This is a genomic window from Lishizhenia tianjinensis (genome assembly GCF_900116425.1).
Lineage (GTDB): Bacteria > Bacteroidota > Bacteroidia > Flavobacteriales_D > Crocinitomicaceae > Lishizhenia > Lishizhenia tianjinensis.
Genome location: NZ_FPAS01000003.1, coordinates 173,015 through 230,685 on the forward strand (window position 1 = coordinate 173,015; position 57,671 = coordinate 230,685).

Here is a 57,671-nt window from a genome sequence, read left to right on the forward strand (position 1 = left end):
ATTTCGGTAGAATTAGACACCATAATCAAGGTCCAACCATTTTCTCTTTCTGTTAAAAACCTCACGATATCCAGTTTTTCATCTTCACCCATAGAAGAGAAAACATCTTTCAACAACAAGAGTTTTGGTCTATCAACTATAGTTCGTGCCAACAATAACTTGTCTACCACCCCTTTAGAGAATTGTTTTCCTTGTGGAGAAATTTGCGTAGATAAACCATCAGGCAAAGATTTGATGTATTTGGTTAACCCAACACTTTTCAAAGCCCATTTTACATTTTCCATGGTTGCCCTATCTCTTCCCATGGTAATATTTTCTAATACGGTACCTTCAAACAAAGATTCATTTAAGAACAAGGCTCCTACCGATTCTCTTAATTTCTGAGGATTATAATTTCTGGCTGGTAATTCATTCAATATTACACTCCCTTGAACGGGTTCATACAAGTTAGAAATTAAATAAAGTAACGTTGATTTTCCTTCATTAGAAGCTCCGGTCAATAACACATTACTTCCTCCTTCTATTCTCAGGTTGAGATTTTTAATAACGAGTTCCTTTTCGTACGGGTAAGAAAAAGAAAGATCCTTCACTTCCACAGAAATACCTCCATCACATTCTTCATCTTCCACACTCATTCCTTCATTCGCCTCCAACTCAAGGTCTGTTACTTGAGCTATCTTCTCGATAGAAGCTAATAAATCGTAGATTGTTTCTAAACTTTGGATGATTTTCTCTACAGACCCCATTACCAAAAGGATGATAATCTCTGCTGCGACGAATTCACCAATATTCATTTGCTGTTCCATCACCAAAACAGAACCTACAATCAGTAATCCTGCAGCCACCAATACCTTAAAAGCAACCATTAAAACATACTGGTACTTCAAGATTTTAAAGTGTTGATCTCTGGAATCTATATATTCTTCTGTGTAGTTATTTACACGACGCATCGGTAACTCTGCATTTCCTGCCAATTTAAAACCAACACTAGAACGCGCCATTTCTTCTAACCAGTGCACCACCGTATACTTGTGTTTAGATTCTGTTAAACTGGTTGACAAACCTTTGGCACTTGTCAATTTAAAAATAGCATAAACCAAGACCACCAACACCATACTGTAGACGATGAAGAAAGGGTGGTATAAACACAGTAATATAAGTCCGAAAACGGTTTGAATAGTAGCCGTTGAAAAATCTATCAATACTTTAGAAAGTCCTTTTTGCACAGCTACCACATCGAAAAACCTGTTCATCAATTCTGGCGCATAATGCCTGTACATGGCCTCCAATTTGATGCGCGGTACGCGGTAGGCAAATTCAAATGCTGCACGCGTAAATACTTTCTGTTGTAAGTTCTCTGTGATCTTTAATTGATTGATTTGTAGAATACCAGAAAAGATAATTCCGAGTAATACAAAAGAAACCAATACCATCCAAGAAGTTGTCATCTTCCCCCCTTGTATCAGGTTGATGATGGCTTGAATACCAACGGGTAACGACAAACTCACCAAACCATTAAAAAAGGCGTAGACGTAAATATTTCTTATTTCTTTCCCATCTGGTTTTAACAGTAACCAAAATCTGTTGATGGGAGTCAAAGTTTTATCCATAGTATGTTTAATGTGTTAAATTTAGGGCAGGCGAAATCAGGCTTTAATGTTCTTAAAGCTCTGGAGGTGGTGTAGAAGGCAAGTAATTCATACTATTAGGAAGCAGTAAAGCAATTTCTTCCTTTACTTTTTTACTCCCTTCAAAAACAGTGGGAATGGAAATAATGGTTTCTGAATAAATTTCTTCTTCAAGATCGAACGACGGTACTTCCTCTCCGTCTATGTCCTCCCCTGTTTGTTCAATAAGAAAACTTAATTTCCCATCTTCCGAAACTGTGGTGAAACCAATATTCAAGAAAATAAAGAAGCCCATGAATAGTAGAATAAACCCACTACGCAGCAAGAACTTGTATGTTAATTCATCTTTTCTCACGCTTCAATTTCTTTAAAAACGAGGTCCATGTAAAAATCACTTACCGCGTCTTCTCCTTTAATCACATCGGTTAGTTTGGGTAGGTGTTCTGCAAAATACCTTTGATGTTGTGCTCCACCAATCACAGTAGAAACTAACATGTGCGGGTATTTAAAATCGGGATTAACCTCTAAAACTAAATCGGCTACACCCTGAACAACATCCTTATATTGTTTAAAGTAACCCATTTCATTTTCATGATCTACCGCTTTGCTAAAATACGCTTTCCCTGATTCCGAAATAACTATGCGACTTAATTTTTCTTCATCAACTTGAGAGAAGGTAGCATCTTTTTGGGTCTTCTCTACCAAAACCTTTAAGGCTCTTCTCAACCTTTCTTTGGGATCTTCTACATTGGTAGTGGCTAAAATCAACCTGTACTCCTGCCAACCCCAGTACCACAAAAGAAGATAAACCAAAAGATTATGCTTACAGGTAAAATACCTGTAAATAGATGCCTCTGTACTCGATATCGCCTTGGCTAACTTCTTGAAAGTAAAGTCTTCAAAACCGATTTCGTCTATCATATCTATAGCCCCAGCAACAATTTTTTGTCCCAGCACAGTTGAATCAGGCTGTTTTAAATACACCTTTTCACTGACTTGAATCGTTATTTTCCCTGCAAAGCCTTCCATAATAATTTGACTACTCACAAATATAATAGTAATACTATCACGTTGTATTAAATAACTATTAAAATATTATTTAAGTCGTTAATTGACATTTTATTAAGGATGAAAGTTTTTAGCATTAGGACTCCAAGATAGATTAATATCAAAATTTCACCATCAAACTATTCTTTATATCTTAGAGGGCAAACTATAAAACAAAACTTATGAAAATATTCTACGCAACCGCTATGGCCCTTGCTTTATCAATCACAGCACTGGCTCAAGACTTCACATACCCAATAGAACAGCACTGGGTGGCTACAGTTACCAATCCAAATTTTCAGGGGTATGATATAGATATCAACACTCCTTCTCCGGAAGCTATTCAATACAATTGGGAATTGATTTCGAACACTTTCCCTTCAGCTTGGAGTTATTCTTTGTGTGATTACGGAGGTTGTGCTGTAGGTATTCCATCGAGTGGATCTATGAACCCAATTAGCTTGTCTGAAGCTGAAAACGGCGTAAAAGGATGGTTTAAACTAAACTTAACAACAGGCTCAACTGCAGGAACTGGAAAAGTAGAAATTTACGTTTACGACTCCAATGATTACTCAAGAGGAGATACTGTATCTTGGGAAATTTCTTGGGACCCACAAACTGCAGCCATAGAGAATAATGAAAGTACTGAAATCTCAATGTTCCCTAATCCTGCAAACGATCAGGTAACCATCAATGGAATTGGAGATTATACGGCTACGATATACAACAGTCTTGGTGCTGAAGCCCTTTCAATTGAAGGTAAAGAGAACACACCTTTCGATGTATCATCTTTAGAAAGTGGTGTTTACATTGTAGCCATAAAAACTTCTACAGACGAGGTTTTAACGAAAAGACTTGTTATTAAATAATCATACTATTATGACAAAATTTATACTTGCGAAGAGTCCTGTACTCTTCGCATTTTTATTTTTCTGTGCACTGCATTCTCATGCTGCAACCATAGAAGATACTCTTTACATCAACAGGGGAAACATGTTAGCTGTTGACAGCACCTCTATTCCTTATTTTGCATTTAACACATCGAGCACCTTCAACAAGGAAAATAAACGTTTGATTATGAATGCCGGCGACATCATGATGCTTACCGTAATCAATACAGATACCGTAGAACACGGATTTGACATTAAAGGTTACCCAAACATGGACACCCTTATTTCTATGCAAGATACCGTATCCCTTACTTTTACTTATCAAAATCCTGGAGCACACATATTCTATGACCCATCCTTTTCTGAAGGATACAGATACATGGGACTCGCAGGCATGATAGTAGTTAAAGACCCTACTTCTACTGCCAGTAATTTTTACTGGAACATGAAGGAACACCAAGTGGCCTTTAATGAAGCCCTCAACCAAGGCTCGAGCGTCAACTGGAACAACTATTACCCTGATTATTTCACCATTAACGGTAAAAGTAATCCACATATCAACAACGATACAAATGCAAGAGTAATAGGAAGTGTTGGAGATACGATACACATCTACATGGTAAACACGGGGCAATCCTTACATTCTATACATTTTCATGGTTACCACTTGAGAATTATGTCATCTACTAAATTCCCCAACCATGTAGGAAGATCTAAAGACACCTTCCCTGTTTATAGCATGGAGGCTGTGGTCTTAGAATTGGTACCCGATCAACCAGGAGAATACCCCGTTCACGATCACAACTTAGTTGCGGTTAGTGGAGGAAATATTTATCCGAACGGTATGTTTTTAACCCTATTAATCGACTAAGTATGAACTTTAAAATCTTAATACTCTTAGTACTGTGTTTTGCAAGTACATCTTATAGTCAGCAAAACGTAGATGTCTTTTTGATAGCGCGAAATACAGGAGAAAAAATATTAGCAAACAACGACACCATAAGAACCTTTGGATTTGCCAATTCTCTGGGCGTGCATCCTACGGTACCTGGTCCAACAATTATTGCCAACGAAGGAGACTCCGTTCATATCGATCTATGGAATGTATCTCAAGGAGCGCCGCACACCATACACTTGCATGGTTTAGACGTTGATCAGCAAAACGACGGTGTACCTCACCTCTCTTTTTCTATTGAACACATGGACCATGGTTACTACCATTTCAAGGCGCCTCATGCTGGAACTTATTTATACCACTGTCATGTTGCGTCTACCATACACGTACAAGCTGGTATGTACGGTTTAATCATTATCAAACCTTCAGACGGAAGTAATACAACATGGAATGGCGGTCACCCCTACACCAATGAACACTCTTATTTCCTTTCAGAAATAGACACTCTGTGGCATACGGATAGTGTGTTGATGCATGATCACGACCCCAATTTAACGATACACACCGTTGAGATACCGAAATACGACCCTCAATTCTTTTTGGTTAATGGATTATCAGATCATCAACTCATAGATTCTACGGTGGAATTTGTAAGTGCTGTAAATCAAATGGACTACATCCGTTTAGCTAATATTGGTTATTATGGAACACGCGTTATTTTACCTACTGGGTTAAATGCAAGAATTGTAGCTTCGGATGGAAGGCCTTTGCCTACGGAAGAAATTTCGGATACAGTTGTTTTATACCCTGGCGAACGTTTTGGTGTTCTTACAGAACCCGATATGGAATTTCAGAGTCAAATTATATACGAGTACTTTGACCTTAACACCATGACTGTAAGAGGAACACAAGTAGTTCCTGTAATTGTAAGTGGATTTGCCAACACAACCACTTTAAGCACGGCTCCAGATGCTGTAAAGGTATACCCTAATCCCTTCAATGCTTTCACAACGGTTGAATTTGAACTGGAAGAAGCTTCAAAAACAAGGGTGCGTATGTTTGACATACACGGAAAATTGATTGATGAAATTCCTTTTAAACTTTATGAAAAAGGAACAAATACCCTAACAATAGGTGATAAATTAACCCACAAAGGCACCTACATAATACAGGTGACTATACAAGGCAAAGGAGACACCTTCCAACGAATTATAAAAATGTAAATACGCGGAATAGCCAAAAGTCCTTCCTAACGGAGGGACTTTTTTTTTAGCGTAAATTTTGGGCATAAAAAAACCCCGATGATATCTCATCGGGGTTTCTTTTGGGTCAAGCATGGGGCTTGGGTCGAACATTTTAGAAGATTTTGAACTGGATATTTCAAGCTCTCATGTAATACAGGATTACGAACATATTTTGAGATTGATTAAGGGAGGGAATTTGAACGGCTAGAAATATTTATTAGGATATTTTTTACTCAAATAAATAATTTATCATATCTTTGTTAGTAAACACTAACTAACAGAATTATGAAAAACATATTTAGGATAGCAGTAATAGGTTTAACATTAATGACTATTAGCTGTACAAATCAAACAGAATCTAAGGAAAACCCTGAATCAGTTAAGAATACTTATAATATAGAATTGGCAAACAATGAGAAATGGGAAGTCAACAAAGAAATGATGGTTCATATTAAAAATATGGAATCGGATATAGAAGCTGTATCAAACCAATCCAGTCCAAACTATGAGGAACTTGGATCTAAGTTGGATGAGAATATTGGTCTTCTAACATCAAATTGCGCAATGACAGGAAAAGCGCATGATGAACTTCATAAATGGCTACTTCCTTTTATTGATTTGGTAAAAGAACTCAATGCAGCAGATTCAAAAGAAGATCAAAAGCAATCTTTTGAAGCAATACAAGAATCAATGAATGAATTTAATACGTATTTCAAATGAATATAAAAGATAAGCACTCAGAAAAAGTCGTTTCTGCATACCCTTTATTCAAAGGAGTTGAAGGAAGCGCAACTGCAATACAAATCAAAAAAGGAGAACAGCTTAAAGAACATATTACTAAAACGGAGGCTTTTTTAATTTGTGTAAGTGGTTCAGCTCGATTTGAAAATGAGAAAGGAGAAACACATGATCTTACAAGTGGTGATAGTGTTTTAATTGAAGCAATGGTAAAGCATTGGGTGGATGGAATGGAAACCAGTCAATTGGTATTATTGAAATAAAATTTTTTGCGTTATGAAGTTAGTAATTACTAACGTGTTGATTTTATTATTAAGTAGTATAAATCTATACGGACAAACATGGACACTAGAGCAATGTATTGATAGCGCTTTTGCGAACAATCAGAAAATTGCCATTGCTGAGAATACTCAAGAATTATCAGCTCTGAAACATAAGGAAGTTAAATCCAATCTTTTACCAAAGCTTAGTATTAATGGTGAGTATAAATACTTCATTGAACTCCCTTATCAGCTAATGCCATTATCGGTTTTCGGTGGACCTGAGGGACAATTTAAAGAAGCTCAATTTGGAGTACCTCATAACATCAATGCAAATGTGTTGTTACAAGTTCCTATTTATTCATCAGGACTGATGGGCAACATTAATAAGTTGGAAACTTCTCAAAAAATAGTAGAGTTAGAAGTCCAAAAGACGTATGACCAAATTTATTTTGAAGTCTCAAACATTTATCGAAATGCTCAGCTATTAAAGAGCCAAATGGTTTTTATTGATTCGACCATTTCAAATACAGAACGAGTTAAGAAAAACATTGAATTACTAGCCGAACAAAAGTTAGCGAATCAAAATGATGTGAAGAAGTTGGAGTTAAAAGTATCCACACTCCAGTCGTATCAAGCCAATCTGGATGTCAAATTACAGCAAATCTATAATGCACTTCAATTGCTTACAGGAAGTGCTTCAACTATTGAGGTAGAGGACAATATATTAATGATTGACCTTATGCAGTATGAAGACAATGGAAATAAAGACATAGAAATCATTCAATTGCAACAAGATATTATCAATATAGATCTAAAGTCACTGAAACAGTCTAAATACATACCAGAGGTTGGATTTGTAGCAACATACGGAACCCAAGGTTTTGGATATGATCAAAGTCCCAATCAGTTTCTAAACTTTTATCCCATTGGATATGCTGGAATAAGATTCACTTATCCAATATTCAATGGAACTGTTACGAATAAGAAGATAGATCAAAAGAACTTAGAGTTGGAAAACTTAAAGTTAAAGGAGGAATTAACTAAAGATGCACAACAAGTTGAAATTGAAAATGCTGTTTTGCAATTAGAAAATGCCTTTAATAATGTTAAGCTAAGCGAACAACAAGTCGATCTGGCTCAGTCTATTTATGAGCAGGAGGAAAAGAAGCACAAACAAGGACTTATTTCTGTGAATGATTTAATGATCGCTCAAAACGAGCTGATTCAGAATCAGCAAAACTATCTCCAAAGTATAGCCGAGTTCCTAGCGGCTGATTTAGAACTGAAAAAATTAACTAACAACATTTCAAACAGATAATCATGAAAAGAATCATAAGCATATTAATAATTGTGGGCTTGCTTGCCATAGTTGTTATCCAATTAGCACAAAACAAAAAAGAAGCAGAAAATCGAGTTTACCAATATGATAAAGAAGCTCCAGTAAAAGTATTTGGTGAAGTAATAAAAGATAAAAGCGAAACACAAAACAAGACTTTTCGTGGTTTGTTTGAATCTATGAATGAAGTAAAAGTGAGTGCTGATATACAAGGTAAAATCACACATATCTTTGTGGAAGAAGGTCAAAAAGTATCCAAGGGACAAGCCTTACTGAAAATGGACGACCAAATGCTTCAATTGCAATTGAATGTTCTTGAAACCAAATTAGATGGTCTAAAAAAAGATGAATCACGTTATCTGACTTTATCCAATGAAGATGCCGTTCCTGCTATCACTTTAGAAAAAACGCAAAATGCAATTGCTACCATTGAAGCTGAGAAGAAAACAATCCTTGAACAAATCAATAAATCAACTGTTCGTGCGCCATTTAATGGAGTGGTCTCTATGAAGTTTTGTGAAGTGGGTGGATTTGCTGCACCTACCGTTCCTTTGTTTGAACTAATCAATCAAACTGAATTAAAGTTTGTAATTAATGTTCCCGAAGAAGACCTCTATTTGTTTACAGAGAATCAACATTACTCTGTAACAACAGGTATATCTCCTAAATCTATTTCGGCAAGTTTAAACCAAGTAAGCAGTAAAGGTGGCATTGGAAACAGTTTCAAAGTTGAGTTTGCATTGGACAATTCTACTGGAATTAAACCAAAAATGAATGGTGAGTTAAAATTCGTTACCAATCAAAGCTCGAATGATGCATTAACTATATCCTCAAAGGCTATTATTGGATCTGAATCAAATCCAGAAATATATGTTGTATCCAATGGCAAAGCGGTTAGAACGCCAATTTCAATTCTATCAAGAAACGGAGATTATCTATCTGTTAATGGTGAGATCAAAAAAGGAGATACGATTGTAACAGGAGGATTTATCAATCTTTTTGATAACGCCAATGTAATTGTGAACCAATAATCTAAATGTCATGAATATTACCGAAATTTCGATAAAGAGACCCTCCCTGATTATTGTGCTTTTCAGTGTGTTTATCCTTTTAGGATACATTGGGTTTAAAAATTTGAGTTATGAGCTAATGCCCGATTTTAACCAACCAGTAGTGGTAATTAAAACGGTCTATCCGGGTGCAGAACCTCAAGAAGTGGAAACGTCTGTGTCTCGCAAAATTGAAGATGCACTTTCTAACCTTGAAGGAGTTGATTATTTGGTAACAAAATCATTGCCCAATGCTTCCGTCATTATTGCCAATTTGGAGTATGGAACTGATTTGGACAAGACCATGCAAGATGCTCAGAGATACATTGATAACATCAGTAAAGATTTGCCTGATGATGTTCTAAGTCCAGAAATGAGTAAGGTTTCTCCAAACGACTTGCCTATTATGTCAATTAGTGCAACCAGTGATTTGCCTGCAACCGAATTCTATCAAAAAATGCAGGATGAATACTTACCTCAAATTCAACAAATAAAAGGAGTTGCGGAATTAACGATACTAGGTGGTGAAGAAAGAGAGATACAGGTACTAGTAGATGAAAACAAATTGGAATACTACAATATTCCAATGCTTCAAATAGTCGAAGCGATCAATAGATCTGGTTTGGATATTCCAGTAGGTAAAATTGAAAACGGAAGTCAATCCAACTCTGTTAAAGTATCATCCAAGTACAATACATTAGAAGACATAGAGAATATTCAGGTAGCCATTTTTCCTCCAAGCACTTCTATTTACATTAAGGATTTGGCAGTTGTAAAAGATGGAATTAAAGAAATTACTTCTGTCAGTCGATACAATGGTAAAAATGGTATAGGAATTCTACTCAAAAAACAAGGTGATGCCAATGCAGTTGACGTATCAACAAAGGTGAAAGAGAAATTAAAATGGATTGAAGATCAAAACAAGGAAAGTAATGTCAAATTCATTGTGGCAGATGATAGTACAGACAATACCATTGCTGCGGTAAATTCGGTTGTTGTGGATTTAATTATGGCTGTGTTATTGGTGTCTCTAGTTATGCTTTTATTCTTGCGTAGTTTTAGAAACTCCTTGATCGTATTGGTTGCTATTCCTACCTCTTTGGTAACCGCTTTTGCAGTAATGTGGATGCTTGGTTACACACTGAATCTAATGACACTTTTAGCCATGTCCTTAATCATTGGGATTTTGGTAGATGATGCAACCGTAGTATTAGAAAATATCCAACGTCACCTTGATATGGGGAAAGATAAACGAACAGCATCAATGGATGGACGTATGGAAATTGGTTTTTCAGCCTTATCTATTACTCTAGTTGACATCGTGGTTTTCCTGCCGATTCTCTTTTTGCAAGTATTCGTAGCTGATATGCTCAAACAATTCTCGGTAGTTGTGATAACTTCAACCCTCACCAGTTTATTGGTTGGGTTTACCTTAACCCCTTGGATGGCTTCCAGAATTGGAAAATCAGAAGACTTAAAGCCTACCAATTTCTTTAATAAGTTCTTGATTTGGTTTGAAGTTCAACTAGATAATTTTACCAATTGGTACGGAAACCAGTTAAAATGGGTACTGAATCATAAACTCATTTTTACAGGAATACTTTTGGCATTGTTTGCTCTTACAGGAGTGATGTTGAAACAGAATATCATTGGAAAAGAATTGATCGCAACAGGTGATCAAGGAAAATTCCGTCTATCTCTTGAATACGATAAAACGACTTCATTAAAACAGAATAACATTGTTTCTTATCAAGTTGAGCAGTTTTTGTTAAGTCAACCCGATATTTCAACAGTATTTAGTAATGTTGGAGGTCCAAGTACAGGAATTGGAAGCTTGGGAGTTGGTTCACCAAATATTACAGAATTCACCATTCAACTGAAGCCAAAAGAAGATCGAGATTTTCAACCAACAGAGACTTACATGAAGGATCTTAGAGTTGAGCTTCAAAATCAGTTTACAGGAATTAATTTCTCCATGGCAGGATTAGGTTTAATTCCACGCTCTGCGCCTATTGAATTAACCATTAGTGGAGCTAGTTTTGAAGAAGTTCTGAAAGTATCGACCAATTTACAAAATGCCATACAAGAGATTCCTGGAGCAGATAATGTGCAATTGTCCGTAGAAAATGGCGCACCAGAATACCGAGTTATTCCAGATGATATATTAATGCAGAAATACGGCTTAACAGCAGCTTATGTTGGAATGAGTATTAGAAATGCACTAACTGGAAATGATGATGCAGTTTTGACCCAAGAAGGGACAGAATATCCAATAAGAATCTATTTTGATGAGTTCAATCGAAACGATTATGACGATCTGAAAAACATGACCATCATTAATCCTAAGGGAATTCCAATTAAGGTTTCTCAGTTTGCAGATGTGGTACAAGAAGAATCGCCATCATTATTAGAGAGAAAAGACAGACAGCCTGCTGTAACGATAACGGCAGATGCGTTAGGACGTCCTTCAGGAAGTGTAGCGGATGATGTTTTAGCATATATCAATGAAAATCCTTTACCAGAGGGAATGCAAATGACTTGGGGAAGTGACATTAAAAGACAGAACGATAGTTTTGGTGCTTTAGGTTCTGTTCTTTTGATTTCATTTATTCTTATTTACCTCATTATGGTTGCACTGTATGATAGCTTCATTTATCCATTTGTGGTATTGTTTTCTATTCCAGTTGCAGTTATTGGAGCTTTCTTAGCATTGAATCTTTCGCAAAGTCACTTAAGTTTATTTGCGCTATTAGGAATGATTATGTTGATGGGATTGGTGGTGAAAAATGCCATTTTAATAGTCGATTTTACCAATCAACTAAAGGCACAAGGAATGCATTACAAGGATGCACTAATTGAAGCAGGAAAAGGTCGTATGCGTCCCATTTTAATGACAAGTATTTCTATGATTGTAGGGATGTTACCAATTGCCATGGCGCAAGGTACAGCAAGTGAATGGAAAAATGGATTAGCTTGGGTAATAATTGGAGGAGTAACATCATCACTTATATTAACAGTTTACTTAGTTCCAGTTGTGTACTATGTAGTTGATTCAATTAAAGAACGCTTTACAAGTAAAAAAACACTTGCAAAACAGTAATAAGTTAATCGCACTAACTTACCTTTGTATTATGGAGTACACGTCACGACAAATAGAGATAATCAATGCAGCAACCGAACTAATTAATCAGGGAGGAATTCAACAACTAACCACCAAAGCACTAGCTGAAAAAATGGGGTTTAGTGAACCTGCAATTTATCGTCACTTCAAAAATAAGACGGATATTTTATCGTCCGTCTTGAATTACTTTGGAATGGGGTTGAAAACAAAGATGACCGAATTGATTCAAAGTGAAGATAAAGGGATAGAAAAGTTAAAACAGATCATTGATTTTCAGTTTGAACATTTCTCTAATCATCCTGCAATTGTCATGGTTATTTTCGCAGAAACTAGTTTTCAGTATGAAGAGAAATTGTCAAGTGCAGTTCACAACATACTAACTAATAAAAAAGAGAGAGTTGTAAGCATTATTCAACAAGGACAGAAGGATGGTTCTATCCGCTCAGATGTTAATCCGAATCAACTTGCTTCAATATTCATGGGTAGTATGCGTTTCACAATACTACAATGGAGATTAAACAACTACTCTAATGACTTGAAAAAAGAAGGTGTATTGCTTTGGGACACATTGGAAAAATTAATTTCATAGTATTTGAACAAGTGGGGTGTCGAACTTTCAAAAACATCTAGAACCCCTTTAAAAATCAATGGTTCACTAGGAATTACTGCAATTTTATTTAAAAGATAAAAACAACAAAAAAGCCTTGAATCACTAATGAATTCAAGGCTTTTCGCATTTATCGGGTCAAACATAGGGTTTGGGTCGAACTTTTCCAAAGAATTTGAAGAGTTAATTTCAAGCTCCCATGTAATGCAGGATTACGAACATATTTTGAGATTGATTAAGGGAGGAAATATTAGTATATAGGGATTTTAGATTTATAATTTATTTTTGTAGAACAAAATTGAATATCAATACTTTGAGACCTAACCCGAAACAAGATATTAGACTGATTAATTTCGTTTCAGATTTTTCCAATTCTGGAAAATCAATAATTCATTTCGCAGCAAAGTATAGCTTAATGATCAATGATTGTGAAATGTTTCTTCAACAAACCTATGATCAGTACCTACATAAATCCATGTATAATTCGTTTACAGAGAGTCAGAGGAAGGAATTTGAATTCTTGGTGAAGAAATATAATATACGGAGGTCAGAGCTATACGCTCAAATGTAAACCTCCTTCAGTCATAAAATCTATTCTGGTGTGCTGATTAATAATTTTTTTCCTGCAATTTCCTTTCTTGCTTTTTCGATCAACGAGATATTACCAAACAGGAACGTCACGCCATACCAATAAACGATTGTAATAGCAAAAATCACTAGTAACAGTGGAATAATATAAAAAGCACTCAAATTATAGACTAAAATTAAGGTAAATGAAGCGTGGGTAAAAACACACAACCACTTCACAATCCCTTTCATCATGACTTCAAGTTCATCTTCATCCATTTCTATTCTGTCATCAAAATCCGAATGTTCCAACAGTCCAAGCTCAATCGGTAAACCAAAAATTAGAACAAATAATTTTTTTATCTCACTGATATCTTTTAAATCTTCTCTAGTCTTAGGTTCGTTTATGGCGGTCAAAACCTTTCGCTTAATTCTACTAAATAACAGCTTCTTAAATAGTAAAAAGACAGCCCAATAGAAGAAAATCTTTACAACGAATTGAAAACCTAGGAATGTATATATGTATAGCTTCTCATTGAGTTCCCAAAATTCCTTGAAAAATTGAAATTGATTTGTGAACTCAAACAGATAAAATGTCATTGAAGTTATCAAAGACAATGAAATCAACTGATACAACCAATCAGTTGGTAAAGTATTGAATAGTTTTCTTATTGCTGTCATATATTAGTGTGTTTTATTTCAGGAGCTAACCAGATTCCGTATTTTTTCCATTCTCCATAAAAATGACACCATTCTGTTATCCAAGGTATCATCCTATGCAAGGGTACTATTCCCAAAAAAGGTTTGTCAATTTTTGGGTGATACAAACAAAGAGTAGAATCACCATATACATGGATGTCATCATGATACTTTATTTGATGATTAGTAATTTCAATTCTATCCATTCTGTTTGGGAAGAAAGGTGAATATAACAGCTTGATACAATACTTTATCCCATTGACAACAATGCTACCAGAACCTTTCAAAAGTTTACCTTTGATTTCTACATTTAGCCAATCATAATTTTTTCTAATGATTGATGCTTCTACCTCTAAATGGATAAAATAGAACTTTTTCATATCAGTTAAAGTACGCTCCTCCATAATTGTGATGAGCTGTGTTTTTGACTCCATAATCTTTATTTACATTACCAACTCTATCAGTTTTTGCTTCATTATTTAAAATTAAACCTGAAGCCAAAGCAGCCTTGTTTTTGGAAAACTTACTCAACTCCTTTAATTGTGCCTGAATAGAACTCTTGTATAGCTTTTCTCCAAAAAGACTTACATACTTTTCTCCGCTCTTTTCAAAATTTTTCTTGAGATATTCCCATTTAGCATAGAGGTCTTCAATAAATGAGTAAAAGCTTCTATAATTATCATCAGTCCATGAATCAGTGAAATCCTCTTTATCGTCCACAGGATTGTAAATTTTAAATCTCTTGCCATCTTCTAAGGCTTTGTTGTAGCTGGATTTAATTTTGGCTAAGCAACTATCAATTGTTTCATATATTGTTTCTTCTTTACCATAAAATCTGCCCATCAAAGTAGTGATCACAATACTTGAAACTCGATTTTCTCTATCTTGAAAATAAATATCCCTGTATCTTTTAACCAATTGCACAGATCTTTGAAGTGGTGTCTTCTCATAGAACTGGGTGTCAGGAAGTGGTTCAGCATCAACGTCAGCCTTTATAAAGGAATTGGAAAATGATTTTGAAAAAGATTCAAGTAAAAATCCATTTTCCAATTTTGATTTATCTAAAAACCAATTTCCATATCCTTTAGGATTACCTGATGACCAGTCTTTTAGTTTTTTTTCAGGAATAGCAATTCGTTCTCTATTATCAACTTCAGCCATACATCCTGGTAAAATATCGATATGAAAATCATTCTTAAAATCAAGTCTTACGCATCTGTCTTTTTTCTTTAAAATAGTTTTGTAATATGGATCTTGCTCAAGTACTCTGACTAGCGCATTATAGATTTTAACGGGATCATACTTGTTATACAAATCGTAGATATGAAGAACAGCGTCTAAATCAAAGTCTTCACGATTAATTGGTTTAACAGTAGTATGAATTCTTATTGATCCTTGAGCGTATAATTCCAGTTCAAGGTCTTTAAAAAAGATTTCATCTTTCTTCAATACTTCAAGAACTTTACCATAGGCTTGCTCCATCCTTTCTTTTCTTGACTGATCCAACTCAAGTTCATGGGCTATTCTAGCTAGGAGCTCTTCTCTTTGTAATTCGTAATTATCAAATATATCTAACATGATTAATGGGGTTTTAAATAACGAGCATGGTAGCCCAATTGATATTCTATTTTATTGATATTGAACAGTTCTTTGTCCAAGTCACTTTCTTCTACAAAAGCATATTTATCTGTGATTTCCGCTTGTTCTAACAAGTCGATAACAGCTTGTTCTTGCTCTGAAGAGAAGTTTATCGTGAACACATCATAAATCAGAAATTGTTTGATTTCTTGCCCTTTTCTAAATATCAAAGATTCCTCTATGCTGTAGAGGAACTCAGGTTTTATATGTTCAAAAATATTTTTGGGTAAAATTCCAGTTGAAAGCAATTCTTCACAGAACTCCCTCCATACATCAACCTCACGATTTTCCTTTTTATAGAACCATTTTCTAATTTCAGGTATGAATTTTCTCTTGACTTTAAATCTTAAATCATCAGAATTACATCTATCATTCGAAGTTTCTTTTGCTCCCCATTTCCTCCATTTGTCTGTAATTGATGGAAATCTTTTATAAACACCCCCTACAGGTTGATACTGGTTAGTAATCTTATTACTTTTTACCATCAAATACTTATTGTCCCCTTTAATCTTAATCTTGAACAGGTAACTAAGTGAAACATATATCTCATCATTCTTTTTAAAATGACACTTCAGAGCTAATAATAAAGCCCCTCTATTTTCACTAATAAAGTTCAGAATAAAGCCGCCCGTAGCAAACGGGAACCCAATCAAAAGATCATGAATTATTTCATGGTGCTCAGTAGTTCGCCAATTGGTTTCATAAAAATATAACCCAATTATGGAGAGAATAAAAGCTATTAAAGAGAAGTAGAGTTTTATCATTCGTTTATTTGTAGCATTAATATTATTTCATGTTACAAATAAACAAGGAGATGACGCCCCCTATGTTCGTGATCAAAAAAAGTTTAAATCATTTAATATTTCTCTAGTGTGTTTTGTAGTAATTCCTTGATTCTTAAACGAAGAGATTCGGGAGATAAGACACGAACATTGTCTCCGTAGCTCAATATTTTGGAATGAAGTTCATGAAAAGGAATAACTTTTATTTTTAAAATAATCTTTCCGTCTTTTTCCTCTACAAATTCTTGTGATTTATGAATAGGAGCAGTTAGCAAATATCTACCTCTCCAATCAACAAATTCAAGCAGAACGTCTTCAACATCACCTTCAGGAACAGCGATACCAAATGCATGATCATAATATTCATCGGCATTAAAGCTCGACACATCTTCACAATTGTTATTAGTCACTTTAAATTCCTTAATTCTATCCAAGGCAAAGGTGGTTACATAGTCTTTACCTTCTCGTTTTGCCAGTAAATACCATAGGTGATCATATTCCTTGAGAAGTATTGGTGTTACCGTATGTTTTTTTGAATCTGTTGAATTATGCTTCTGATAAATGAATTCAAATTTTTTATTGGCATCAAAACCCGAAATTATTTCAGGAATGAGATCACTTCCCTGAAATTTTGGGAAATTCTCGGGTTGTATTTTGATCCTATCTGTAACTTCATTTTGACTCGATTTAATCTTTACCGCATCAACTATTTTGTCAATTGCATTCGTAAAGTCTTTAAAGATGTCAAAATCTCTATACTGTTGAAGAGTTTTTGCGTAGAATGTTAAAGCATTAATTTCTTCTTCTATTAAATCTAAAGACGGAAAGATTTCTGCCACATTTTCGGGGTAGAAATAGGCTTTTTTTGAATTATCATATTCAATGGGAGCAGAAAAATCTGTTTCAAGTACCAGAATATCTTTATTAATAGTTCTAGCACTAACTTCCAAATCATGTTGATCCCATAATTTCTCAACTATATCTGCCGTTTTGACAAAATCTTTATTTCTAAGTAAGGTGTCAATTACTCTGTAGCGTATGAAAGCATTCTTATTAATCGGCATAGGCTATGATGTTATTTCTTTAAAATGTTCGTATATCATGACCATTGCTAGAGTGTCCAGCTCACAATACTTTAATAGGGCTTTTTTCAACTCCAAACGTTCTTCATCATTCATATCTGTATATTGAAGTTTGCCGTAAGCTGTTAGAGCAGCACCTCCATTGTCAACTCCTTCCAGTTCAGATATAGTTGAATCTAATTGATCTTCTGTCCAACCTTCGTATAGAGATGGTAACTTCTTGTAGGGACTTACTACTTCACCACCTCGGATGTCCAACCAAATATGGTTGCTATCAAAATTCTTGCTGTCTAGGTTAATTTGACCGATTGGCTTTGAATATTTTTCTTTTAAAAAGGAGCTTGAGTTAAGGGCAGCGGGCAAAACTTGTTTAATTGAATTCGAACCTTTGGTTAATGGATTATAGTAATACTTCTTTACAATATCGCACAGATCAACCATGTCTCTTTCTCCAATCCATTTAATTGTTGAATCGGATTTTGAATGAGAAATCTCCTGAATGAATTTTTGTAGTTCTTCTTTATCTGATTCGTTGCTTTCCGATAGTTGCTGATAAATAGCGTTTACAATACTATTTTCGTGTGTGGCAAATTTGAATATGGTTCCCTTGTCATTACTTAAATTATCTCGCAAAGCTCGAATGAATTCAAAGTTTGGGAATTTACCTGCTTCAAAACAAATGTATTCGGATGCGTGTCGAATTTCCCCGCTTTCATCAATTGTATGGTGTGAAAATTGAAATGCAATTTGTTCATACGGTTTTCTGCCTTTATGGAATGGTAAAGCAACTGTACTTGTTTCAAAGTCTATAAAATGTAACGGATATTTCCAAGTATCCATTTGTTCTCTAAGCTCTTCTTTCAAAAGATAAATTGAATTATCCTTTTGAACTGCTTTTTCAATCTGAATCCATTGTCTTTCTGATGATGAAATTTCGCCTGCTTTTGGTTTAATTTCTACATCATCTTCAGATAGATCTTCTAAAAAAATCTTGTCTGAATTTTCAAACAATTTCTTTCCCTTTCTGAAGTTCCATACTTCAAAGGTCATAGGCTTACTAAAGTCCTTTTTAGTTAACCCTTTTTGCTCGCTCCAACATTCTTCAAAGCCAGATTTCAAACCTCTTTCTTTCTCTTCATCTGTACATTGAAACTCACATGATTTACAAGAAAAGCTAACTGGATAGTTTAACTTCTTATCCTTGGCGTAAAAATCAGCTAGTATTTCAACACTTTCCAAAAAATCCATTTCTGGTAGATACCTGTGCTTTCCATTTTGAATTGCAGAAACTATGTCCGTAATATCTTTTCTGCCTAAAACGCTTTCTCCAATCTCTACGATTGAGCTGATTTTCTTAATTATCCCTGTTCTGTTTCCTGAATCTTTGGAAATTCTAAATAATTGATTTAACCCATCAATTTTGGCTTCTTTTCTTTTGTTAGCCATCATCAAGTAACTCTTGATAATCCAATCTGGATTCGATTGTTGCATGACATAGTGCTGAAATGCAACATCAAATAAATATGCTTTCCATGAGCCAACTAACGCACCTCTTTTACCAACAAATAAATGCTCGTCCAAAGGATCGTATGACTTGGCTTTAACCTCGATTAGTTCTATTTCATTACCCTTTTTAATTAAAATATCAACCCTGATAAATAGGTTGTTGAATTTAAAAGCAGGTTCATATATCACTACATTCTCCAGTTTTAGAAGTTCGTTGGTTTGTTCAACTAGTAAGTCATAGTTCCAATCATTTCCTTCTATTAAATGACCATCTGGATATTCCATTCTCGCCAATTCCTCAACCTGAAAACCTCCTTGAGCTAATGCTTCTAAGAAAGGATCTTCTAATTTTTGATTAGCATATTCAGGCTTTTTCGTGTAGAAAAGTTTATTTGGACATTCTAGTCCAAGTTTAAATCGTGATTTGGTTAGTAATCTATACATGACACCTATAATGTCCCTTTTAAGCGGGGTATTTCAGGTTTGAATGCTTTTTCAAAATTGGGTAAGTTATCAACGACAAATTGACTCATTACCTTCCAGTCTGATTCTTCATATAAGTTTACATTGTCCAACTCATATTTAATCCTACTCATCTTATTTTCTGGTAATTCTTCCCAAACCATTTCATGTCCAAATCGTGATTCAATTTGCTCTTTATTCTGAAATAGCTGTTGGAAATACCGTTTGTTTAATTCTTTGCTAGATGCCGAAATTGTAAACTCTAAGCGAACATAAGTCCTTGTAATAACAAGTGTATATGCTATTCCACTTACACCAGCTCCAGTGCTTAACCAATGGTCTTTTGTCGGATTTACATTTCTAAATAATTCTGTGTTTTCAATTTTAGGCAATAATTGTTTCCAGAAGTTCCTTCTTATTACAAATCGACTTGTCTTTTGATCAATTTCAGCTTCTGATGAATATTTAATTATCAATTCATCTTCTAACTCAAATGAAACTAACAGTTTTTTTAAAGTATTAAATTTGGTATTGCTATCAATATTAGCTTCAATAAAATAGCCGTTAATTAGAGATTGAGGTGAACGGAAATCATTTTCATTTCTTGTTAATTTAAGCACCTCGTTTTGAGCTAAAAGTAATTCTGGATTACGTTGATATAGCTTTCTTACGACATAAAAATACATCTGCGCAATAGCGCTTTCCTCTATTTTGGTGTTTTCAAAAATGAAATACTCTAACTTTTTATGGGTCGGTTTTTCTGCATCAAAAAAGTTAACTTCAGTACCATTCTCTATAATTGGTAGCTCAATATTAGGGTATTCCCATATTGATAAGAAACGTTCAGCAATTATCTTAAAACGCTTTTCATAGTTTTCCACATTCCAGACGCTTATGGTATTCAAATAAGAGTTTAGCCATAATCTACTGAATTTATAGCCCTGCTCTCCACCATTTTGGTTCATGGATTGTTTTTCTGAAAAACATTTATTACTTAATGACCCATTATTACCAGACAGAGTTAGATTTGCAATAGTGTTTACATATTTTTCTTTAAACACAAAAAACTCGTCTGAACTTAATTCTGTTATCCAATCCTCATTCGGATTTTGTGGGAAAATATGTTCGATAGTAATGTTCTCGTTAGAAGTATCAACAAATTCTCTATTATTGTGATTCTCCAACATTTCGAACATATAATTTCTATTCTTCGACTTAATGTTGTACAAGTCTTTATCTTTCAGAGCGGTCAATAATTCTTCGTTTGTAGGGAATTTTGCACTTCCCTTTTTCTTCATCAATGCGATAGCAATTGATTCGTAATACTCTTCGGTATCAACCTCAGAATATAACGTCATAAATATTTTGTTTAAGGCATTAGTAGGTAATCCTACAACAAATCTACGCCACGCATATGATTGGATTAATTTTAATATATTAATAAGAGTATTATTATCAATAATGCCATTATCAGCATCTTCAAAAATTTGCAATAGAAATGGAAAAGCAACATTAATTTCCAAGCGAGTAATGTACTCTAGTTGAGATCTTAAATTATGATCTATAACTGTGGTTGGGTTAATGAATTTTCTGTAATGAGCAGAAAGGGATTTTATTTTCTCTAATTCTTGATGATATGCTTCATCTTTTTTATTGAAATACAGTTTTTTAAATTCTGTATAAACTTTCCCTTTATTTGGTATTTTCTTATTTCTCAATGTCAGGTAATCTCTGATGTAATCAGAAACCATAGACTTTTGTTTGTTTAAGTCACGAGCATTGTTTTCTATCGGATTCCATATTTTTTCAAAGATATTATTCTGATCCTTTGGGTCTAAATCCATTAAAATGAAATTACGAATCAGGTCAGATTGAGAAAGATCTAACCCAGTAGAATTTAAGCTTTCAAAAATTCGTTGAGGATCATCTTTACCTCTTTCTAAGGAAATTTCAACAAAAATAAGTCGTTTGATACCGTTTAATATAATTTGGAAGTTTTCTTCGTTTATTCGATCTCTAAAATAATTGTAGTTCTCTATCACATTAGAATAGCTGCCAAATTCATTTTCTGTTTTATTCATTATGGCACTAAATGCCAATGAATTAGAGTCAGTTTGTTTTAATTTTAATTTACTAGATTCTTTCTGTACATATTGATTTGTTAAATACATATTGTAAAGCATATCTACTTCTTGTTGCATACCATAATCTTTGGCAAAACGATACAATGCGACATATAGAATATTTATAGTGGTCAAACGCTGCTGTCCATCAATAATCACCAATTCTTTGACTTCACTTGTGCTATAAGCACCTTCATGGATAAACACAATACTTCCTATAAAGTGTGTTCCTCTATCATCTTGCTCAACAGATATTATATCATTGATTAGCTCTTTACATTCATTATTTGTCCAATCGTAATTTCGTTGGTATACAGGTATTACAAATTGTACATTTGGCGCTTGTAAAAAATTATTAATTGGTAATTCGTTTGCTTTCATATTTCTTTATTCTATATCAGACTCTTTTCCTATTGATTCCATTAATTAGGAAACGTAAGATTAAGAGGAAGACTATCCATTACTTAAGATTATAAAACACTTCAATAGTCTTCGGACCAAAGCCTTTGAATCCTCTTAAAAACTCTCTAGACTCGTTAGTATCATTTGACAATATTTTCTCACATCTTGTTAAGCCTTCTTGATTTATCTTACTTGATGCTTCTTGAAGTCGTTCTGCGATCATATATGTAAGTGATCCTCTATCGTATCCACCCCTCTTCAGTTTATTGCCAATTTCGATTACGTCAAGGTTTTCCAATTTTTGAACATCAAATAACTCTTGTGATTTCATTTCATCTAAATTCTTTAGTGTATTTGAAATATCCCATTTATTTACGGAAATAAGTGAGCATACAAATTTTTCCCATGTCGTTAGTTTCATATAGTTGATTTTAGTTTTTCTCTTAATTCGTTGAGTGATACTATTTCCTGTCCCTTTTTTATACCCCAATATGTCCAACCGTTGAGACTTAGTTTCTCAATCCATCTCGCTGCTCCACTTGGATACTCATAAGTTTTTTCAACTCCATCAGACACAACGGTAATTGTTCCATTTTCATTCAGTTTCCCAAGTTTCTCCCCAGTCTTAACTTTATAGAGATCTGTCGAAGGTTGTAGCAAATCATTTTTGATTAAATCTTCAATTGTAATTTCTGCCATAATTCAAGTAATATTTTTTTTGTAATATTCAATTCCTTTGAGCACAACCTCTATAGTTTGTTTAATTTGATTTATACTGTCAATAGAAGGTAAATCAAATTTTCTTGATCCCATTTTTTTCAATGCTCCTGTGCAACCATGGATAACTTCAATAACTCCATACTTTTCTTTAGTATTCGTTGGATAGTAAATTATTATCAAAGGAATATTTTCTTCTTTCGATAAATAATCTCTTAAAACTTCTAACCGATCATATTTTCTTCCATCTGGTTTTGGGTAATAATTGGAGATTTTTTGATAACTTATGTCAGAGCTTAAGTTGTGTTTTTTGAATTCAATTATACACTTTGCCCTTCCTTCATCATCAACAAGAAGCAAATCTGCATCTCCAGGATAAAGGCTATTAGAAGTTGAAAGAAAGCATTCCAACCGTGATGTTCCGTAGTACAAACCTTTTGATCCTATACTAATCGAACCCCCAGAGTTATTTTGTATTTTCTCCTTTAGTTCATTTATGCTAATAATAGTTGTTTCATATTCAATTTTATTGTTTGAACCAGATGAGAACCTGACAAGTAATAAATTTGATTTTTCATCACTCCAATTATTGGAATCATCAAAAATTATTGCGTATGGAATGATAGAATAATTTTCACAAAATTTAGTATATGTTTCTACAAAGCTTTCGCCATAAGCGTTGTTTAATTCTTGAGGAATGTCTGCTAGGTTGAAATTTGTATTAATTGAACTCTCACTTATTCCCTTTAACCAAAACTCTTTAGTCAAAGTAATAGGAGATTTACTCCAATCAACAAAGAAGTCAAAAGTAAGAGCACGAAGATTGAAATGACCAAGAATACTAGTGACGAACCAATCCTCTGGATTGCCACAAAATGAATTTGTGCGCGGTAATTTCTCGCGGTTTTCACAACTAGCTAATTGTGGTTTTTTAATCATATTAATCTGTTACTGCTTGCCTAATATTAAAAAGTTGGGTTAAAGATTCAGTCACTGTCTCCATATACTCCTCAATGTTAAAAGCACTAAACACTGTGCGTTCGAAGTTAACTCGATCTTCTTGTTGCAATTCAATATCAAGGGGAAATCTTTCTCTGTTAAGTAGAGGTTGGAATGAATCAATGATTGCTTGACTGGACTCTTCATCCAGCAATTCAGGAGAGAGAATCCTAAAGTTTTCTTCAATTTTGTCTTTGCTTAGGTCTAATGCTCCAAGCCCTCTTCCAAATCCAAGTGACTCAATAAAGAACATACTCATAATACTATTAAGCAATGCATGTATTAGAATCATTTCAGCTTCAGATTTATTTTCAAGAAGTGAAAAGCGAATTAACCTTTGGTCAACAAACGCTCTGTTTTCTAGTCTAGATATGAAAAGACTTTTATCGTAATTTATATTGGCAACAAAATCTGCCATTGTTTCAGCTCTCATCTCGTACCACCTAGAACCAGTTCTTTGTAACACCTCTGTAAGAGGTCGTCCATTTGTGTTTGTTAAATTTTCAAAGCTTCTAATCCAATTCAGTGCTCCATTATGATTAAGAGCTTCTAAGGTGCTTATATCTTCGGAACAACAAAAAGCTTCTTTGTTTGGTCTGCAACTTAATCCTCTAGCTTGAGCCCCTCTTAGATTCTTTAAGACTGGTCTTATATAATCTGGTTCGATTCCATGCCCTGCCGCAGGATAAAACATCGGATTCCAACCACGACGCTCTCCTCTTGCTATATCAAATATTTCGTTCACTGGTATAAACCTATCTTGAATATTTAAAATCCAATTCAGGTCGACAAATAAAGAACTCCATGATAGACCTAGTTCTTTTAGTTGGAGAATACGCTCGTTTGTATAAGAAACTGAAGAAACAATATCACTATTGTTTTTGAGAAGGATATCGTCAGCAACAGCACTAACATCATCTATAGAATTTAAAGATTCTTCTAGCCTATGAAAACCAATAGCAGAAGTTGATAAAACAGTACTTGGATGTACTCGTTTCTCGGCTATTAATAAGGTTGTAACGACATCAGCATTTTCAAACCATTTTCCATTTGCTGATATTACAATATGTTTTAGTTCATAGAAATATTGAAGTAATTGAATAAAGTCAGCACCATAATTTGTTCCTAACCACGCATTGGATAGGATCAAACCGATTTGACCTTCATCTTCCAAAATATTATAAAGATAAAAAGGGATATATGTGTAAATATCGCTTCTACCGGGTAAACTAAGGTCTGTTTCAACTTGATTTGAAATCCAATTATTTATTTGAGCAATATCTGGATTAAGGTGTCTTATATCCTCTTGCTGAATGAATGGTAAGTTAGATATTACATAACCGACTCGAGTAAATGGAATTGTAACATTTTGACCATTATTCGGATCTTTAAAGTTAATATTTTCACCAACAGACAGTTCAATTACATCCTTTCTGAATATTTTAAGAATTTTACCAAAATTTTCAGGTTTACTTAAGGACAGAGTCGCCAACTGAATTGGAAAGGCATATTTATCAGAAGCCCAAATTGTGTTAATGACCTCATCATCAACGATACCAACTTCTGTTTTTATCTTAGCAGCTGATGCAATGATAGTTCCTGTTCCACAACAAGGATCTAAAACTGATTTAGTTTTATCTGTGATTGTTATTCGAGCTAATAACTCTGCAAGCTTAACAGGTGTTGAAAATTGACCTGCAATTCTACGTTTTGCATTATTTATAGAAGTCTGAAGTATATCATGCAATATTTTAACATCTATTCCAGCAATGTTAAGTTCTAATAAAAAAGTATTTAATTGAATGATTTGATTCCAAGCAGTTGTCGAAATATTTTCTTGCCCTATATTGATGCTGAAAATATTCCAGAAATTACAAGAATCTGTAATTTCTTTTAATAAATCTATTGCCTCGCTGACATCTGTATTGAAATCAATTAAATCAATTCTTTTCGCTTCATCAAAATAGTTTTTGATGATATGACCAAATACTATTTTAATCACCCAATCGGTTAAAACCACTTTTGCAAGTACCTTATATTTATCTTCTGAAGTATATGCAGGATATTCATTGGATGAAGACCTCCACCAAGTATTGATCTGAGCGTTAAGAATGTTATTAGATCTTGATCCGTTGATTAATTCTTGGGCTGTTGCATCAGTGTTTTCTAGTATAATGTCAATAACTGAAGTTAAGGAAAGAACTTCTGCTGCAATTCTCCCCATTATACGTCCTGACTCAAAATAACTAAATAGAGTTTCTAAAATATTATCAAGAAGTTCCTTCCAAATTTGTTCATTATCCTTTACTTCAGAACGATTGTTGATTCTTATGTCATCCCAACTATATAAAATTTCAAAGTCATCCGAATCGACTTCAGATCTTACATATAGAACAGCGGATTTAACATTCCAGAGTACAAAACTATCCAGTTTAAGGATATTAGCTTTAAGTATGGCATTTGATATTAATTCACTGTCATTTATTGCCGTATCAGGCATTTTTAATTCCCACCCCTGTATTATCTCCCCTTGATTTTTATCTCCAAACAATAAAACATCTGGGAATAAGCTTGATCTATTATTCTTTATTGTATTTTCTCCTCCTGCCCCTTTTATCCTTTTATCTCTATTGGATAAATAAACATTAATATGGGAGATAACGTCAATCGCCCAGCTTCGTTCATTATAATTTACAACTGGCATTCTAATTCTTGGATTAAATAATTATCTACTTCAATTTGATTTAACTTAGAAACTGATAGTTCATCAATGTTATCATTAATTTCTTTGAGTCTTTTTTTGCTCGGTTTCTTATTTGATTCGAGTAAAACCTCCTCCAAACGCATTCTGATTCTTTCTTTCTTCGCCCAGTCAATTCTTTGATTGCATACTTTTATGAAATCTGTTTCCTTATTTTTGAACTGAACCGAACCCTCATTCAATTCTATACCGATAAAATTCCTATCCTCTAAAACTGCTGCTACCATAAAACTCCCACTTCCACAGGTATTGTCAAGCACAATATCATTTTTCTTTGTAAACGTTCGTATAAAATATCTTCCCAGCTCTACAGGTTTTTGAGTTGGATGATACACTTCTCCTTCCGATTCAGCTGTTTTGAAATAAATAATATCGGTAGGATATCTTTTACCTTCACTTTTAACTTCAACAGGTTTAAAATCACCATAACTTCCTGATAATTGATTCTTACGAACTCCTTTGTTGTATGGTGTTCCATCTTTCATTTGAGGTACATATAAAGGTTGCTTTTTATAGAATATGCAAACATCCTCATGTTTACGGAGAGGTTGTTTTTTGGCATTAAGAAAATTGGTTGGTTTAGATTTTTCCCAAACGATTTTGTATTTGAACATTTTCTCGTTGCTCAAAATTAGTTTTGCGGTGAATATTCCTTGAGAAGTCAAAACAATTGCTCCATTAGGTTTAACAATTCTGTTATAATCTTTCCAAAGTTTATTAAGAGGGATAACACTGTCCCATTTATTCTGAGTAGTACCATAAGGAAGATCACATAAAACCATGTCAATACTATTGTCAGGTATTGATTTCATAACTTTCAAGCAATCTCCTTGATGTATCTTGTTCAATAATTCTTCAATTTTTTTCATTTTCATATTCTTCGGTAGAGATAAGTAATTCATTAACATCAACCTTTAATAACTTAGCTATTTCATACAGCAATTCTAAACTTGGTTGTCTGCGATTATTACAGTATTCGTTAACCATGCTGAAACTTTTGTTGAGCTTCTCAGATAGCCAAACCTGTTTAATACCTTTTTCTTGCAACACCTCTTTTATTCGGTTCATATTGTCATTTTAAGAACGTTTGACAATATACTAATCTGCAAGCAGAAAACAACCGATATTATCATATATTTTTATTTAAACTTTTTTAAAATTAAATCAGTACGACGTAATCTTCTTACGTACTATGAAAAAATTAAATTTTAGTTTGAATCATTAGAAAAAATTAAACTCAACATCTATTTTTGTCCTTTAATGAAGAAGAATATCGATATAACAAAGTTTCTTGATGGCACAGAGTTCGGGCGTTTAAAGGTGCGTGTGTTTGTGTAACTGAATGAACGATATTCCGAAAAACCAGAAGATTTGACTGATATTAAAGCCGAGGTTAAAAAGGTTTTTAGCGTACCAGATGTAGAGATGATAGCCGAACAATGGTATAATCTTACTTTTGAATAGCTTTTTTATTGATGAAGTTTGATAGAGTTTGATGAAGTATGACGGAGTTTGCTAGGAAAAGTATAGCAAAAAAAAATCCCGCTAAAAGCGAGATTTCATTATCAACAATATTTTAGTTTTCGGCTGAATTTAAACTTCTATGATAGTCTATCAGGTTTTCTAAACTGACCTTTTCTATCAAAAGAACCTTTGGATCTTCCTCTGTTTTGCAGAACTGACCAATCAAAAGTTTGCTCTCATAAAACACTACGATATCGTCTTCCGTCCAGTTCATTTCTGACTTTAGGAAAGGATATGTTTCAAATATTTGTTTGACTGTGAGAAACATCCTATCGTTTTGATTGTCATTAGATTCTAAAGGTACGGATATTTCATTGCAATTCCTGAAACATCTGAGTAAATTGTTTTTATCCATATATTATTTTTGATTCTAAGTGTTGATGTGGCGATCACGGTTTACGTCATTTACAAAATCTATGAGCTTTAAAAAGCTTTGTTCCGTTATCATTGCTTTGTTTTCCTTTCCTCCCACAAAGCCCACTAACAAGCCTGCCCTAAAGAATATTCCGATTTTAGTTGGTGTCCATCCAAGCTTTGCAGCTTGTGGGTAAAGCTCCATTAATTCGCTTGGTGAATATAATCGGACAGGACTCATTAATTATTTGAAGTTTAGCGGTATAACAGATATATAACGCAAAAAATCTCATTTTGACACATACAATTTATTGTTTGGCTTGATTTATAGCGTATTCGGAGTGTTTTTAACAATTATTAGTACAGGCAACAAGTCAAAAAGCTCACTTTTTTCAAAAAAAAAGCAGGTACTAGTCCCCCCCACGTACCCCCCTTAGGTTGTCGTCCACCGCTTATAACCTTCTGAAATTTGTAAAAACGAACGATATGAATGAGTTAAAAGGAAGCAAGTTAATCTCTACTAAAGACATTCAAATCATCACAGGATACTCAATAGAGGTTTGTCGTAGAGATCACAGAACGGTAAGAGATGCTCTTGGAAAAAAGAGCAAAATGCTAACGGTAAAGGAGTATTGCGATTACTACGAACTGGATTATTCCGAGATCGTTTCCTACCTCAATCCATATCGCTAAAAATTTATAGCCATGAGAATAGATAAATCAGACATCAATGTATTTCTGGCACTATGGATAAAGAGTGATCCAGAATTGTGGGGGGAATTAAGAGACATCCAAATCAAGCTCCTATTGCAGCGAATAGTTAAAGAGAAAACCTTTGCTGAATTGGCTCAAGAATATCAAGTCTGTGAGACCAAGCTACGACAAATCTTCAATGCTATTCTGAAAAGAATAGAACTATCACTTGGAAGAGATGTAGCCGTTCATCTGGCTAAGATCAGCCGATTAATTGAGCGCAAAACGGTCATGCGAATTGAGTCTGACTTCAATCAAATTTTCCTGAATTAAACAAGACTAAACACGACCAAACACTACTGAATACAACTATTCAGAATAAAGCAGAATAAAGCGTGACTGGATACAACCATTTGAAAATGAAAGCAAATAAACCTGCGGAACTTTGAAGAAACAAAAGCAAAAGTTATGGAAGCATTACTCATCATAAACTCGATACTGGTAGCGATCTGCCTGTACTTCATAAAAGACTTTCATGGAGATTTTAAGGAGGTAGCAAAAAAGGTCGAGAAGTTAAACGACAAGGTTCAACGCATTTCAATGAAGCTGAACGATCAAGTAGAATCAATAAAAAAAAAGATCAAGAAGATAAAAGGGTAGCCTAATGAAGAATTTGAAATACATAGCAATTGGTTTAGGATCATTCTTAGGTATCCGATACTTACTCTCTTTAAAAAGAGCAGGCGAAAAAGTTGTGATTAAAGTATCAGGGCAACGAGATCAAATAACAGCTCAAGGGATCAGCATTAGGATTCATTACAATATTCAGAATCCGACCAGAGCAACGATCAAAATGACCCCACCATTAATCAAACTTTCATCAGGAGGTCAATTACTAGCAAGTAGCACAATGCAAGAAGTGGAAATTCCTTCTTCGGTCAAGGACGCAAAGGGCAGAATCATTATGAACGCTTTCGCAGAGACAGGGAATATCACTACTAAAATTCTAGTGCCATGGTTGAGTGTAGTGGCTATTAGTCCACAACTATTAACCCGTTTGCAAAGCAATGACCCAGCAGACAAAGTGAAAATCGACATAGAGACTTTCACTCAATTATTCACAATGGCAGGAGATTATCCCTACCAAGAGAAAACAAGTGTATCACTATGAAAGCAGGAAAGAGACATATCAAAGGCGGAGATCAATTCAACGCAATGTTTCCAATTCCAGAGGGGAAAACGCAGCTCATCAAAAAAGCTGCAAACCTTGAAGATACACTCAAGTTGATGAAACAGATAACGGCAACAACGCTTGAAGATACAGCGACCATTGCCGAATACCTGAAAGCATCTACTGAAAAACAGACTTGTTCAAACATCTGGAATTTCTGTTTCAATCATTTGCAATACACAAAGGATGAAATGGGGAAAGAACAAGTTCGCAGACCATCCAGAGTTTGGCAAGACAGAAAGGAGGGCGTGGATTGCGATTGTATGAGCGTGTTTATTGGCTCAATCTTAACGAATCTGGGAATTCCATTTGCGTTTCGATTAACCAAGTATCAGTCACCTGAATTTGAACACGTGTACCCAATTGCATACACAAAGAACGGAGTATTAATCTTGGATGCTGTGGTTCACAAGTTCAACCGTGAAGTGCCGTATTCCGCTAAAAAAGACATCAAAATGGATTTAGAGTATTTAAACGGTTTTGACGAGGATGCCGAATTCGATCAGTTCACAGAAATTGATGAGATCCTCGAAAATGACTTTCCAATTGATGCTCAAGGAATAGTCGAACTGGAAGGTTTAGAAGGTAGAGCTGAAAGGCAAGCCCGAAAAGCCAAAAGAAAGGCTAAGAGAGCAGAAAAGAAAGCGAACCGCCCTCCATTAAAAGAGCGATTGAAAAAAGGACTGAATGTGATTAACAAATTCAATCCTGCCACAGCACTTCTTCGTGCAGGAGTTTTGGCAAGTATGAAATTGAATGTAATGAACGTAGCAAGTAAATTAAGATTTGCTTATTGGTCAGACAGTCAAGCTCGCCAAAACAACATGGACTTGAACAAATTCAACCAGTTGAAGCGAATTCGTGAGAAGATGGAAAAGATCTTTTTTGGAGCAGGTGGAAAAACAGAAAACCTGAAAAAAGCCATCCTATCAGGTAAAGGAAATAGAGACCGAAGAGTAACCTTAAATGGACTTGGAGAGATCATCTATCCAGTACATGACGATCAGGATTTAAGAACCATTCTTGGAGACGAACTCTTTGAAGATGAAGTTGGAGAATCTGGAGTAAATGGATTGGGCGCAGTTGCAACGGCTTCAGCCATAGCAGCAGCTTCAGGAGTAATTGGAACACTTGCAGCTTTAATTAAAAAGCTAGGAAGCCTATTCAAGTCTGGTTCGCCACAGGCAGACCAAGAAATAGTACAAGACAATACGGCTGCCGAAGAGGAAAAAACCAGACGTTTCAATTTTAAGAATTTGGTAAACAACTTCAAGAACAGAAACAGCAATGTAACAGATCCGACCACTCAGGCAACAGCACCAATTGTCGATCCCTCAATTCCAGAAGATCAAACATTCGATCCTGCCATGTATGATGATGAAGCTTCATTCACTAGAAGTGCAGAAGTTACACCAGAAGATAAGCCAGATGAAAAGAAAGGTGTTGTTGGATGGATCAAAGAACATCCTTTGCTGACCGCAGGAATTGCAACGGCAGTTGTTGGAGGAACTATTCTAGCAGTAAGAGCTGCCAAGAAGAAAAAGGGATTAGCAGGAGTTCCAAAAAAGAAGAAGACAAAAAGTAAACCCACAACGGCTAAAAAGCGCAAGACTCCTGCTAGGAAAAAGCCTGTGCGAAAAAAGCCAACCAGACGCAGAAAAAAACCAGTTAAACGGTCAACCTCTGTAAGAAAGGTGGAGCTGCTTTAATTAATGTTTAATCGCTAAAAATAAGTCAAATGAAAAAGAAGAAAAATAGCAATAAATCTGGCTCTATGCTTGAGAAGTATAAAGCCAAGAAAACCAAAGGCAACATTGCCAACACAGGATTAAAAACCCTAGTGGACTTGGTTGTCGGAGCTACACTTGGCGCAGGTATTGGCGCAACAACAGGTCGAGCAGCTCTTCCAGTAGGAATCTTACTTATGGCAGGTAGCCATTACTTTGATGAGGACACAGGAGTTCTCAGAATCGCAGGAGGTGCAACCATTGCCTACGGAATTGGGAAAGCAATCGAACATCAAAATATTGCAGCAGCTCAAGCAGTAAATGGATTCACACTTGCAGGAGAGCAAACCAAAGCCAAAACAAGGCTTACGCAATTCAAAGATGAAGTGTTTACTGCCTTTTACTTGAACAAGATTTTCAAGAAAAAAGAAGATGCACCAATATCGGATGACCAAGCAGTCGGATCAATTGATCTTTCTCCTTTAGAGATCTACGAAACAAATAACCGCAGAGAAGCCATTCAATATGAGATGAACCAAGAAGATGACTTTGAAGAGTTATCAGGCGGATATGATTACGAAAATCCAGAAGAGTACTCATTCGCAATGATTGAGGAAGATCCCGATTTAAGTCACATATAAACAAAACGAGTATTAACCATCCCGATTGTTCGGGAACAAAATCAAATGTTATGACAGATGATGTAATGAATAGCGAATACAACAACGTTGGAGAGTTGTTTGGAATTGGCGAACTGGAAAGAGCAACCCAAGGGATGTCTCCAGTAAAAAAAGCAATGTTTATCAAAAGAATTGCAGGACAAGTCCACAGTTCAAGAAGATCACGTGGCGAAATGGAAAAATTCTTCAAACAGCTTCCAAAGCACGTAAAAGGAGAATTACTCAAAGGAGGTGTAAGACTTGCGGATTACACAATTTACTCAACCAAACTGATCACTTCAAAAACGATCAAAATGTTTGAGCCACAAGACGACAAAGAAGTTGCTGTGAGAAATATCTCCAATGCAAAGTTGCCTAAGAACATGGTTTTCTTAGTGAGTGGAATTATTCTTTTGACAGGGAAAATTCCAGATCCACAGGACAAGGAATCAATAAAGGCAATCAATTTTGGAAGTGTTAGTAGAGTGCCTGCAATTGCAAATGGCGAATTCAGCTTGAAAGCAAATAGAAAACAAATTGTACCAGAGAACCAATCTATCAGAAGGTTCATCACGGACAATGATACAACAGTGCCTTTAGGCTACTACAAGTTGGACAATCCGAGATTAATCAGAGATGAAGAGTTGATTGAATTTACAGTTGAATTGGGAACTATGTTCAACATCCCCAACAACGAACAATACCTCTACATTGGATTAGACGGTACTGGAACCACTCCTTGATTTCTTGCCAAGGTAAGTTTGGTAGCTGTGGCATCCCTCTTTAGCCACAGCCTGCCAGACTAAAAAACAAATCATTAAGCACATATAAAATCAATTGAAATGAGTTACAAGCATAACATCATAAAGGAACGTTTTGACCTAAAAATCACCAGTCCGAACCAAGTTTTTAAAGGCGAATTTGAACTGGATAAGAACGCCAATTTCCTTATTGGTATTGGGTTAACGTCAGATAGAGATGATCTACTTTTCTATCGTGGAACGCAAAAAATTCAAGTGAATGACCAAGAGTTGTTTCCTGAAGAATTTGAAAGCCGACTACTCATGTCAGGGGTTAATGTTTCCCCTAATGATCGAATGATCAAGGTTGGGAAAATTGAAACAGGGAATGGACGTGTTGAGATCTGGTTTAAAGATCAAGATCACCCTTTAGCCAAGTTCACTCCTTACCGAGTAACCATCTACACCTTTTCAAAAGTTGATTGCAATAATGATTAAGCGAATTGTACATATCGTTCGTGTCAAAAGACAAGGAGAAAAGCTACAATTTCAAGTTAAGCTGCCATCAAATGTCAATCAAATATTGTCGATATGGGCAACTGCAAATCCTGCCGAGAAAAGACAAGTTGTTGGAGATGTAATTGAAGATTTACAGCCAGTTGAAAAGCTTTTAATTCGTCCAGTTTTTCCAATCAAACCACTAGCAAGATCAATAGACTACAACAAAGAAATTGGCTGGCTATGGATGAGACTATCAGAGTGCAGAGATGTGTTCTACACCCAGATTATTAGACAAAGTGATAAGCTGTTTAATCAGTCCATTCACTTACACAAAAGTCCAGGGGATTTTGGTGGAGGTCTATTCTGGATTAATGGCAAACAACATCAAGAATTTAATCTGACGGCAGAGCCAGATACGCAAGTTTTGGAGGGCTATTATGTTGACCGATTTGGGACTGGTTTAGCAGACTTCTACGAATTAAAAATCTACTTAACACTTGAGGTATGACAGAAGGATTAGCCATAGAGATTGCCGAGCGCAAAATGAAAGAGTTGGGAGTTGGAGATAACTACCTCATACGGTTAAGACATTTTCAAATTCCACCTGCTAGTAAGATTGAATTGGATGCAGAAAACGAACTCTTGATTCTAGTTAAGCCAGATGAATATGTCAAGATGTATTCCAAGGCAGGGATCTTCAATTTAAGAGATAACCGCATCAATGAAATGCAATATATCCACCGAGGGAAAACATGGATTATCAACCAAGAAACCAAACGCTACTTGCAGGTCAAAATCATTCAGGTAATACCGAACATAAAATTGAAATAAGATGGAAGAAATATTTGAAAATAAGAACCCCAAAAAGACGGGTAAAGTGTTTAATGAACCATACAACATTCAGCGTATCAATCGGCTGAAAGGAATTATTAAAGGGATTCATGAACAAGGAGGATGTAAGTTCTACTCAATTTTTGTGGACGGGGAAATGGTAGTAGCGAAGAACGACAACATTGAGCTTTTTGACAACTACCATCAATACATGGAACCGAATACACAGCAAGTTGAAATTCGATTGCACTTCGGTAGATCCCCAAATTGCAACAGACATATTTTCCATACCAATCAAACGGCATTAAGTGGTGTACCTGCAAAGGATGTGGAGCAGCGAATCAAAGAAGCTTTGGAAAAGCAAAAAATGGAAACGGAAATCGACCTTTTGAAAAAAGAGTTGAAACGAAAATCCAAAAAGCTCAAGCAATTCAAAACACTTCAGGCAGAACTGGACGACAAGCAGATCGACATCAAGGATCTGATAAAACAAGGAATGGAGATTTACGGTCAGTTCAATGCTAACAAATCAGGAGCAATAAATCCTACTGTTCATGGTGCGCCAGAAGTTGAAGTGGAGGTTGAATCAGAACCAGAAACAAAAGCGGATAAGCATTATCAGAAAATGAAAAATGAATACTCCGAAAAAGAACTGGAGAAAGCATTAAAGACGTGGGAAATATTCACGGCTTACCCAGAACTCAGAAAGGAATTCACAGAATTAGTTAATCATAAAATCAAGCAAAATGGAGAAGCATAAGTTCACAATTAGCATTTCGGGCAGCAAAAAAGAAGCAACCGAAAAAGTAAATGGTTTAGCGGTTTTAGCAGCCTATTTATCAACTGACACAATCAAAGCATTGGCAAAAGTGGTCAAAGAAGATCCTGCCAAGGTGGAGTTTGCCAAACACTACTTAGGAGTTTCCTAATCATCAAAATTCAGAGCAATGAAAAATGAAGTAATGATACAGCCACAACAACAGCAGCCCACCACACAAATTGTGTTGGATCAGGAAAAGCGTTCATGGTGGAACAGCTTGACGGATAAACAACGTCACGCCATTACTTCATTGGCAATTGTTCTAGGTATTTCAGTTGTAGCTGTAATTGCAATAAAGTTCGCATCAAATCAAGTACGAGAAGCCATAGCTAACAAAGAGGAGAACAACAGTTTTGGATCTAAGGATCATGCGACTTGGGCAAAGCAACTTAAAAATGCTTTTGACAATGACGGTTGGTGGGGAACGGATGAGGTCGCAGTTCGACAAGTGTTGAGAGCAATACCATCACAGGAGGACTTTCAAAAGGTTCAAACATCCTATCGAAAACTGTACAAAGGAGCAAACCTCATTGAAGACATGACCAGCGAGTTGAAAACAAGTGAATTCAATGAAATGCTTGCCATTGTTCAGGCTAAACCTCAAAAGGCGAAAGATGCTGGATCACCAATTTATGATCCGCATGGTTGGGCAAAACGATTGTACAGCGCATTAGACTACGCTTGGTTAGGGCTTTTCTGGGGAACAGACGAAGATGCGGTCTTAGCTGTGTTTAGTGAAATCCCAACTCAAAAAGCTTTCAACGAAACAGCACAGGTTTATGCCAATATGTATGGTACTTCTCTAGCAGATGATTTAGATGGAGACCTTGACTGGACAATGGATTGGCGAGAAAAAATCAAGAAGAAACCAAAAAGTTAAACACTCAAAAAGACAAGATAATGGAAAAGAAAACGAAATATATTTTAATCGGTCTGGGTGTGGTAGCAGTTGGTACTGGGGCGTATATCTTCTATCAACAAAGAAAGAAAAAGCAAGCCAATACCCAACGTGATTTTGAATCGGCAATCAATAACAACACATTGCCATTGCCAACAACAACATCATTACCATCAAAACCGAGTAGTTCAGGATCTAGCAGTAGTGGTTTTCCACTCAAAAAAGGTAGTAAAGGAACGCTAGTAACAAGTTTGCAAAAGGCACTCATCAAAAAGTACGGAGCTTCCATTCTCCCAAAATGGGGCGCAGATGGATTTTTCGGATCAGAAACAGTCAATGCCTTAATCTCAAAAGGTCTTCCAACATCAGTTGATTCAGACACTTTCACAAGTATTGTACTTAGTTCTGGTTCAAGTTCAGGATCTTCTAGTGTGCCAGATGTATTGGCAGATGATACGGCTTCAGCCATCTCAAATAAGTTACACAAAGGAATAGCAGCCAAAGATGGTGGAATTGTTTTACCTGCTTTGCGAAAAATTCGAGATGTAAACCACTACAAAGAGGTTAGCACAATCTTCAAGCAAACCAAAATTGGATGGGTAAGCAAAACCATTGTAACAGCACTTCTTGACGCATTTAAACTAGCATCTAATAGAAAGAAAATCAACGAACATTTCTATCGAATTGGATTGAAGTATGACGGATCTAAATGGTCATTATCAGGTTTTCTAGGTGTAATAGATCAATTGGTAACTATCCAACCAACCTATGTGTGGAATGATGCAGGTCACAAGCTGCAAGTTCCAAAGGACACAATTCTGGGCGAATACTTAGATGCAAACAATGGCGTGACTGAATTTGAAACGCTTGACGGCAGAAGATTATTCGTGAATACTAATCAAATAAGATACGCACAATGATAGCACAAGTAAGACAAATTGCAAAAGACAGAGGTTTTGTTCTATATGAAGAACCTTACCGATTAAATATCTGGGCATTTCGTGCGAACAGCGAAAAGCCAAATTCATTTGATGACGAACTACACGTTTTCACAAACATTGCTCAATCAGGAAGACCAAAATGGGCATATCTGGTTTTTAAGATAACTACAGATCCGGGTACTTATTGGTTGAAGAATCCAATGAACCCAAAAGGAACTGCAATTCTTAAAGCAGGTCAATATGTGGATGTGTATCGAATTGACAAGCATAGAAACAAGTATTACGCACTTTGTCAACGAAACGGAAAAGTCACGGTAATTAGAGACTATGACAGAGATTCACTTCTTGATTTTAATAATGGTAAAGAAGAAACTGGAATGTTTGGAATTAACATTCACAGAGCCAGAAAAACGGGAGAAACATACACAGTAGATAACCATTCGGCAGGTTGCCAAGTTTTCAAGAATGCCAATGACTTCAACTTCTTTATGAAGCTCTGTGAAGTTCACAGAAAACTGTACGGTAACAAGTTTACCTACACGCTTATTGATAAGCGCATGGAGTTTAGAAGTAAGCTCAAAAAGATCACAATAGGTTCAGTATTAATCAGCATCCTTTTAGGAGGATATTTCCTTGTAACAAATGAAGACAATGAGTAAGAAAATATCATATAGCAAGTTAACCTTTATCCTTTCAGTTATTGGTTTTCTTGGTAGTCTGGGATTCTATTTCGGAGTATTGAGAGAGATCTATTCCGAACCAGATTCAAAAGTAGTAATCGAACGATTAGAAAAAGAAAACAAAGAGTTAAAAACCCAAGTCAAGGTATTGACTGGAATGGTGGACGAATGTAAAGATGAGTAAATCAAGAGAACATATCATTTCAAAAGCGGAGCGAGAATTTGTCAATAAAATCAAAGAAGCCTTACTGAAAGAACAAAAGCTATCCAGACCAAAAACGGAAAGCATAGCTAAGTCTTTTGGTATTATCGATAAGACAAAAGTGAAAGAGTTAACTGAACAAGCCATTGTTGAAGTAGCTCGCTCCATCTCCCTTTCAAATGATAGTCCTTTTGATAAATACCAGAACATAGTAGATCTATATTCCATTCAAACCAATTTATCCTTTAGAACCAGTATGAGTGTGTTATTACAACAATACTCAACGCCTGCGCCAATTGGTTATTTAATGGGACTTTATTGTGGGATAGATGATGGAGAAAAGACATTGTTTGAACCATCAGCAGGAAATGGACTACTAACCATTGCTACCAGACCATCCAAAGTAACTGTAAATGAGATTGACCCAATTAGAAGAAGAAATCTAAAAAGCCAAGGTTACAATGGTACTTACGCATTAGATGCAAGTCAGGAGTTTCACAGGTTCGCTAGAAAGTTTGATGCCGTAATTACCAATCCTCCTTTTGGAAGATTAAGTAAAGCTGCGGATCACAATGGATTTTTAATCCGTGAACTCGATCATCACATGGCAATCCTAGCATTGCAGACTATGAAGACTAATGGTAGAGCAGCAATAATTGTTGGTGGTCATACCGTTTGGGATGAAAGAGGTCGAATCCAAAAAGGGAAAAACAGAATCTTCTTCAATTATCTCTACAAGCATTACAACATAGATGATGTGATTCTAATTGATGGAAGCAGTTTGTATTCACGTCAAGGTACTTCATTCAACACTCGATTAATCCTAATCAACGGAGTGAATAAGCAACAAAGCGGAGTTGCTCCTCTCAAAACTACCGATCAAGCCACAGTAGTTAAATCATTTGATGAACTCTATAACAGAATTAGTATGCACTTTCCAAATAAAAATAACCAGTTAAGTAAGCTTGAGTTAGAAGCTCTGGAGCTTGAAAGTCAATTGTTAGCACAAGAATTGGGCGCACCGTATGTTCCTGCATCCGATTCTTGTGTTATTCTAGATACGCAAGTTCCAGATGCTATGGAGTTTGAAATGCACCAAGCCATTTCAAGAATTAAAGAAGATGTTGGAGGGGACATAGATAATTTCGTTCGTCACCGTCTAGGCTACAATACAAAAGCCGAATTGTGTCGATCACTTTCTGCCGAACAAATTGATGCAGTTGGAATGGCAGTTTATAATATTGAAGCACTTAACCAAGCAGTAATAATTGGAGATCAAACAGGTATTGGTAAAGGTCGAGTGGCTGCATCTATTATTCGCTATGCGGTTCATCAGGGCATAATGCCCATTTTTCTTACCGAGAAATCCAATCTGTTTTCGGACATCTACAGAGATCTATCAGCTATTGGTTCAGCTCATTTAAAGCCGTTTATAGTTAATGCTAGAGCTAGTAAAACTCAAATCAAAGATGAGAATGGAAATGTAGTGTATGAAGCGTTATCAAAACCAGAACAAGATCAAATTTTTGAAGATCGAAAAATTCCAAGTGAATACGATTTTGTTGTAGCTACTTATTCTCAATTCAACTCACCACAAAAGAAACCTCAAAAACCACAATTCCTATTATCCATTGCTAAAAACAGCATCATCATAATGGATGAAAGTCATAATTCTAGCGGGTCATCCAATACAGGAATTTTCATGCAAGGTGTATTGGCTAGAACTTCTGGTGCTGTGTTTTTATCGGCAACATTCGCTAAGCGACCAGACAATATGCCCATCTATGCTATGAAAACGGCTATTTCAGAAGCGAATATGTCAAAAGAAGACTTGGTAGATTCGATCAACAAAGGTGGAGTTGCATTGCAGGAAGTGTTAGCCAGTCAATTGGTGGCTGAAGGTCAAATGATAAGAAGAGAAAGAACCTATGAGGGAATCGAAGTAAACTACATAACACTTACAGATAAAGCCAATGAGCATAAAGCAATAGCCGACAATATCACAAACATTGTTCGAGATATTATCGCTTTTCAAACTAATCATATTGACAATCGAGTTGATGAGTTGGATGAAATAGCAGCAGCCGAGGGAAAAGAAGTTGATTTAAGAGAGGGAACAAACCAAGCAGGAGTTGATAACCAACCATACTTTTCAAAAGTATTCAATGTGATTAATCAAATGCTTTTCTCCATCAAAGCAGAAGCGGTTGCTGAAAAAGCCATTGCACGATTAAAAGAGGGCAAAAAGCCAATTATAGCATTCGCTAGTACTATGGGTAGTTTCATTGAGCAAATGGAAGATCAAAACGGAATGCCAGTAAATCATGGAGATACAGTAAAAGCAGACTTTTCAATCGTTTTGGAAAAAGGACTTGAAGGTGTTATGCGCTATACTGTTACTGAACCTGATGGCTCTAAGTCGTATGCAAAATTTGATATTGCCGAACTATCAATTGATGCACAAGAGGAATACTTTAGAATTGCAGAAAACATCAAGAAGATAGCAACGGGAATTACAATTTCTCCGATTGATGTCATAATCCAGAAAATTCAAAAAGCAGGTTATTCAGTTGCGGAAGTAACAGGAAGAAAACTACAACTTCAGCTCAACTTACAATCAGGTATGGGAGTGATTGAACCACGAAAGAAAGTCAACACCAATGATGCTTTCAGAGAGTTCAATAACAATGAAGTTGATGTTTTACTCATTAATCAATCTGGTAGTACAGGAGCTTCAGCCCATGCAATCGTAACAGATAAAGTTTCAGCAGATGAAGTGAGACAACGGGTTATGATTGTTCTGCAACCAGAACTTGACATTAATACAGAAGTTCAGAAAAGAGGTCGAATTAATCGTACTGGTCAGATTCTTAAACCAATTTATGATTACGTAAATTCTGCCATTCCTGCCGAACAACGTTTAATGATGATGCTTCAAAAGAAGCTTAAAAGTTTGGATGCGAATACTTCATCCAATCAAAAACAGAGCAACAGTATTTTAGATGTTCCAGACTTTTTAAATAAGTACGGAGACAAAGTAGTTGTTGAATATCTGATGGAAAATCCAGAGGTAAATGAGCTTTTAGGAGATCCTTTAAAGCTTGGAACAGGAAACGAAATCAAAGATGGAGCTGCACATAAAGTTTCTGGACGTGTAGCTGTGCTTTCAACACAAATGCAAGAGGATTTTTACAAGGACATCAAAGATCGTTACGATACAATGGTTGAGTACTTGAAGCAATCTGGTGATTATGATTTGGAAGTAGAGCAACTGGATTTACAAGCGGAGCTTATTTCATCTACTATTATTAAAATCGGTAAAGGAGGTAATTCAAGCTTTGGAGAGGATAGTATTCTGGAAAAGGTTTACGCCAATGTTTTGAAAAAACCATTCAAGGCAGAGGAAATGAAGAATATGGTTCTACAATCTTTAGAGGGTAGAACAGCCGAAGATATAATGGATCGAATGATTGATGATTATGAGCGATTCATGGCTGAAAAACTCCAATTAACAATCAATGAAATCTCAGATAAATATCATTCTCTGATCAACAATGTACCTAGTGAAAAGAAAGTCATAAAGCTACTAGACTCTGATCCACAGGCTGCACAACGATTAATAGAAGAAAGAACAGCTGAATTACGCCAAGCTCAAGATAAGAGACTACGAGATGAGGAGAAAGTAACAGCCAATAAAAAGCAATATATCCGTGGGCTTTTTAAATACTTCAAAGTTGGTAAACGATTGCTTTATCCTGTACCTTCATTTGACGGCACAACCCAAAATCAATTGGCTGTATTCGTAGGTTTTCAGATAGATAAGAAGAGAAACAATCCTTATGCGCCAAGTGCAATCAAATTAAAATTTGCTATTGCTTCCAGTCAAAAATACTTGGCGATACCTGCTAGTTATGGAAAAGACATTAATGCGATCAAAGGTGCGAGTGTAGGGAATTATGATACCCGATTAGAAGATCTGGCTAAAGAATGGGAAGAAACAATTTTAGAGGATTCAAAAGACCGATCAATCCGCTATATCGTCACAGGGAATATTCTTCAGGCGTTTTCAGACTTTAAAGGAAAGTTGGTGAGTTACACAACCAATAAAAATGAGGTCAAGAAAGGAATTCTAATGCCTGAACATTGGTCGCCAGATACGGAGACTAAAGGACGTGTAATAGTTCCAATAGCCAAAGCTTTTAAGATTATTCGATCAATGACAAATGGTGCTGCAACATACGGTAGTCACAACTTAGCAATATTCAAAATGTATGATGGATCTTTCAGAGTTAGCGTACCTGCATCCAGAAAGAAAGGAGCGGACATCTATTTGAATGAATCCTTATTGAAACTCGTGCGCTCAAACAATTTTGAAAAGGTGGGAGATCAAATGACAAGCTATGTTGAAGAAAATGATCTTGAAGCATTTTTGAATGTTTTGCAAGAACAGCTTGGAGTTACAACCTCATTAAATCAAAGCCAGATAGATAGTGTTGGATTAACTGTGACAAAAATTAAGCGTAGAGCCAAAATTACACCTCCGCCACCTGAAAAAGAATTGAAAATTGATGCACGATTGCTTGAGCTTGAAGCAGAAGCCCTTGAACTAGAACTAGAGTTATTATCCTTTTAAAAAGTACGCCATGATTACAATAACAAATTATTATACAGAGAAGAAGTCGTTACAACTTTCATCATTGCCAGAAACTTTGAAAAAGGGATGGTCATTTGTAGATAAGGTAACACAAGATGGAGCATCATGGGATGCTTATCATTCAAGCGATTCAATTAAAAAGACGGTTGACTTGTATTTATCTAAGTTAAACGAGTTTGTTAAGTCAAATAAGCCAAAGGAAACGAAAACTAAACTCACCGCTACAAAATCGAAACAGACTACCAGAAAACCAATTACCAGAAGAAAAACAACTACTTCAAGTAGTAGAACTTCCAAATTGAGCAAACGAGAAGAAGCCTATCAAAAAGCGGATAAAGTTGAATTGATCAGTCCAGAACTAAAACTGATTAAGCGATTTGCATTAATGCACGATAAGGTAAAAACTCAAAATCAAATCAGGCTATTCATTATTGCTTTGCAAAGAGCGATTACCGAAAAACGTATCCGAAAAACATCTCCACAAGCGAAAGAGATTATGGAGATACAAGACAGTTTAATTAATCTGATGGGGAAATTCAAGTCTGCAAATGATAGTATTAAAATTGAGTTGTCCGATAAGAAAAGGTCTCACTATTTAACCTTAGTGGGAAAACAAGCTGAGTTAAGATCTGTAAAGTTCATTAAGAGCTATATCAATCTTCAAGGAAAGCTTATTCCGAATAATAAAGCAAAGAATCTCTACAACCGAATTGCAAGAGCGATTAATACAAACAAGTTGACTAAAAAAGATAAATACTGGTCACAAGTGGATCAGATTATGTCAACATTAAAATCGTTTGTAAAAAAGAATCCTGCACAAGGACAGTTGATTGTTTCATCAAAAGAACTCAACGGACTTCAAGGGATTGTTGAGGGTTGCGAATGTGAAATGCTCAACGGAATAGAAGAAAATAGAGTTCCGAGAAATACAATTATGAGTAGTACGGACATCATAAACCTGGACTTTCACAAATTAGGGTTCAAAGGCAAGTGGTTAAAGCTTATCGGAGATCCATCAAAAGGATTTAAGGCTATGATATTCGGTAAACCAAAAATGGGAAAATCATATCTGGCTGTGGACTTTGCAGGGTATTTGGCTCGTAACCATGGTACAGTTCTTTATGTTGCACGTGAGGAGGGAATTGACGACACATTGCAACAAAAACTCAAAGACAAAAAAGTCGCTCATCCTGATTTATACGTGAGTGATTATTTACCAGAACATTTGAATGATTATGATTTTGTGTTCTTGGATAGCGTAAACAAACTAGGGTTAGCACCTGAAGATTTAGAAGAACTATCCAGATCATTTCCGAATACTTCATTCATCAACATATTTCAAACCACCAAGCTTGGAAATTTCAGAGGGGGAAATGAATTTCAGCATGATGTAGATGTGGTTATTGAAGTACCAGAAAAAGGCAAGGCAGTCCAATTTGGACGATTCAATCAAGGAGGAGAAGTAAACATTTTCGGCTAGGCTGAAAGCATTATTAATCCTTTAAAACATTGAAAAATGAAAAAGAAAAAATTTGCATTGGTTTTATCTGGTGGTGGCTTTAATGGAGCTTTCCAACTAGGAGCATTAAACTACATTAATGAGAACTGGAAAAGTATATCCGGATTAGATTCTCCCATGAAGTTTGATTTGATTGCAGGTGTAAGTGTGGGTGCATTGAATGGTGCATTGTTAGCCATGAATCAACTTGACTTGTTAAATGATCTATGGGTAAATCAGATTGGAAGAAATGGAGTAAGTGAAATCTATACTTCCGAGTTTATTAATACTTCCAGTAAGTCAGATAAGATTAAATTAAAAGTTGATCTAAAGAAACTGGTTAAGAAGTTACTTCCTGAAGTCAACATTCAATTAAACTTCTTCAAGAAGTTAGGATTGGTATTCTCAAAGAAGCAAAGAGCAAAAATCATAGAGAACGCCCTAAAGCAAGTAGAAAAATCTATCCAATTGAATCTACCTAAGTTCAGGTCAATTGCGGATAACACGCCATTATCGAAGAAGTTAGATAAATACTTGGATCGCTCAACAATTACGGACACAACCTATATGTGTGGATTCGTTTCATTAGATACTGGAGCATATCACTCTGTTAAGCATTCGGAGTTTTATTCAGATAAAGACTTTCATCAAGGAGTACTAGCTTCAACGGCAATTCCAATGATCTGGAATCCTGTTGAATCGGTATCCTTCTATGGAAAGAATGGAGTGTACACCAGTAAGAACAATGTTGATGGAGGTGTAAGAAATGTATCGCCTTTAGGAGATGTGATTAAGCTAATCAACCAAGATCCAAACTCTGAATACAAGATTATTGTAATCAATTGCAATAGTGGAACACCCAAAGTGGAGGACTATTCAGGAAAATCAATCGCAGCCATTGCAGCTCGATCAGTTTATGAGATTGCAATTACAGAAGTGTTCAATAATGATGTAGAGCATTTTACTAAGTTGAATGATGTTGTGAAACAAGCGCAAGCTTGGGATAGTGAAATTGTTCTTTTTGGAAGCGACAAACATCAAATTAAGGATTTTGATGCCGTGATTATCAACCCTAGCAAAGGAATTGATATGGGAAGCTCTTTGGTCGCAAACGAGAAATTAATTGCCAATAGAATGATCCATGGACGTACAATGGCTCAGTTAGCGTTCGATAAAAAAGATGTTCACAATGCGTAAGCCAAGTGAACATAAGATCAAAAATGCTACTGAAAGGCTTATGAAACGTATGCCTCTGGAAAAAGTACGTCTAATTCCAAAATACAAGGACATAACTGAGGAACAATATTTTCTGTTGATAAAGAACGTAGAGAAAATTACAATTTTGATCCTAGAATCCTTTATCTCTGCACAAAGCAGCGATTTTTAAAACGAAGTTTTAAAGCTCAAAAAATGGAGAAGTCAACAAGACATGATAATAATCTGAAGAAAGTCTGAACGAATATAGCTGCTAGTTCAAGGCTTTCTTCACAATACTTGAGATATGAAAGATTTGAATTTATTACAGCAATTCGCACCAAAAAGTGACAAGCCCTTAAATTATGGTAAGAACGCAGTAATCTATACACGTGTATCATCAGCCGAGCAAGAGGACAATACCAGTCTTGGTTCACAAAAAAAACATTGTGAAAATTACGCACGAAAAAGAGATCTCAATGTAGTAGGTTATTTCGGAGGTACTTACGAATCTGCAAAAACAGATGATAGAAAGGAGTTCAATAGAATGTTGAACTTTGTTAAACGCTCTAAGAATATTACGTATGTAATCGTTTATTCTTACGAGCGTTTTTCTCGTTCTGGAATTAACGGAGCGCAAATTGCAGATGATCTTCTCAAAAAGTATGGGGTAATAACGTTAGCAGTTACCCAAGAGCTTGATCCAACAACTCCTTCAGGATCGTTCCAACAAAAGATTCTATTCCTTTTCAGTCAAATGGATAACGAAATGAGACGTGAGAAGTCCATGGCAGGAATGAAAGAAATGCTTTTAGAAGGATATTGGATCTGGGAAGCACCAAGAGGATATATTGATTTGAATAAGGGAGGTAGAGCAAACGAAAGACAATTGGTTGTTAGTGATGAGGGAAAACTACTCCGAAAGGCGTTTGAATGGAAAGCCTACAAGAAAATGTCTAATGCTGATATAACCAGAAAGCTCAAAAAGATGGGGATGAAGATTGATGAGCGTAGATTGAACAATCTTTTCTCAAATCCTTTCTATTGTGGAGCTATTACCAGTAAAATGATTCCTGACCAAGTAATTAAAGGACACCATGAACCAATGGTTCCAGTTGATCTGTTTCTAACTGTAAACGGGATTAGAGAAGAAAACCGTTCTCAGGGCTACACCAAAGATCCTAATAATGAAAACCTCCCATTAAAGGTATTTACCAAGTGTGACCATTGTCAAGGAACAATCACAGGTTATTTAGCTAAAAGAAAAGGGCTGTACTATTACAAGTGCCGAACAAGAGGTTGTAAGAATAATAGAAGTGCAAAAGCAATGCACAGTCTTTTTAAAGGGATGCTAGAATCATTTGTTATTGCAAAGGAAGAATTAGAGATCATCAAAATTTCACTAGAGGAACAATTTGAAAATTTCTTTGAGCAACAACTCAATCAAAAGAAACTTCTAAAAAAGAGTTTGCAGGAAACATTATCCAAGATTGAAAAGATCGAAGAAAGATATGTTGTAGGTGAAATTGACAAGGATATGTATGAGAAATTCAAGAAGAAATTCCAGAAAGAGCAGGACGAAATTCAAAAAGAACTCAGCAATACTACCCTGAATAGTTCGAACCTCTCAAAAGTGATAGATTTTGCCACAAATATATGCTCAAACCTCCTGAAAATGTGGGAAAAGGGAGATTTGCATACAAAGCGAGCTTTTCAAGAAATGCTGTTTCCAGAGGGAATTATCTACAATCGGAAGCATGATAGAGTTCGAACTCCTAGAATTAACACCTTCTTTTCACCAATCCCAGAGTTAGCAAGGCTTTTGAAGGGAAATAAAAAAGGGGATTCCACTTTTTTAAGTGAAATCCCCCATGTAGGGTGGAAGATGGGATTCGAACCCACGGCCTCCGGAACCACAATCCGGCGCTCTAACCAACTGAGCTACAACCACCATGTAAAGAACTAATCTCAAAGCTTTCAAGTAACCTTTCTTGCTTCCGTTAGCGGGTGCAAATATATTAAATTTAGATTTACATAAACAACATTTTTCAGCTTTTTTTTCATTAAATTAGAGAAAAAGAAAATTCAAACTTTATGACTAGCTCAGAACTCATTGTAAATGAATTCAAAAGGCGTGTTTTTGTAGAATCATATTCTCGAATTTTTAAATGCCTTTCTATGATATCGGATGAAGAATTGTGGTTTACCCCCAATAAAAACACACCGAGTATAGGTTCTTTAGTGCTTCATTTATGCGGAAACGGAAAACAATGGATAGTTTGTGGTATAGGAAGTGCAGCCGATCATAGGGATAGAGACAGAGAATTCGAAAAACATTTAAACATTAAAAAGAGCGAATTGGTCTTTGTGATGGAAAACCTTAAAGTTCAAATTACAGAGGTACTACACAGTATAAAGGATGAAGATTTACATCAATCCAAACAAATTCAGGGAATGGATGAAAACGTATTTTCAGTTTTGGTGCATGTACTTGAACACTTTTCTTACCACACCGGTCAAATCACCACCTTAACAAAAATCATCACCAATAAACAAACGGGCTATTATCAAGACATAGGTTTATAAACAAATCTTGTTAATAACAATCAAAGCAACTTCTTGTACTATACTTCTTAAGCGCTAATTTTGTAGGAAACACAAATAGATATGCTAAAGATAGGAGTTTTGGGTGCGGGTCACCTTGGTAAAATTCACATCAAATTAATACTAGAATTGAAGGATGAATACCAATGCGTTGGTTTTTATGATCCCTCAGATGAAAATGCTCAAACGGTAATAGACACTTATGGTTTAAAACGCTTTGGAAGTATAGAGGAATTAATTGCCGAAGTGGATTGTGTAGACATCGTTACTCCAACTATCTCGCATTACGATTGCGCGGCCTATGCATTGCGTAATTCTAAGCATGTCTTTATAGAAAAGCCCATTACAGAAACTGTAGAGGAAGCCAAATCACTGATTGCTTTAGCCCATGAGGCCGATGTAAAAGTACAAGTTGGTCATGTTGAACGTTTCAACCCAGCTTTTCAAGAAGCCCTACCCCACTTCAATAACCCTATGTTTATAGAAACGCACCGTTTGGCGCAATTCAACCCAAGGGGTACAGATGTTCCCGTAATTTTGGATTTGATGATACATGATCTAGACATCATACTCAGTGTGGTCAACTCTCCTGTAAAACGTGTTTCTGCATCTGGTGTAGCTGTTGTGTCAGACACTCCCGACATCGCCAATGCTCGATTAGAATTTGAAAATGGATGTGTTGCCAACCTTACTTCCTCTCGTATTTCTATGAAGAACATGCGTAAATCTCGTTTCTTCCAAAAAGATGCTTACATCAGCGTTGACTTTTTAGAAAAGGAACTTGAAGTTGTTAAGATGGAAAATGTAGAGGGAGAACCAGGACCTTTTGACATGGTGTTGGAATTAGGAAATGGAAAACCTGATAAAAAGATTTTATTCGACAAACCAGAGGTAGGAGAAATAAATGCCATTAAGGAAGAATTAAGAACCTTCGCTGTGGCCATCAATACAAACACAACTCCGAAAGTGCCTATAGAAGATGGATACAATGCCTTAGTAGTTGCCACTGAAATTTTAGAAAAATTAAAAATGACGGGGAACATTGTTAGCAACAATATTTAAGGTTCTATAACGTTCTTTTTCTAATATTTAACACTTTTGTAGTCTGTTAAAAAAGAATAAATCAATAGTGAATGCTATGGCGTTCTCTTTTCTTTGAGGAAAATTGATTGATTTCTTAAAAAATACACGATGAAAAACTTATTATTTCTCTGTCTTACAGCCTTTATTATCAATGGTTGCGCTAAAAAAATTGACGATCCACTTTGGTTAAAAGTTGATAAGTTTCAGCTCAACGATAATCCCTTTGCTTCCAACCAAGGAGAATTAACCGAAAACATTACGGACGCCTGGGTGAACATGGATGGTAAAATTCTAGGTGTATTTTCTTTACCGATAAAAATTCCAATTATCGCAGATGAAGGAGAACATAATTTCATCATTATTCCGGGTATTAAGAACAACGGTATTAGTTCTACGAAATCGAGATTTACATTGGTAGAACCTTATTCTATAGATTTAAATCTTACGAAAGGAGACACTGCTTCTATTTCTCCTGAAACACAGTACTACGAGGACCTGACTTTTTGGATAGAAGATTTTGAAAACATCAACAATTTAAAATTAGAAGAGTCTACAGCTTCATTGGCCAGTTTAGAAACTACTAACAATCCTAATATTGTTGCTTATGGTAACTATTGTGGTCATATCCAATTGACAGATGACGATTCGTTATTCTACGCATATTCTACCACTCCTTTAACTTTGCCAACGAATGGCCGTGTTGTTTACATGGAGGTTGATTTCAGAACCACGCACGATTTGAGTACTCGTTTCATCCAATCTAAAGATGGAAACACGACTGATGAAGCAATTGCAACTATGGCCGCTCAAGATAACCCGAAATGGACAAAGATCTATTTCAATTTAAATGAGTTACTCTCTGTCTACGACAACTCAGATTTTTATGGTGTAGCATTAAGAGCCATTAAAAATAAGGTGGGGGATCAAGACATTTATATAGATAACATTAAGGTGATATACTAGTACTACATGCAGAAAAAATTTACTTCTATATTAGTTGCTACCGACTTTCTAATGGCCTCATTGGCTTGGGCTAGTTTCTTTTTCTTTAGAAAAACAGTAATTGAAGATGCACCATTTTCTGTAAATACTGAATTTATACTGGGAGTAATTTTAATTCCATCTTTTTGGATTACCCTTCATGCTTTATTAGGTACCTACATCAACCCCTTGCGCTTATATAGAATGAAAATTCTGAGTCTAACGGCATTAAGCACACTAGTTGGTACGGTAGTTATCTTCTTTGCTTTTCTTTTGGATGATGAGATAGATGGTCATCATCTCTATTATAAATCCATAAGCGCTGTATTTCTTTTACAGTTTTTCTACACCTTGGTTCCTCGATTTATTATCGTAAACAACTTGGTTAAAAAAGTACATGCGGGTAAAATAGGATTCAACACCTTGTTAATTGGTGGGAGTCAAAAAGCTGTAGACATACATGATGAGATCAAATTCAATCATCAAAACTCTGGAAATAAATTTATAGGCTTTGTCAACCTCAACGGCATAGATAAAAACTTGGAAGACAGGCTCCCTTATTTAGGGCATTTCAATGATTTCGATAAAATCATTGCCGATTTAGACATAGAAGAAGTGATCATTGCATTAGATTCTACAGAGCACGAGAAACTTCGAAAAATCATTGCTAAAGTTTCAGGTAGAGATTTAAAAATCAAGGTGATTCCAGATATGTACGACATTCTTTCGGGATCGGTAAAAATGAACAATATTTTTGGAGCCCCTTTGATTGAACTCAATTCAGAAATCTTACCTGTTTGGCAGCGCGTTTTGAAAAGAGGAATAGATGTGATTTGCGCAAGTATCGCTCTCATCCTTCTAACCCCCGTATACATAACGCTAGCCATTCTTGTAAAAACATCTTCAGAGGGTCCTATCTTTTTCAAACAAGACAGAATAGGTAAAAATGGCATCCCTTTTAAAATCATTAAGTTTAGAACGATGTACATAGATGCCGAAAAAGCTGGTCCACAACTTTCTTCTTCGCATGACCCTCGCATCACTAAAATTGGACGCATTATGCGAAAAATGCGTTTGGATGAATTCCCGCAATTCTGGAACGTTGTAAAGGGAGATATGTCTTTGGTTGGACCTAGACCTGAACGTCAATACTTCATTGATAAAATACTCGTTGTAGAGCCTCAATTTACCCAGTTAAACAAAGTTAGACCAGGAATTACTTCTTGGGGACAGGTGAAGTACGGTTACGCTGAGAACGTGCATGAAATGATACAGCGTATGAAGTATGACTTGCTTTATTTAAAGAACATGTCATTGGCCTTAGACTTTAAAATAATGCTTTACACTATACTTATCGTTTTTAAAGCCAAAGGGAAATAATTAAATGTACCCTTTTATATCATACACGATGTAACCGACCATTTCTTTTATTAAATCCGTCCATCCTGAAAAAGCTTCTCCTGACGGCAGAACATATTCATCCCAATACAGATACAAATCGTTACCTGTGTATTGATCTGTAGGGAAAACATCTACGGGTATATTTAGGTTTTCAAAAACCGCTTTGGCTCTTCTCATATGTCGGGCAGAGGTTACCAACAATAAGTTTTCTAAACCTAAAGAATCGATTATGTCTTTTGAATACAAAGCGTTTTCATAGGTATTGCGTGATTGGGTTTCAACGAGAATATCCTCGCTTGGAAAGTCAAAGGATACAAGCTCATTTTTGAGTCGTTCTGCTTCCCTTAAATCCCTTCCAAAAACATATCCGGAATCACCAGTAATTAATATTTTTTCCACCCTGCCAGTTTTGTACAAATGTAGGGTTTGCCAAAGTCTATCTATCCCTCTTCTGCAACTGATCCGACCGGCATCACTATCCCACTCTATCATACCACTTAAAACAATAGCCGTCTGGTAATCCTTTAATTCTTCTGTTTTTACAGCATGAATTTCCCATCCGTGTAGACATACCTTCAAGAGGGCCGGGTTAGAAAATACGAGCGTGATTACCACAGTGGAAATCCCAAGTCGTTTCTTCCATTTCACAGATTTGATCAATATGGTTAACACAAGCAATACAATGACCCAAACCAAAGGTTGGAGGAAGAAATAAACGATTTTAGAGAGAATGAAAAACATGTTTGCAAAGTAGTATTATTCTAAGGTTAAATATTAGTCATACATAAAATAAAAAATCACCAACGCTTATCAATTATAGGCCTTAAAGATTTTTGGTCCCAAAGATATTTCTTATTATTATACCCAAACAATTAAACATAATATGTCAGAAATAGGAAATGTATTCGATAAGTATTCCCCTTTAATTATCTCTTGGGGTGTTCAAATTATTACTGCAATAATAATTTTAGTGGCCGGTTTATGGTTGACCAAGTTCATCACTAAAAAGTCCAATTCCTTAATGGAGAAAAGAAATGTAGATGCAGGTTTAAGAACCTTCTTACGTTCTATGATTAACATCGTATTGAAGCTCTTGGTTTTTATTACAGCCATTACACAACTCGGTTTCGAAATGACTTCTTTTGTTGCAATTTTAGGTGCGGCAGGTTTGGCAGTAGGTATGGCTTTCAGCGGAACCCTAAGCAACTTTGCAGGAGGAGTGATGATTTTGGTATTTAAACCTTACAAGGTTGGTGATTTCATTGAAGCGCAAGGAGTTTCAGGAACAGTTCAGGAGATACAAATTTTCAACACTATCCTAACAAAATTAGACAACAGAACAATCTTTTTACCGAATGGTCCAACCGCAAGTGGAACAATTACCAACATTACAAGAAATGAAAACAGAAGAGTTGACTTTTCTTTCGGTATTGCTTACGGGGAAAGTTATCAACTAGCAGTAGAGACGATAAAAAGTGTTGTAGCTACGTGTGATAAGGTAATAGACGAGCCAGCTCCTTTCTACGGATTAGGAGAATTGGCTGATTCATCGGTAAACATTACGGTAAGGTTATGGTGTAAAACACCAGATTACTGGGATGTATATTTTTACATGAATGAGAAGATATATGAAGCCTTTGAAAAGACAGAAGGATTAAGTATACCTTTCCCACAGATGGATGTTCACGTGGACAAGTTGAATTAAGACGGGAAGGTTTTAGAATTAGAGATAAGGAGGCGCGGCTTTGGGGTTGCGCCTTTTTTATGTCTTCATATTTATGGTTGGGCGCAATTCTAACTGCTTTCAGAAGCTATGCGGATCAGGGTCCTGAATTTATCTTCTTTACCATACCGGAAATTGTACTTAAAACAATATTCATCTAAAACATTTTGCAAATACATAAATGAAACATGATGAAAAACACCTTTTAATTCCCTTAAAAAATTAGATAAAATTTTCCTCTCCCAATTCTTATACAAGGTCCTTGACTCTATCGATTTTCTCAAATATTTAGGATAAATCTCATATACCTTAAACCTGCTAAGTAAGATTTTTTTATTCCGAAAAGATTCCTTTCCCCGAAGTTCAGTACTCATTCTTCTATACCTATTGTGAAGGTATTGTGGAATTTCTAAACGAATAAAATCCAAACCTCCAGCCACCTGTTTTCCATAAAAAACACTGAAGTAATCACATTCCTTTTCTATACCCACTTCAATGGCACTTCTTTTAGAAAAATATGCCTTCAGATTAACTTCTCCCATTACTTTTCTGATTTTCTGCACCATATAAAATACCGTTTTATATCTGTTAATCTTGATCAGTCGAGTAATCTCGCAAATTGACAATGTTTTCTTTGTTTCCGTAAGTAAATAAATCACTTCTAACCAGGTAAGTAAAGACAAATTACTGTCCTTTATAAAAGTAAGTGACTTGAGAGAATGAAATTTACTACAAGATGAGCATTTCCATCCTACTCTTCTATCACTCCAACGCAATTTAGCTTGCTTACAATGTTTACAGGATGTGATTTTCTTTTGGTAGGCAGACTTAAAATATTCGATAGCTTTTTCCTCTGAGTTAAACTCAGCATAAAATTTAGATGGTAACATATTATTTTAGGTTGATTGAGAATAAGTTACGAAAAACTCAAACCAATTCCAAAAACAGTCACAATTGCGCCCTATCAACTTTTTTCAACTAAATAAGGCACAAAAAAAAGTGCCAACCCTCTGGTCAGCACTTTCTTCTTTCTATTTCATTTTACCCCCCTATGCATACATCTCTACCTGCAATTGAGCAATCTTTTCATCCTTCAAATACTCATCGTAAGGCATCATCTTATCGATGTAACCATTCGGCGTAATTTCTATAATTCTTGTTGCAACTGTATTTACCAACTCGTGGTCATGTGATGTGAACAAAATCGTTCCACCGAAATCGTTCATACCGTTGTTCAAAGCTGTAATCGATTCCAAGTCCAAGTGGTTGGTTGGCTCATCCATCATTAATAAGTTGGCTTTCGCTAACATCATTCTTGACAACATACAACGTACTTTCTCACCTCCTGATAATACATTTGAGCTCTTCATAGCTTCCTCTCCAGAGAACAACATTTTCCCTAAGAATCCTCTAATGTAAACCTCATCTTTTTCTTCATCCGTCATGGCGTAGTTTCTCAACCAATCTACCAAGCTTTCTTTGGATTGGAAAAAGTCGTGGTTTTCGTTGGGTAAATAAGCTGTAGAAATAGTTGTTCCGTAGTTAAACTCTCCCGCATCTGCTTCCATCTTACCATTTAAAATCTCAAACAAGGCTGTTAATGCCAAGGAGTTTTTAGAAATGAAAGCAATCTTATCTCCACGTTGAACATTCACGTTCAAGTTTTTGAATAATTGCTGACCATCTATGGTCTTCGCCAATCCCTCTATATGTAAAATTTGATCTCCAGCTTCTCTTTCTTGTTCGAAAATGATGGCTGGATATCTTCTAGATGAAGGTTGAATTTCATCCAAGTCTAATTTATCTAATAACTTACGTCTACTTGTAGCTTGCTTAGATTTAGAAGCATTCGCAGAGAAACGAGAAATAAATTCTTGTAATTCTTTCTTCTTCTCTTCAGCCTTCTTGTTTTTATCTGCTCTCTGACGCGCTGCCAACTGAGAAGATTGGTACCAGAAGGTGTAGTTACCTGTAAACAAATTGATTTTTCCGTAGTCTATATCACAGATGTGCGTACAAACAGTATCCAAGAAGTGACGGTCGTGAGATACAACGATTACCGTGTTCTTAAAATCTAATAGGAAGTCCTCTAACCAAGAGATTGTTTTCAAATCCAAATCGTTGGTAGGCTCATCCAGAATCAATACATCTGGGTTACCGAACAAAGCTTGAGCTAACAAAACACGTACTTTCAATTCGTTCGATAAGTCTTCCATTTTTACGTAGTGTTTCGACTCATCTATCCCTAAGTTAGAAAGTAAAGTAGCTGCATCTGTTTCGGCATTCCATCCTTCCATGTCTGCAAACTCACCTTCTAATTCAGAAGCACGCATTCCATCTTCATCACTAAAATCAGGTTTTGCATATAATGCATCCTTTTCTGTCATGATATCAAACAAACGCTTGTGCCCCATAATTACGGTTTGCAATACTTCGTATTCATCAAACTCAAAGTGATCCTGCTTCAAAACAGCCATACGTTTACCTGGCTCTAAATCCACCCTACCTTTGTTTGCATCTTGATCTCCCGTTAATATTTTTAGGAAGGTAGATTTTCCTGCTCCATTGGCACCTATTACTCCGTAACAGTTTCCATTTAAGAACTTTAGATTTACCTCATCAAATAAAACGCGTTTACCAAACTGAAGTGTTAAATTGCTTACTGTAATCATGTGTACTATAAAATTTGGCGCAAAGATAGGGTTTCTAATTCAGAATGAAGCATTAAGAAGTGATAATGTAGGATTTCTATCTTTTCCTTTACAAATACATCTTAGCAATCTCAACTCGAACAATTTATTCTTTCCAATTTATAGGTATTTCCAACTTTAGAATAATACAACAAATAGGTAAAATGCTCCATATCATTTTTGGAAGTAAAACATAAGGAAATCAAAACGTAAGGATTATTTGAGGTAGTTTGCTTACTTAAAAATTCAGAACTAAAAGAATACCTCCCTAACTCATTTTCATAAGGTCCTTTTTGGAGAAGTTTAAACATGTCCTTTCTTATAATATCCTCAAGGTCAATCGAAGTTCTCCATACAGAATCTATGATTATTTCACCATATTTTTCTGTATACTTTTCACACTCTTCTTTCCCTAGAGATGCACAGTAGACATTAAAAACACATGCTCCTTGTAGTGGAAAAAGTAACCTTTTACGAAGTATTTCTAGGCTATCAAACACAGCTGCATATCGCAATTCATGGAGCAATTTATTTTCTATGTATAAAGAATCTACAGCTACTACGCTCAGCTCTATTCTTCTATTCAGTTGATGCAAACGCTCAAAGATTTGAGCATCTTTCCTTTTAAATTGATTAATATACAGCTCCGTAGCTCGAGTGAAAGACCCCTCTTCCAAACTATACGGTACATACGGCATAGAGTCATTTCCCCACTTAAAATAAACGGGCTCATTCTCTCCTTCTCCTTTACAATACACACGAGTACTATCTACCCCATGTTCAATTAGAAAAGAATAAAGATTCGTCGCTCTCTTTTCACTCAATCTTAAATTCCCCCCTCACTACCTCTGCTGTCTGTGTGGTAGCTTATCTCAAAGCTGGCATAAGCATGTAAGTCCATGAATTGCTTTATTTCATATTCTGTTATAAAACAAGTACTGTCTTTTATTAAGCCATCAAAAACAACTTTATTTTCGAATAAGAAAACATCTCCTTTTTCTACAAAGAGTTTTTCTCGAACTTGATATTGCCCCAACAAAAAAGGTCCCACCCCAAGGAGTGAGACCAAAAAAGCAAAGTAGTTTTTCATTTATTGAACAATTAGTTTTTCTCGATAAAGAGTTCCATCTGTTGTTTGAACTACAAGAACGTATGTACCTGAAGTCAAATTTGGCAATTGAATTTCTTTACTTACAGCTAATTCAGTGGAACTTCCTTTCATATCTATAATATGCAAAGAAGAAAGCGTTACAGTTTCTGGTAGCTCAATGTGAATTGTTGAATTTCTTTCAACTGGGTTTGGATAAATGATTAATTGAAAGTCATCTAATTTATCCACGCTTGCATATGCTTCTTGAACAACTCCAATATTTGGAATATCCTGCGTATGATTACTCGTATTACTGAAATTCTGAGTATAATCCCCCGCCAAAATCAGATTACCATTAAATTCTACAAGCTCATTGGCCACTCCATTTATTCTAGT

General features: G+C 35.6%; 56 protein-coding genes, 1 tRNA gene and 1 pseudogene (2 of these 58 running past the window's edge). 33 read left to right on the forward strand and 25 right to left on the reverse strand.

Annotation, left to right across the window (positions count from 1 at the left end; translation table 11 throughout):
- The 3 genes in view from BM327_RS10495 to BM327_RS10505 are tightly spaced (at most 52 nt apart) and all read right to left on the reverse strand, a layout consistent with a single transcriptional unit that may run on beyond the window.
- Positions 1-1,610, reverse strand: the 5' portion of a protein-coding gene (locus tag BM327_RS10495) for a peptidase domain-containing ABC transporter (RefSeq protein ID WP_090249210.1). Its footprint begins 61 nt before the window's first position; only the first 1,610 of its 1,671 coding nucleotides appear in the window; it begins with the start codon at positions 1,608-1,610; its stop codon lies beyond the left edge, outside the window.
- A 52-nt stretch (positions 1,611-1,662) separates the two neighbouring features.
- On the reverse strand, positions 1,663-1,983 hold the full coding sequence (locus tag BM327_RS10500) for a hypothetical protein (protein WP_090249212.1): 321 nt from the start codon (positions 1,981-1,983) through the stop codon (positions 1,663-1,665).
- Complete coding sequence (locus BM327_RS10505; protein WP_090249215.1) at positions 1,980-2,657, reverse strand: TetR/AcrR family transcriptional regulator; 678 nt, start codon at positions 2,655-2,657, stop codon at positions 1,980-1,982. Before BM327_RS10505 ends, BM327_RS10500 begins: the two co-directional genes overlap by 4 nt.
- A gap of 200 nt (positions 2,658-2,857) precedes the next feature.
- Between BM327_RS10505 and BM327_RS10510 the strand changes: the two genes are divergently transcribed.
- The 9 genes from BM327_RS10510 to BM327_RS10550 all read left to right on the forward strand — a co-directional run bounded on the left by BM327_RS10510 (position 2,858) and on the right by BM327_RS10550 (position 12,800).
- Positions 2,858-3,544 (forward strand): T9SS type A sorting domain-containing protein, encoded by a 687-nt coding sequence (locus tag BM327_RS10510; protein ID WP_090249217.1) that lies wholly within the window; start codon positions 2,858-2,860, stop codon positions 3,542-3,544.
- 10 nt (positions 3,545-3,554) lie between these two features.
- Positions 3,555-4,436 carry a multicopper oxidase domain-containing protein gene (locus tag BM327_RS10515; RefSeq protein WP_090249219.1) on the forward strand — a complete coding sequence of 294 codons (882 nt, stop codon included), beginning with the start codon at positions 3,555-3,557 and terminating at the stop codon, positions 4,434-4,436.
- Between the two features lie 2 nt (positions 4,437-4,438).
- The gene (locus BM327_RS10520; RefSeq protein ID WP_090249221.1) at positions 4,439-5,683 is read left to right on the forward strand and encodes a multicopper oxidase domain-containing protein; all 1,245 of its coding nucleotides are present in this window, start codon (positions 4,439-4,441) and stop codon (positions 5,681-5,683) included.
- A gap of 306 nt (positions 5,684-5,989) precedes the next feature.
- Complete coding sequence (locus BM327_RS10525; protein WP_090249222.1) at positions 5,990-6,424, forward strand: hypothetical protein; 435 nt, start codon at positions 5,990-5,992, stop codon at positions 6,422-6,424.
- A complete protein-coding gene (locus tag BM327_RS10530; protein ID WP_090249224.1) occupies positions 6,421-6,705 on the forward strand; it encodes a cupin domain-containing protein in 285 nt (94 codons plus the stop codon). Before BM327_RS10525 ends, BM327_RS10530 begins: the two co-directional genes overlap by 4 nt.
- Before the next feature lie 13 nt (positions 6,706-6,718).
- The gene (locus tag BM327_RS10535; RefSeq protein ID WP_090249227.1) at positions 6,719-8,023 is read left to right on the forward strand and encodes a TolC family protein; all 1,305 of its coding nucleotides are present in this window, start codon (positions 6,719-6,721) and stop codon (positions 8,021-8,023) included.
- Between the two features lie 2 nt (positions 8,024-8,025).
- Positions 8,026-9,072, forward strand: coding sequence for an efflux RND transporter periplasmic adaptor subunit (locus BM327_RS10540; protein ID WP_090249229.1), 1,047 nt, complete (start codon positions 8,026-8,028; stop codon positions 9,070-9,072).
- Positions 9,073-9,082: 10 nt separating this feature from the next.
- A complete protein-coding gene (locus tag BM327_RS10545) occupies positions 9,083-12,190 on the forward strand; it encodes an efflux RND transporter permease subunit (protein ID WP_090249231.1) in 3,108 nt (1,035 codons plus the stop codon).
- Positions 12,191-12,221: 31 nt separating this feature from the next.
- Positions 12,222-12,800, forward strand: coding sequence for a TetR/AcrR family transcriptional regulator (locus BM327_RS10550; protein ID WP_090249232.1), 579 nt, complete (start codon positions 12,222-12,224; stop codon positions 12,798-12,800).
- A gap of 609 nt (positions 12,801-13,409) precedes the next feature.
- On the opposite strand, the gene BM327_RS10560 is transcribed toward BM327_RS10550, so the two are convergent.
- The 15 genes from BM327_RS10560 to BM327_RS10630 all read right to left on the reverse strand — a co-directional run bounded on the left by BM327_RS10560 (position 13,410) and on the right by BM327_RS10630 (position 28,675).
- Entirely contained in the window at positions 13,410-14,066 is a 657-nt protein-coding gene (locus BM327_RS10560) for a hypothetical protein (RefSeq protein WP_139230335.1), read from the reverse strand.
- Positions 14,063-14,518 carry a type II CBASS E2 protein gene (locus tag BM327_RS10565; protein WP_139230336.1) on the reverse strand — a complete coding sequence of 152 codons (456 nt, stop codon included), beginning with the start codon at positions 14,516-14,518 and terminating at the stop codon, positions 14,063-14,065. Before BM327_RS10565 ends, BM327_RS10560 begins: the two co-directional genes overlap by 4 nt.
- Positions 14,466-15,662 (reverse strand): nucleotidyltransferase domain-containing protein, encoded by a 1,197-nt coding sequence (locus tag BM327_RS10570; RefSeq protein WP_090249241.1) that lies wholly within the window; start codon positions 15,660-15,662, stop codon positions 14,466-14,468. The genes BM327_RS10565 and BM327_RS10570 overlap by 53 nt, the downstream gene beginning before the upstream one ends.
- A 2-nt stretch (positions 15,663-15,664) precedes the next feature.
- Positions 15,665-16,486: an SMODS-associated NUDIX domain-containing protein gene (locus BM327_RS10575; RefSeq protein ID WP_090249243.1), complete on the reverse strand. Its 822-nt coding sequence runs from the start codon at positions 16,484-16,486 to the stop codon at positions 15,665-15,667.
- Positions 16,487-16,578: 92 nt separating this feature from the next.
- Positions 16,579-17,568 carry a helix-turn-helix transcriptional regulator gene (locus BM327_RS10580; RefSeq protein ID WP_090249245.1) on the reverse strand — a complete coding sequence of 330 codons (990 nt, stop codon included), beginning with the start codon at positions 17,566-17,568 and terminating at the stop codon, positions 16,579-16,581.
- Positions 17,569-17,571: 3 nt separating this feature from the next.
- Positions 17,572-19,377, reverse strand: a complete 1,806-nt coding sequence (locus tag BM327_RS10585) for a DUF2779 domain-containing protein (RefSeq protein ID WP_244526213.1) — start codon at positions 19,375-19,377, stop codon at positions 17,572-17,574.
- A gap of 164 nt (positions 19,378-19,541) precedes the next feature.
- Positions 19,542-22,058 (reverse strand): DUF4268 domain-containing protein, encoded by a 2,517-nt coding sequence (locus tag BM327_RS10590; protein WP_090249248.1) that lies wholly within the window; start codon positions 22,056-22,058, stop codon positions 19,542-19,544.
- Positions 22,059-22,137: 79 nt separating this feature from the next.
- Positions 22,138-22,500: a hypothetical protein gene (locus BM327_RS10595; protein WP_090249250.1), complete on the reverse strand. Its 363-nt coding sequence runs from the start codon at positions 22,498-22,500 to the stop codon at positions 22,138-22,140.
- Positions 22,497-22,778 carry a restriction system modified-DNA reader domain-containing protein gene (locus tag BM327_RS10600; RefSeq protein WP_090249252.1) on the reverse strand — a complete coding sequence of 94 codons (282 nt, stop codon included), beginning with the start codon at positions 22,776-22,778 and terminating at the stop codon, positions 22,497-22,499. The genes BM327_RS10595 and BM327_RS10600 overlap by 4 nt, the downstream gene beginning before the upstream one ends.
- A 3-nt stretch (positions 22,779-22,781) precedes the next feature.
- A complete protein-coding gene (locus BM327_RS10605) occupies positions 22,782-23,735 on the reverse strand; it encodes a hypothetical protein (protein ID WP_090249255.1) in 954 nt (317 codons plus the stop codon).
- A 1-nt stretch (position 23,736) separates the two neighbouring features.
- Positions 23,737-26,499, reverse strand: a complete 2,763-nt coding sequence (locus BM327_RS10610) for an N-6 DNA methylase (protein ID WP_090249257.1) — start codon at positions 26,497-26,499, stop codon at positions 23,737-23,739.
- Positions 26,487-27,425, reverse strand: a complete 939-nt coding sequence (locus BM327_RS10615) for a DNA-methyltransferase (RefSeq protein ID WP_090249896.1) — start codon at positions 27,423-27,425, stop codon at positions 26,487-26,489. The genes BM327_RS10610 and BM327_RS10615 overlap by 13 nt, the downstream gene beginning before the upstream one ends.
- Positions 27,412-27,624, reverse strand: a complete 213-nt coding sequence (locus BM327_RS10620; protein WP_090249259.1) for a helix-turn-helix transcriptional regulator — start codon at positions 27,622-27,624, stop codon at positions 27,412-27,414. Before BM327_RS10620 ends, BM327_RS10615 begins: the two co-directional genes overlap by 14 nt.
- Positions 27,625-28,132: 508 nt before the next feature.
- Positions 28,133-28,294 carry a hypothetical protein gene (locus BM327_RS15885; RefSeq protein ID WP_170853741.1) on the reverse strand — a complete coding sequence of 54 codons (162 nt, stop codon included), beginning with the start codon at positions 28,292-28,294 and terminating at the stop codon, positions 28,133-28,135.
- A 156-nt stretch (positions 28,295-28,450) separates the two neighbouring features.
- Positions 28,451-28,675, reverse strand: coding sequence for a hypothetical protein (locus BM327_RS10630; RefSeq protein ID WP_139230337.1), 225 nt, complete (start codon positions 28,673-28,675; stop codon positions 28,451-28,453).
- 464 nt (positions 28,676-29,139) lie between these two features.
- On the opposite strand from BM327_RS10630, the gene BM327_RS10640 reads away from it, so the two are divergent.
- The 19 genes and pseudogenes from BM327_RS10640 to BM327_RS15940 all read left to right on the forward strand — a co-directional run.
- Positions 29,140-29,460 carry a hypothetical protein gene (locus tag BM327_RS10640; protein ID WP_090249266.1) on the forward strand — a complete coding sequence of 107 codons (321 nt, stop codon included), beginning with the start codon at positions 29,140-29,142 and terminating at the stop codon, positions 29,458-29,460.
- A 135-nt stretch (positions 29,461-29,595) separates the two neighbouring features.
- Positions 29,596-29,787 carry a hypothetical protein gene (locus BM327_RS10645; RefSeq protein ID WP_090249268.1) on the forward strand — a complete coding sequence of 64 codons (192 nt, stop codon included), beginning with the start codon at positions 29,596-29,598 and terminating at the stop codon, positions 29,785-29,787.
- A gap of 4 nt (positions 29,788-29,791) precedes the next feature.
- Positions 29,792-30,298: a hypothetical protein gene (locus BM327_RS10650; RefSeq protein WP_090249270.1), complete on the forward strand. Its 507-nt coding sequence runs from the start codon at positions 29,792-29,794 to the stop codon at positions 30,296-30,298.
- Positions 30,295-32,067 (forward strand): hypothetical protein, encoded by a 1,773-nt coding sequence (locus tag BM327_RS10655; protein ID WP_090249272.1) that lies wholly within the window; start codon positions 30,295-30,297, stop codon positions 32,065-32,067. The genes BM327_RS10650 and BM327_RS10655 overlap by 4 nt, the downstream gene beginning before the upstream one ends.
- 29 nt (positions 32,068-32,096) lie before the next feature.
- Positions 32,097-32,726: a hypothetical protein gene (locus tag BM327_RS10660; protein WP_090249274.1), complete on the forward strand. Its 630-nt coding sequence runs from the start codon at positions 32,097-32,099 to the stop codon at positions 32,724-32,726.
- 50 nt (positions 32,727-32,776) lie between these two features.
- Positions 32,777-33,487, forward strand: coding sequence for a hypothetical protein (locus BM327_RS10665; protein WP_090249276.1), 711 nt, complete (start codon positions 32,777-32,779; stop codon positions 33,485-33,487).
- A 99-nt stretch (positions 33,488-33,586) separates the two neighbouring features.
- Entirely contained in the window at positions 33,587-33,982 is a 396-nt protein-coding gene (locus tag BM327_RS10670) for a hypothetical protein (RefSeq protein ID WP_090249278.1), read from the forward strand.
- Positions 33,975-34,493, forward strand: coding sequence for a hypothetical protein (locus tag BM327_RS10675; protein WP_090249280.1), 519 nt, complete (start codon positions 33,975-33,977; stop codon positions 34,491-34,493). The genes BM327_RS10670 and BM327_RS10675 overlap by 8 nt, the downstream gene beginning before the upstream one ends.
- The gene (locus tag BM327_RS10680; RefSeq protein ID WP_090249282.1) at positions 34,490-34,816 is read left to right on the forward strand and encodes a hypothetical protein; all 327 of its coding nucleotides are present in this window, start codon (positions 34,490-34,492) and stop codon (positions 34,814-34,816) included. The genes BM327_RS10675 and BM327_RS10680 overlap by 4 nt, the downstream gene beginning before the upstream one ends.
- Position 34,817: 1 nt before the next feature.
- The gene (locus BM327_RS10685) at positions 34,818-35,576 is read left to right on the forward strand and encodes a hypothetical protein (RefSeq protein WP_090249284.1); all 759 of its coding nucleotides are present in this window, start codon (positions 34,818-34,820) and stop codon (positions 35,574-35,576) included.
- On the forward strand, positions 35,563-35,745 hold the full coding sequence (locus BM327_RS10690) for a hypothetical protein (RefSeq protein WP_090249286.1): 183 nt from the start codon (positions 35,563-35,565) through the stop codon (positions 35,743-35,745). The genes BM327_RS10685 and BM327_RS10690 overlap by 14 nt, the downstream gene beginning before the upstream one ends.
- 18 nt (positions 35,746-35,763) lie before the next feature.
- Positions 35,764-36,516, forward strand: a complete 753-nt coding sequence (locus BM327_RS10695) for a hypothetical protein (RefSeq protein WP_090249288.1) — start codon at positions 35,764-35,766, stop codon at positions 36,514-36,516.
- Positions 36,517-36,536: 20 nt separating this feature from the next.
- A complete protein-coding gene (locus tag BM327_RS10700) occupies positions 36,537-37,454 on the forward strand; it encodes a peptidoglycan-binding domain-containing protein (RefSeq protein ID WP_139230338.1) in 918 nt (305 codons plus the stop codon).
- Complete coding sequence (locus BM327_RS10705; RefSeq protein ID WP_090249294.1) at positions 37,451-38,134, forward strand: hypothetical protein; 684 nt, start codon at positions 37,451-37,453, stop codon at positions 38,132-38,134. Before BM327_RS10700 ends, BM327_RS10705 begins: the two co-directional genes overlap by 4 nt.
- Positions 38,127-38,339, forward strand: a complete 213-nt coding sequence (locus BM327_RS10710) for a hypothetical protein (protein WP_139230339.1) — start codon at positions 38,127-38,129, stop codon at positions 38,337-38,339. The genes BM327_RS10705 and BM327_RS10710 overlap by 8 nt, the downstream gene beginning before the upstream one ends.
- The gene (locus BM327_RS10715) at positions 38,332-42,990 is read left to right on the forward strand and encodes a strawberry notch C-terminal domain-containing protein (protein WP_090249299.1); all 4,659 of its coding nucleotides are present in this window, start codon (positions 38,332-38,334) and stop codon (positions 42,988-42,990) included. Before BM327_RS10710 ends, BM327_RS10715 begins: the two co-directional genes overlap by 8 nt.
- 10 nt (positions 42,991-43,000) lie before the next feature.
- Positions 43,001-44,491 carry a P-loop NTPase family protein gene (locus tag BM327_RS10720; RefSeq protein WP_090249302.1) on the forward strand — a complete coding sequence of 497 codons (1,491 nt, stop codon included), beginning with the start codon at positions 43,001-43,003 and terminating at the stop codon, positions 44,489-44,491.
- Between the two features lie 36 nt (positions 44,492-44,527).
- Complete coding sequence (locus BM327_RS10725) at positions 44,528-45,706, forward strand: patatin-like phospholipase family protein (RefSeq protein WP_090249304.1); 1,179 nt, start codon at positions 44,528-44,530, stop codon at positions 45,704-45,706.
- 304 nt (positions 45,707-46,010) lie between these two features.
- Positions 46,011-46,847: pseudogene (locus BM327_RS15940) on the forward strand (recombinase family protein); the annotation flags it as partial.
- 732 nt (positions 46,848-47,579) lie between these two features.
- On the opposite strand, the gene BM327_RS10740 reads toward BM327_RS15940, so the two are convergent.
- Positions 47,580-47,655: transfer RNA gene (locus BM327_RS10740), tRNA-His, on the reverse strand.
- Between the two features lie 142 nt (positions 47,656-47,797).
- On the opposite strand from BM327_RS10740, the gene BM327_RS10745 reads away from it, so the two are divergent.
- The 4 genes from BM327_RS10745 (at position 47,798) to BM327_RS10760 (ending at position 51,751) form a co-directional block, all read left to right on the forward strand.
- Positions 47,798-48,289 (forward strand): DinB family protein, encoded by a 492-nt coding sequence (locus tag BM327_RS10745; protein ID WP_090249314.1) that lies wholly within the window; start codon positions 47,798-47,800, stop codon positions 48,287-48,289.
- Positions 48,290-48,370: 81 nt separating this feature from the next.
- Positions 48,371-49,369 (forward strand): Gfo/Idh/MocA family protein, encoded by a 999-nt coding sequence (locus BM327_RS10750; RefSeq protein WP_090249320.1) that lies wholly within the window; start codon positions 48,371-48,373, stop codon positions 49,367-49,369.
- A gap of 129 nt (positions 49,370-49,498) precedes the next feature.
- Complete coding sequence (locus BM327_RS10755) at positions 49,499-50,353, forward strand: hypothetical protein (RefSeq protein WP_090249323.1); 855 nt, start codon at positions 49,499-49,501, stop codon at positions 50,351-50,353.
- Between the two features lie 6 nt (positions 50,354-50,359).
- Positions 50,360-51,751 (forward strand): sugar transferase, encoded by a 1,392-nt coding sequence (locus BM327_RS10760; protein ID WP_090249326.1) that lies wholly within the window; start codon positions 50,360-50,362, stop codon positions 51,749-51,751.
- Here BM327_RS10760 and BM327_RS10765 read toward each other — a convergent pair whose 3' ends face one another.
- Entirely contained in the window at positions 51,752-52,513 is a 762-nt protein-coding gene (locus BM327_RS10765; protein WP_090249329.1) for a YdcF family protein, read from the reverse strand.
- A gap of 142 nt (positions 52,514-52,655) precedes the next feature.
- On the opposite strand from BM327_RS10765, the gene BM327_RS10770 reads away from it, so the two are divergent.
- Positions 52,656-53,477, forward strand: coding sequence for a mechanosensitive ion channel family protein (locus BM327_RS10770; protein ID WP_090249332.1), 822 nt, complete (start codon positions 52,656-52,658; stop codon positions 53,475-53,477).
- Positions 53,478-53,566: 89 nt separating this feature from the next.
- Here the strand turns inward: BM327_RS10770 and BM327_RS15790 are convergent, their stop codons facing one another.
- The 5 genes from BM327_RS15790 to BM327_RS10795 all read right to left on the reverse strand — a co-directional run.
- The gene (locus BM327_RS15790) at positions 53,567-54,061 is read right to left on the reverse strand and encodes a transposase (protein WP_139230340.1); all 495 of its coding nucleotides are present in this window, start codon (positions 54,059-54,061) and stop codon (positions 53,567-53,569) included.
- A 483-nt stretch (positions 54,062-54,544) separates the two neighbouring features.
- The gene (locus tag BM327_RS10780) at positions 54,545-56,167 is read right to left on the reverse strand and encodes an ABC-F family ATP-binding cassette domain-containing protein (protein WP_090249338.1); all 1,623 of its coding nucleotides are present in this window, start codon (positions 56,165-56,167) and stop codon (positions 54,545-54,547) included.
- A 110-nt stretch (positions 56,168-56,277) separates the two neighbouring features.
- Positions 56,278-57,009, reverse strand: a complete 732-nt coding sequence (locus BM327_RS10785; protein WP_139230341.1) for a hypothetical protein — start codon at positions 57,007-57,009, stop codon at positions 56,278-56,280.
- 2 nt (positions 57,010-57,011) lie between these two features.
- Positions 57,012-57,275 carry a hypothetical protein gene (locus tag BM327_RS10790; protein WP_090249345.1) on the reverse strand — a complete coding sequence of 88 codons (264 nt, stop codon included), beginning with the start codon at positions 57,273-57,275 and terminating at the stop codon, positions 57,012-57,014.
- On the reverse strand, positions 57,276-57,671 hold the 3' portion of the coding sequence (locus BM327_RS10795; protein WP_090249348.1) for a T9SS type A sorting domain-containing protein. The gene runs 1,485 nt beyond the window's last position; the window shows 396 of its 1,881 coding nt (coding positions 1,486-1,881); the start codon falls outside the window, past its right edge; its stop codon occupies positions 57,276-57,278.

Coding starts and splice junctions, on each gene's coding strand:
- BM327_RS10605 (WP_090249255.1), bottom strand. CDS start 23,735: ATGATTAAAAAACCACAATTAGCTAGTTGTGAAAACCGCGAGAAATTA.
- BM327_RS10580 (WP_090249245.1), bottom strand. CDS start 17,568: ATGCCGATTAATAAGAATGCTTTCATACGCTACAGAGTAATTGACACC.
- BM327_RS10710 (WP_139230339.1), top strand. CDS start 38,127: ATGAGTAAGAAAATATCATATAGCAAGTTAACCTTTATCCTTTCAGTT.
- BM327_RS10595 (WP_090249250.1), bottom strand. CDS start 22,500: ATGAAACTAACGACATGGGAAAAATTTGTATGCTCACTTATTTCCGTA.
- BM327_RS10520 (WP_090249221.1), top strand. CDS start 4,439: ATGAACTTTAAAATCTTAATACTCTTAGTACTGTGTTTTGCAAGTACA.
- BM327_RS10615 (WP_090249896.1), bottom strand. CDS start 27,425: ATGAAAAAAATTGAAGAATTATTGAACAAGATACATCAAGGAGATTGC.
- BM327_RS15885 (WP_170853741.1), bottom strand. CDS start 28,294: ATGAACTGGACGGAAGACGATATCGTAGTGTTTTATGAGAGCAAACTT.
- BM327_RS10660 (WP_090249274.1), top strand. CDS start 32,097: ATGAAAAAGAAGAAAAATAGCAATAAATCTGGCTCTATGCTTGAGAAG.
- BM327_RS10550 (WP_090249232.1), top strand. CDS start 12,222: ATGGAGTACACGTCACGACAAATAGAGATAATCAATGCAGCAACCGAA.
- BM327_RS10535 (WP_090249227.1), top strand. CDS start 6,719: ATGAAGTTAGTAATTACTAACGTGTTGATTTTATTATTAAGTAGTATA.
- BM327_RS10650 (WP_090249270.1), top strand. CDS start 29,792: ATGAAGAATTTGAAATACATAGCAATTGGTTTAGGATCATTCTTAGGT.
- BM327_RS10750 (WP_090249320.1), top strand. CDS start 48,371: ATGCTAAAGATAGGAGTTTTGGGTGCGGGTCACCTTGGTAAAATTCAC.
- BM327_RS10575 (WP_090249243.1), bottom strand. CDS start 16,486: ATGATAAAACTCTACTTCTCTTTAATAGCTTTTATTCTCTCCATAATT.
- BM327_RS10770 (WP_090249332.1), top strand. CDS start 52,656: ATGTCAGAAATAGGAAATGTATTCGATAAGTATTCCCCTTTAATTATC.
- BM327_RS10755 (WP_090249323.1), top strand. CDS start 49,499: ATGAAAAACTTATTATTTCTCTGTCTTACAGCCTTTATTATCAATGGT.
- BM327_RS10585 (WP_244526213.1), bottom strand. CDS start 19,377: ATGGAATATCCAGATGGTCATTTAATAGAAGGAAATGATTGGAACTAT.
- BM327_RS10705 (WP_090249294.1), top strand. CDS start 37,451: ATGATAGCACAAGTAAGACAAATTGCAAAAGACAGAGGTTTTGTTCTA.
- BM327_RS10655 (WP_090249272.1), top strand. CDS start 30,295: ATGAAAGCAGGAAAGAGACATATCAAAGGCGGAGATCAATTCAACGCA.
- BM327_RS10640 (WP_090249266.1), top strand. CDS start 29,140: ATGAGAATAGATAAATCAGACATCAATGTATTTCTGGCACTATGGATA.
- BM327_RS10665 (WP_090249276.1), top strand. CDS start 32,777: ATGACAGATGATGTAATGAATAGCGAATACAACAACGTTGGAGAGTTG.
- BM327_RS10760 (WP_090249326.1), top strand. CDS start 50,360: ATGCAGAAAAAATTTACTTCTATATTAGTTGCTACCGACTTTCTAATG.
- BM327_RS10680 (WP_090249282.1), top strand. CDS start 34,490: ATGACAGAAGGATTAGCCATAGAGATTGCCGAGCGCAAAATGAAAGAG.
- BM327_RS10570 (WP_090249241.1), bottom strand. CDS start 15,662: ATGTTAGATATATTTGATAATTACGAATTACAAAGAGAAGAGCTCCTA.
- BM327_RS10515 (WP_090249219.1), top strand. CDS start 3,555: ATGACAAAATTTATACTTGCGAAGAGTCCTGTACTCTTCGCATTTTTA.
- BM327_RS10510 (WP_090249217.1), top strand. CDS start 2,858: ATGAAAATATTCTACGCAACCGCTATGGCCCTTGCTTTATCAATCACA.
- BM327_RS10540 (WP_090249229.1), top strand. CDS start 8,026: ATGAAAAGAATCATAAGCATATTAATAATTGTGGGCTTGCTTGCCATA.
- BM327_RS10695 (WP_090249288.1), top strand. CDS start 35,764: ATGAAAAATGAAGTAATGATACAGCCACAACAACAGCAGCCCACCACA.
- BM327_RS10745 (WP_090249314.1), top strand. CDS start 47,798: ATGACTAGCTCAGAACTCATTGTAAATGAATTCAAAAGGCGTGTTTTT.
- BM327_RS10610 (WP_090249257.1), bottom strand. CDS start 26,499: ATGCCAGTTGTAAATTATAATGAACGAAGCTGGGCGATTGACGTTATC.
- BM327_RS10505 (WP_090249215.1), bottom strand. CDS start 2,657: ATGGAAGGCTTTGCAGGGAAAATAACGATTCAAGTCAGTGAAAAGGTG.
- BM327_RS10790 (WP_090249345.1), bottom strand. CDS start 57,275: ATGAAAAACTACTTTGCTTTTTTGGTCTCACTCCTTGGGGTGGGACCT.
- BM327_RS10715 (WP_090249299.1), top strand. CDS start 38,332: ATGAGTAAATCAAGAGAACATATCATTTCAAAAGCGGAGCGAGAATTT.
- BM327_RS10645 (WP_090249268.1), top strand. CDS start 29,596: ATGGAAGCATTACTCATCATAAACTCGATACTGGTAGCGATCTGCCTG.
- BM327_RS10675 (WP_090249280.1), top strand. CDS start 33,975: ATGATTAAGCGAATTGTACATATCGTTCGTGTCAAAAGACAAGGAGAA.
- BM327_RS10630 (WP_139230337.1), bottom strand. CDS start 28,675: ATGAGTCCTGTCCGATTATATTCACCAAGCGAATTAATGGAGCTTTAC.
- BM327_RS10765 (WP_090249329.1), bottom strand. CDS start 52,513: ATGTTTTTCATTCTCTCTAAAATCGTTTATTTCTTCCTCCAACCTTTG.
- BM327_RS15790 (WP_139230340.1), bottom strand. CDS start 54,061: ATGGTGCAGAAAATCAGAAAAGTAATGGGAGAAGTTAATCTGAAGGCA.
- BM327_RS10525 (WP_090249222.1), top strand. CDS start 5,990: ATGAAAAACATATTTAGGATAGCAGTAATAGGTTTAACATTAATGACT.
- BM327_RS10590 (WP_090249248.1), bottom strand. CDS start 22,058: ATGAAAGCAAACGAATTACCAATTAATAATTTTTTACAAGCGCCAAAT.
- BM327_RS10620 (WP_090249259.1), bottom strand. CDS start 27,624: ATGAACCGAATAAAAGAGGTGTTGCAAGAAAAAGGTATTAAACAGGTT.
- BM327_RS10700 (WP_139230338.1), top strand. CDS start 36,537: ATGGAAAAGAAAACGAAATATATTTTAATCGGTCTGGGTGTGGTAGCA.
- BM327_RS10725 (WP_090249304.1), top strand. CDS start 44,528: ATGAAAAAGAAAAAATTTGCATTGGTTTTATCTGGTGGTGGCTTTAAT.
- BM327_RS10670 (WP_090249278.1), top strand. CDS start 33,587: ATGAGTTACAAGCATAACATCATAAAGGAACGTTTTGACCTAAAAATC.
- BM327_RS10545 (WP_090249231.1), top strand. CDS start 9,083: ATGAATATTACCGAAATTTCGATAAAGAGACCCTCCCTGATTATTGTG.
- BM327_RS10720 (WP_090249302.1), top strand. CDS start 43,001: ATGATTACAATAACAAATTATTATACAGAGAAGAAGTCGTTACAACTT.
- BM327_RS10560 (WP_139230335.1), bottom strand. CDS start 14,066: ATGACAGCAATAAGAAAACTATTCAATACTTTACCAACTGATTGGTTG.
- BM327_RS10530 (WP_090249224.1), top strand. CDS start 6,421: ATGAATATAAAAGATAAGCACTCAGAAAAAGTCGTTTCTGCATACCCT.
- BM327_RS10685 (WP_090249284.1), top strand. CDS start 34,818: ATGGAAGAAATATTTGAAAATAAGAACCCCAAAAAGACGGGTAAAGTG.
- BM327_RS10565 (WP_139230336.1), bottom strand. CDS start 14,518: ATGGAGTCAAAAACACAGCTCATCACAATTATGGAGGAGCGTACTTTA.
- BM327_RS10780 (WP_090249338.1), bottom strand. CDS start 56,167: ATGATTACAGTAAGCAATTTAACACTTCAGTTTGGTAAACGCGTTTTA.
- BM327_RS10690 (WP_090249286.1), top strand. CDS start 35,563: ATGGAGAAGCATAAGTTCACAATTAGCATTTCGGGCAGCAAAAAAGAA.
- BM327_RS10600 (WP_090249252.1), bottom strand. CDS start 22,778: ATGGCAGAAATTACAATTGAAGATTTAATCAAAAATGATTTGCTACAA.